The sequence below is a fragment of the Variovorax robiniae genome (genome assembly GCF_037889955.1).
In the GTDB taxonomy this organism is placed as follows: domain Bacteria; phylum Pseudomonadota; class Gammaproteobacteria; order Burkholderiales; family Burkholderiaceae_C; genus Variovorax; species Variovorax robiniae.
Map to the genome: position 1 here is coordinate 343,128 of NZ_JBBKZS010000001.1, position 57,671 is coordinate 400,798.

General features: G+C 65.4%; 44 protein-coding genes and 2 pseudogenes. 22 read left to right on the top strand and 24 right to left on the bottom strand.

All coding sequences use genetic code 11. The features are described from left to right. Positions 1-653: 653 nt before the first annotated feature. Complete coding sequence (locus tag WKW79_RS01455; RefSeq protein ID WP_340333315.1) at positions 654-10,076, top strand: ESPR-type extended signal peptide-containing protein; 9,423 nt, start codon at positions 654-656, stop codon at positions 10,074-10,076. Between the two features lie 78 nt (positions 10,077-10,154). Here the strand turns inward: WKW79_RS01455 and ygfZ are convergent, their stop codons facing one another. Next, positions 10,155-11,078 (bottom strand): CAF17-like 4Fe-4S cluster assembly/insertion protein YgfZ, encoded by a 924-nt coding sequence (ygfZ, locus tag WKW79_RS01460; RefSeq protein WP_340333316.1) that lies wholly within the window; start codon positions 11,076-11,078, stop codon positions 10,155-10,157. 75 nt (positions 11,079-11,153) lie between these two features. On the opposite strand from ygfZ, the gene mltG reads away from it, so the two are divergent. From mltG to WKW79_RS01490, 6 genes are all read left to right on the top strand, one after another. Continuing rightward, the gene (gene mltG, locus WKW79_RS01465) at positions 11,154-12,152 is read left to right on the top strand and encodes an endolytic transglycosylase MltG (RefSeq protein ID WP_340333317.1); all 999 of its coding nucleotides are present in this window, start codon (positions 11,154-11,156) and stop codon (positions 12,150-12,152) included. Continuing rightward, complete coding sequence (tmk, locus tag WKW79_RS01470; protein WP_340333318.1) at positions 12,149-12,790, top strand: dTMP kinase; 642 nt, start codon at positions 12,149-12,151, stop codon at positions 12,788-12,790. Before mltG ends, tmk begins: the two co-directional genes overlap by 4 nt. A 61-nt stretch (positions 12,791-12,851) precedes the next feature. After that, on the top strand, positions 12,852-13,856 hold the full coding sequence (locus tag WKW79_RS01475) for a DNA polymerase III subunit delta' (RefSeq protein WP_340333319.1): 1,005 nt from the start codon (positions 12,852-12,854) through the stop codon (positions 13,854-13,856). Next, positions 13,853-14,227 carry a PilZ domain-containing protein gene (locus WKW79_RS01480; protein WP_340333320.1) on the top strand — a complete coding sequence of 125 codons (375 nt, stop codon included), beginning with the start codon at positions 13,853-13,855 and terminating at the stop codon, positions 14,225-14,227. Before WKW79_RS01475 ends, WKW79_RS01480 begins: the two co-directional genes overlap by 4 nt. A 57-nt stretch (positions 14,228-14,284) precedes the next feature. After that, positions 14,285-15,091: a TatD family hydrolase gene (locus tag WKW79_RS01485; RefSeq protein WP_340333321.1), complete on the top strand. Its 807-nt coding sequence runs from the start codon at positions 14,285-14,287 to the stop codon at positions 15,089-15,091. Then, on the top strand, positions 15,088-15,762 hold the full coding sequence (locus tag WKW79_RS01490) for an ankyrin repeat domain-containing protein (RefSeq protein ID WP_340333322.1): 675 nt from the start codon (positions 15,088-15,090) through the stop codon (positions 15,760-15,762). The genes WKW79_RS01485 and WKW79_RS01490 overlap by 4 nt, the downstream gene beginning before the upstream one ends. A 10-nt stretch (positions 15,763-15,772) precedes the next feature. Here the strand turns inward: WKW79_RS01490 and WKW79_RS01495 are convergent, their stop codons facing one another. Both WKW79_RS01495 and WKW79_RS01500 read right to left on the bottom strand, forming a co-directional pair. Beyond that, on the bottom strand, positions 15,773-16,927 hold the full coding sequence (locus WKW79_RS01495) for a lipocalin family protein (protein ID WP_340333323.1): 1,155 nt from the start codon (positions 16,925-16,927) through the stop codon (positions 15,773-15,775). A 99-nt stretch (positions 16,928-17,026) separates the two neighbouring features. Continuing rightward, positions 17,027-18,321, bottom strand: a pseudogene (locus tag WKW79_RS01500) (MFS transporter). On the opposite strand from WKW79_RS01500, the gene WKW79_RS01505 reads away from it, so the two are divergent. After that, the gene (locus WKW79_RS01505) at positions 18,242-18,460 is read left to right on the top strand and encodes a hypothetical protein (RefSeq protein WP_340333854.1); all 219 of its coding nucleotides are present in this window, start codon (positions 18,242-18,244) and stop codon (positions 18,458-18,460) included. The pseudogene WKW79_RS01500 and the gene WKW79_RS01505 overlap by 80 nt on opposite strands. A 375-nt stretch (positions 18,461-18,835) precedes the next feature. On the opposite strand, the gene WKW79_RS01510 is transcribed toward WKW79_RS01505, so the two are convergent. From WKW79_RS01510 to WKW79_RS01565, 12 genes and pseudogenes are all read right to left on the bottom strand, one after another. Continuing rightward, entirely contained in the window at positions 18,836-19,756 is a 921-nt protein-coding gene (locus WKW79_RS01510) for a Bug family tripartite tricarboxylate transporter substrate binding protein (RefSeq protein ID WP_340333324.1), read from the bottom strand. A gap of 204 nt (positions 19,757-19,960) precedes the next feature. Continuing rightward, positions 19,961-20,959, bottom strand: a complete 999-nt coding sequence (locus WKW79_RS01515) for a Bug family tripartite tricarboxylate transporter substrate binding protein (protein WP_340333325.1) — start codon at positions 20,957-20,959, stop codon at positions 19,961-19,963. Positions 20,960-20,979: 20 nt separating this feature from the next. Further along, positions 20,980-21,924, bottom strand: a complete 945-nt coding sequence (locus tag WKW79_RS01520) for an NAD-dependent epimerase/dehydratase family protein (protein WP_340333326.1) — start codon at positions 21,922-21,924, stop codon at positions 20,980-20,982. Further along, a complete protein-coding gene (locus WKW79_RS01525) occupies positions 21,921-22,907 on the bottom strand; it encodes a fumarylacetoacetate hydrolase family protein (protein WP_340333327.1) in 987 nt (328 codons plus the stop codon). The genes WKW79_RS01520 and WKW79_RS01525 overlap by 4 nt, the downstream gene beginning before the upstream one ends. Before the next feature lie 49 nt (positions 22,908-22,956). Beyond that, a complete protein-coding gene (locus WKW79_RS01530; protein ID WP_340333328.1) occupies positions 22,957-23,262 on the bottom strand; it encodes an SDR family NAD(P)-dependent oxidoreductase in 306 nt (101 codons plus the stop codon). After that, positions 23,237-23,815: a cupin domain-containing protein gene (locus tag WKW79_RS01535; RefSeq protein ID WP_340333329.1), complete on the bottom strand. Its 579-nt coding sequence runs from the start codon at positions 23,813-23,815 to the stop codon at positions 23,237-23,239. Before WKW79_RS01535 ends, WKW79_RS01530 begins: the two co-directional genes overlap by 26 nt. A 32-nt stretch (positions 23,816-23,847) precedes the next feature. Next, positions 23,848-24,081 (bottom strand): annotated as a pseudogene (locus WKW79_RS01540) (MFS transporter); the annotation flags it as partial. 25 nt (positions 24,082-24,106) lie between these two features. Next, complete coding sequence (locus WKW79_RS01545) at positions 24,107-25,240, bottom strand: FAD-dependent oxidoreductase (RefSeq protein ID WP_340333330.1); 1,134 nt, start codon at positions 25,238-25,240, stop codon at positions 24,107-24,109. Beyond that, a complete protein-coding gene (locus WKW79_RS01550; protein WP_340333331.1) occupies positions 25,237-25,590 on the bottom strand; it encodes a Rieske (2Fe-2S) protein in 354 nt (117 codons plus the stop codon). The genes WKW79_RS01545 and WKW79_RS01550 overlap by 4 nt, the downstream gene beginning before the upstream one ends. 15 nt (positions 25,591-25,605) lie before the next feature. Next, positions 25,606-26,532: a VOC family protein gene (locus WKW79_RS01555; RefSeq protein WP_340333332.1), complete on the bottom strand. Its 927-nt coding sequence runs from the start codon at positions 26,530-26,532 to the stop codon at positions 25,606-25,608. 20 nt (positions 26,533-26,552) lie between these two features. Next, complete coding sequence (locus WKW79_RS01560; RefSeq protein ID WP_340333333.1) at positions 26,553-27,713, bottom strand: alpha/beta hydrolase family protein; 1,161 nt, start codon at positions 27,711-27,713, stop codon at positions 26,553-26,555. An 87-nt stretch (positions 27,714-27,800) separates the two neighbouring features. Then, entirely contained in the window at positions 27,801-28,688 is an 888-nt protein-coding gene (locus WKW79_RS01565; RefSeq protein ID WP_422823804.1) for a SphA family protein, read from the bottom strand. Between the two features lie 209 nt (positions 28,689-28,897). Between WKW79_RS01565 and WKW79_RS01570 the strand changes: the two genes are divergently transcribed. Both WKW79_RS01570 and WKW79_RS01575 read left to right on the top strand, forming a co-directional pair. After that, on the top strand, positions 28,898-29,815 hold the full coding sequence (locus WKW79_RS01570; protein ID WP_340333335.1) for a LysR family transcriptional regulator: 918 nt from the start codon (positions 28,898-28,900) through the stop codon (positions 29,813-29,815). 388 nt (positions 29,816-30,203) lie between these two features. Next, a complete protein-coding gene (locus tag WKW79_RS01575; protein ID WP_340333336.1) occupies positions 30,204-30,779 on the top strand; it encodes an NnrU family protein in 576 nt (191 codons plus the stop codon). 27 nt (positions 30,780-30,806) lie between these two features. Here the strand turns inward: WKW79_RS01575 and WKW79_RS01580 are convergent, their stop codons facing one another. Continuing rightward, positions 30,807-31,259 (bottom strand): DUF5990 family protein, encoded by a 453-nt coding sequence (locus tag WKW79_RS01580; protein ID WP_340333337.1) that lies wholly within the window; start codon positions 31,257-31,259, stop codon positions 30,807-30,809. Positions 31,260-31,386: 127 nt separating this feature from the next. On the opposite strand from WKW79_RS01580, the gene WKW79_RS01585 reads away from it, so the two are divergent. Together WKW79_RS01585 and WKW79_RS01590 are read left to right on the top strand one after the other, a co-directional pair. After that, positions 31,387-31,698: a polyhydroxyalkanoic acid system family protein gene (locus WKW79_RS01585; RefSeq protein WP_340333338.1), complete on the top strand. Its 312-nt coding sequence runs from the start codon at positions 31,387-31,389 to the stop codon at positions 31,696-31,698. 199 nt (positions 31,699-31,897) lie between these two features. Beyond that, the gene (locus WKW79_RS01590) at positions 31,898-32,992 is read left to right on the top strand and encodes a hypothetical protein (RefSeq protein ID WP_340333339.1); all 1,095 of its coding nucleotides are present in this window, start codon (positions 31,898-31,900) and stop codon (positions 32,990-32,992) included. Positions 32,993-33,017: 25 nt separating this feature from the next. Here the strand turns inward: WKW79_RS01590 and WKW79_RS01595 are convergent, their stop codons facing one another. Together WKW79_RS01595 and WKW79_RS01600 are read right to left on the bottom strand one after the other, a co-directional pair. After that, complete coding sequence (locus WKW79_RS01595) at positions 33,018-33,812, bottom strand: FAD-dependent oxidoreductase (RefSeq protein ID WP_340333340.1); 795 nt, start codon at positions 33,810-33,812, stop codon at positions 33,018-33,020. Beyond that, positions 33,731-34,084 carry an NAD(P)-binding protein gene (locus WKW79_RS01600; protein WP_340333341.1) on the bottom strand — a complete coding sequence of 118 codons (354 nt, stop codon included), beginning with the start codon at positions 34,082-34,084 and terminating at the stop codon, positions 33,731-33,733. The genes WKW79_RS01595 and WKW79_RS01600 overlap by 82 nt, the downstream gene beginning before the upstream one ends. A 198-nt stretch (positions 34,085-34,282) precedes the next feature. On the opposite strand from WKW79_RS01600, the gene WKW79_RS01605 reads away from it, so the two are divergent. Continuing rightward, a complete protein-coding gene (locus tag WKW79_RS01605) occupies positions 34,283-35,248 on the top strand; it encodes a hypothetical protein (RefSeq protein ID WP_340333342.1) in 966 nt (321 codons plus the stop codon). A gap of 166 nt (positions 35,249-35,414) precedes the next feature. Beyond that, complete coding sequence (locus WKW79_RS01610; protein WP_340333343.1) at positions 35,415-36,647, top strand: D-alanyl-D-alanine carboxypeptidase family protein; 1,233 nt, start codon at positions 35,415-35,417, stop codon at positions 36,645-36,647. A 39-nt stretch (positions 36,648-36,686) separates the two neighbouring features. On the opposite strand, the gene WKW79_RS01615 is transcribed toward WKW79_RS01610, so the two are convergent. Continuing rightward, entirely contained in the window at positions 36,687-37,928 is a 1,242-nt protein-coding gene (locus WKW79_RS01615) for an ANTAR domain-containing response regulator (RefSeq protein ID WP_340333344.1), read from the bottom strand. A 279-nt stretch (positions 37,929-38,207) separates the two neighbouring features. Between WKW79_RS01615 and WKW79_RS01620 the strand changes: the two genes are divergently transcribed. After that, positions 38,208-39,476 carry an MFS transporter gene (locus WKW79_RS01620; RefSeq protein WP_340333345.1) on the top strand — a complete coding sequence of 423 codons (1,269 nt, stop codon included), beginning with the start codon at positions 38,208-38,210 and terminating at the stop codon, positions 39,474-39,476. A gap of 29 nt (positions 39,477-39,505) precedes the next feature. Here WKW79_RS01620 and WKW79_RS01625 read toward each other — a convergent pair whose 3' ends face one another. Beyond that, positions 39,506-41,215, bottom strand: coding sequence for a bifunctional protein-serine/threonine kinase/phosphatase (locus WKW79_RS01625; RefSeq protein WP_340333346.1), 1,710 nt, complete (start codon positions 41,213-41,215; stop codon positions 39,506-39,508). A 65-nt stretch (positions 41,216-41,280) separates the two neighbouring features. Between WKW79_RS01625 and nirB the strand changes: the two genes are divergently transcribed. The 6 genes from nirB to WKW79_RS01655 all read left to right on the top strand — a co-directional run bounded on the left by nirB (position 41,281) and on the right by WKW79_RS01655 (position 52,709). Next, on the top strand, positions 41,281-43,746 hold the full coding sequence (nirB, locus tag WKW79_RS01630) for a nitrite reductase large subunit NirB (protein WP_340333347.1): 2,466 nt from the start codon (positions 41,281-41,283) through the stop codon (positions 43,744-43,746). Next, complete coding sequence (nirD, locus tag WKW79_RS01635; protein WP_340333348.1) at positions 43,743-44,171, top strand: nitrite reductase small subunit NirD; 429 nt, start codon at positions 43,743-43,745, stop codon at positions 44,169-44,171. The genes nirB and nirD overlap by 4 nt, the downstream gene beginning before the upstream one ends. A gap of 699 nt (positions 44,172-44,870) precedes the next feature. Next, the gene (locus tag WKW79_RS01640) at positions 44,871-47,696 is read left to right on the top strand and encodes a nitrate reductase (protein WP_340333349.1); all 2,826 of its coding nucleotides are present in this window, start codon (positions 44,871-44,873) and stop codon (positions 47,694-47,696) included. A 423-nt stretch (positions 47,697-48,119) separates the two neighbouring features. Next, a complete protein-coding gene (locus WKW79_RS01645) occupies positions 48,120-49,592 on the top strand; it encodes a patatin-like phospholipase family protein (protein WP_340333350.1) in 1,473 nt (490 codons plus the stop codon). A gap of 213 nt (positions 49,593-49,805) precedes the next feature. Then, positions 49,806-51,029, top strand: a complete 1,224-nt coding sequence (locus tag WKW79_RS01650) for a CoA transferase (RefSeq protein ID WP_340333351.1) — start codon at positions 49,806-49,808, stop codon at positions 51,027-51,029. A 27-nt stretch (positions 51,030-51,056) separates the two neighbouring features. After that, positions 51,057-52,709 carry an acyl-CoA dehydrogenase family protein gene (locus tag WKW79_RS01655; RefSeq protein ID WP_340333352.1) on the top strand — a complete coding sequence of 551 codons (1,653 nt, stop codon included), beginning with the start codon at positions 51,057-51,059 and terminating at the stop codon, positions 52,707-52,709. Positions 52,710-52,727: 18 nt separating this feature from the next. Here the strand turns inward: WKW79_RS01655 and WKW79_RS01660 are convergent, their stop codons facing one another. The 3 genes from WKW79_RS01660 to WKW79_RS01670 are packed head-to-tail and all read right to left on the bottom strand — an operon-like array spanning position 52,728 to position 55,955. Beyond that, positions 52,728-53,744, bottom strand: a complete 1,017-nt coding sequence (locus WKW79_RS01660) for a Bug family tripartite tricarboxylate transporter substrate binding protein (RefSeq protein ID WP_340333353.1) — start codon at positions 53,742-53,744, stop codon at positions 52,728-52,730. A gap of 52 nt (positions 53,745-53,796) precedes the next feature. Further along, positions 53,797-54,756, bottom strand: coding sequence for a 2-hydroxyacid dehydrogenase (locus WKW79_RS01665; RefSeq protein WP_340333354.1), 960 nt, complete (start codon positions 54,754-54,756; stop codon positions 53,797-53,799). Between the two features lie 2 nt (positions 54,757-54,758). Continuing rightward, complete coding sequence (locus tag WKW79_RS01670; RefSeq protein ID WP_340333355.1) at positions 54,759-55,955, bottom strand: mandelate racemase/muconate lactonizing enzyme family protein; 1,197 nt, start codon at positions 55,953-55,955, stop codon at positions 54,759-54,761. Positions 55,956-56,071: 116 nt separating this feature from the next. On the opposite strand from WKW79_RS01670, the gene WKW79_RS01675 reads away from it, so the two are divergent. Further along, positions 56,072-56,806 carry a FadR/GntR family transcriptional regulator gene (locus WKW79_RS01675; protein WP_340333356.1) on the top strand — a complete coding sequence of 245 codons (735 nt, stop codon included), beginning with the start codon at positions 56,072-56,074 and terminating at the stop codon, positions 56,804-56,806. A 60-nt stretch (positions 56,807-56,866) separates the two neighbouring features. Here WKW79_RS01675 and WKW79_RS01680 read toward each other — a convergent pair whose 3' ends face one another. Continuing rightward, positions 56,867-57,607 (bottom strand): TetR/AcrR family transcriptional regulator, encoded by a 741-nt coding sequence (locus tag WKW79_RS01680; protein ID WP_340333357.1) that lies wholly within the window; start codon positions 57,605-57,607, stop codon positions 56,867-56,869. Positions 57,608-57,671 lie beyond the last annotated feature (64 nt).

Sequence of the window (57,671 nt, forward strand, 5' to 3'; positions counted from 1 at the left end):
AGTGTGAGAACAAGAAGAAGCGCCCCTTGAGGGCGAGGGTTGGGAGGAATCTGATCCCCGGAGACGCGAGTTTTCGGGGATTTTTTTTGCTTCTCCAATTGGTTTGAATGGTCCTCGGCGCCCTGGCGATTTGGAGAAATTTCCGCAGCGTCGTGCAGAACGTTCTGGCAGTCCAAATCTCGCCTGAATGCTCCAATACATCCCATGAGCTGTCACATGGAGGAGACGAGGTGAGTAAGAAGCGCCTTTGAAAGGCGCCCGAGAGAGGGACCTTTTCCCGGGGAATTGAATTTCCCCGGGATTCTTTTCATTCGCGTTCGCCGGTGCAATGCCGGCTGATCCTGCCATCGCAGGTTTTACGTGAAGTCCTGATCCCAAGGCCATGCCATGGCGATATTTCTGTCGGAACACAGGAAGCCGCGTCGGAAATCTCAGCGCCCGTGTGAGAAGTTTCCGCAGCCGCCCTCGGAAGCGCCCGGCATACGGGAAAACCCCCAAATGGTCCAATACATACATGCAAATAAACGTTGCCAGCCACCTGAAAGGCCAGCGATTTTTATTTCGAAATCGCTGAAGCAATTCAGCCGGCAAGTCACATGGTCGGAATGACTGCCCCGCAATCTTCTACCCGGCATTTTTTGGAGTTAGCGAGCATGAACAAGGTTTACAAGAGCATCTGGAATGAATCCCTGGGCGCGTGGGTCGCGGCCTCGGAAGTGGTGTCGGGGCAGGGCAAGAAGGCGCGTTCGACGGTCAAGCGTGCCGTGTCGTCCAAGAGCTTCCGGACCTCGGTGCTGAGTGCCGCGGTGGCCATGTTTGCCCAGGGCGGCCTGGCCGCCACCACGGTCGGCGGCGGCAATGCCAACGGCACCAATTCCGTCGCCATCGGCAATGGCGGCACTGCTTGCGCACCGGGTTCCACCAGCAATGCCTATGGCGTCACGACCACGATGACTTCGACGGGCGCCATTGCGAACGGCGCGAATTCCATGGCCATGGGCACCAATTGCGCGGCGCCTGCGGCCGCCTGGGGCTCAGAATCGATAGCGTTCGGGGACAACTCCTTCGCCAAGGGCATTTTCGCCACGGCAGTCGGCACGAACAGCCAGGCGCTTGGCAACCAGTCATCGGCCTTTGGTCTCAATGCGCGGGCCACTGCCGAGTACACAACGGCAGCCGGTAACGACAGCGTGGCATCGGGCTATGCGTCTGCGGCCTACGGTTACGGCGCGACGTCGTCTGGCAACTACAGTGCCGCGGTCGGCTTCACTGCGCAAGCGACAGGCTTCTCGGCCAGCGCTTTTGGCAATGCCGCCCTTGCCTCCGGTGGAGACAGCATCGCGATTGGGTCGGGCGCCCAGGCCACCAATACCAACAACATCGCGATCGGTAAAGGTGCAAAGGTCACAGGGTCGAATTCCGGCGGGGTCGCCATCGGCTACAACTCCAGCGCGCCAGGCAATGCCTCCGTCGCCCTGGGTCAGAACTCGACTGCGACAGGCAATGGCTCCATCACGATGGGCGACGTTTCGAACAGCGTGGGCGACTTCTCGGCTTCGTTGGGCTGGTCCGCGAAAGCGCAAGGCACCAGCGCGACCGCCATCGGTCCGAGAACCAGCGCGCTCTATGCGGACAGCGTGGCGATCGGCAACAACAGCGCCACCGGCAGCGCGGCGCCGACGGGCCAGGGCTACCTGACCAAGACGGCGGCGCCGACCAGCGAGGTGTCCGTGGGCAACTCGGGCCAACTGCGCCGCATCACCAACGTGGCGGACGGCGCGGCGCAACAGGATGCGGTGACGGTGTCGCAATTGAGCACCAGCAACACGACCCTCGGCCAGTCGATCGCCAACGACCTGGGCGGCGGATCGACCTACAGCGCGGCAACCAACACCGTGAGCGCGCCCGCCTACACGACGTACAACGCCGACGGCACAACCGCCACGGCGAACAGCGTCGGCGCGGCCATCAACAACGTCAATTCGAAGGGCATCAAGTACTTCCACGCCAACAGCACGGGTGGGGACTCCGTCGCGACCGGCGCTGACGCCGTTGCGATCGGAACCGCTGCCACCGCGAGTGGCGGCGCTTCGTTCGCACTCGGCCAGGGCTCCCAGGCGCAGGGCCAGAACACGGTGGCCATGGGCTACAACTCGCAGGCTCAGGGTGGGTCGGCGCTCGCGATCGGTGCCGGCTCCGTCTCCGCGGGGTCGAGCATCGCCATCGGTGTGACCACGCAGGCGGCACAGAATGCCACTTCGGTGGGTCCGGCCGCAGTGGCTGCCGGCAAGAATTCGACCGCCCTCGGTCTCTATGCCTGGAGCCGCTACGACAACAGCGTGGCCATCGGCTACAACAGCGCCACCGGCACGGCTGCGCCGACCACCACCGGCTACCTGACCAACCAGGCCGCACCGACCAGCGAAGCCTCGTTCGGCTCGGCGGGATCCACCCGCCGTCTCACCAACATCGCCGACGGCGCAGCGGCAACGGACGCGGTCACGGTGTCCCAGCTGAGCACCAGCAGCTCGACGCTGGGCCAGTCGATCGCCAACGACCTGGGCGGCGGCGCGACCTACAGCGCGGCAACCAATACCGTGAGCGCGCCTGCTTACACGACGTACAACGCCGACGGCACCACCGCCACGGCGAACAGCGTCGGCGCGGCCATCAACAACGTCAATTCGAAGGGCATCAAGTACTTCCACGCCAACAGCAGCGGCACGGACAGCAAGGCGACGGGTTCCAACAGCGTGGCCATCGGCCAATCGTCGGTCGCCAGCGGCAGCGACAGCCTCGCGGCCGGCAACGGTGCAGTCGCCACGGGCGGCGGTTCCATCGCCTTCGGCCTCAACGCCGTGACGAGCGGCACGGGCTCCGCCATCGCCCAGGGCCAGGGCGCCAGCGCGAACAACAACGCGATGGCCATGGGCCTGAACGCACAAGCCACCAACACGAACATCTCGTCGCCCGCGTTCTACGCAGGCGTTGCGATTGGTTCGGGTGCCAAGGCCAACGGCACGACCACCGCGGGTTCTTCTCCGGTGGCGATCGGCAACGCAGCCAATGCCTCGGGCGCTGGCTCGCAAGTCGCGATCGGCGACCAGGCGGTAGCGACCGGCAAGAATGCCGTCGCCATCGGCGGCAACGCCGGTTCTGCCGGCACGATGGCCACGGGTGACTACTCGATGGCCCTCGGCCCGGGCGCGACGGCCAACAACACCAACGGCGTTGCGATCGGCTACGGCTCGAGCGCTGCGCAGGCCAATGGCACCGCCATCGGTGTCAATGCCAAGGCCAACAATCTCAATGACTTGGCACTGGGCACGGGTTCGACGACGTCGGGCGTGCACACCGGCAACACCACGCTGATGGGCGCCACGGCAGCGGGCATTGCCAGCACGGCAGCCGGCGTCGTGAGCGTCGGCCAGGCCGGCGCCGAGCGCCAGATCCAGAACGTCGCGGCCGGCGTCATCTCGTCGACCAGCACGGACGCGGTCAACGGCTCGCAGCTCAACGGCATCCAGACGGCGTTCAGCTCGCTGTCGACCGGCACCTCGACCAGCGTGTCGACCCTGACGGCCTCCAACAACTCGATGTCGACCAGCGTGGGCAACATGCAGACGCTGACGGGCAGCCTGTCGACCGGCTTCAACTCGCTGTCGACGACGGTGGGCGGCTATACGAACAGCATCAACTCGCTGTCGACGTCCAACAGCAACCTGACGACGAGCGTGAACTCGGTGTCCACGTCGGTCGGCGCACTGAACAGCAGCGTGACTGCGCTCAACACCGAAACCGACAAGCTCGGCCAGACGGCGGCTGCAGCGCTGGGTGGCGGCTCGACCTACGACGTCGCGACCGGCGCGATCTCCGCACCTGCCTACACGACCTACAACGCCAACGGCACGACCGCGACGGCCACCAGCGTTGGCTCGGCAATCGACAACATCAACAACAAGGGCATCAAGTACTTCCACGCGAATTCAAACGGCACGGACTCGGTGGCTACCGGCAGCAACGCCGTTGCCATCGGCCAGGGCGCAGTGGCGAGCGCCAACGGTGCCTTCGCCATGGGCAGTGACGCCGCGGGCAACTATGGTGCGCAGTCGACCGGCCAATCCGCGATTGCCCTCGGTGGCCGTGCCGTGGCCTCCAGCGACCGCGCCATCGCGGCGGGCTGGGACGCCCAGGCCTCGGGCTGGGCCGGCGTTGCGTTGGGCCAAAGCGCCCGGGCGTTGAGCGATGCCAGCGTTGCGCTGGGCTCGGGCTCGGTGACCGCAGCCGGTTCGCCGACGACCACGGGCTACATGACGAACTCGGCCGCGCCTGCTGCCGAAGTCTCGGTGGGCGGTGCCGGCGTGACGCGTCGCATCACCAACGTCGGCGACGGCGCGGCCCCGCAAGATGCGGTGACGGTCGCCCAGCTGAGCACCAGCAACAGCAGCCTGTCGACCGGCATCGCGTCGCTGTCGAGCTCGACCTCGACCGGCCTGGCCAATGCCGACAGCAAGCTCAACTCGCTCTCGACCTCGACCTCCACGGGCTTTGCCAACGCCGACAACAAGCTGAACTCGCTCTCGACCGGCCTGGCCGACACCAACAGCAACCTGGGCTCGCTGTCGACCGCCACGGCGTCCAGCATCGGCTCGCTGTCGAGCTCGACCTCGACTGGCCTGGCCAATGTCGCCAACAGCGTGGGCTCGCTGTCGACCTCCACGTCGACCGCGTTCGCCAACCTCCAGGGCTCGATGTCCGGCGACCTGAATGACCTGAAGGCAACGACCACCACGCTCGGCCAGACGGCAGCGGCCGGCCTCGGCGGCGGCGCTTCGTATGACTCGTCGACGGGTGCCATCAGCGCTCCTTCATACACCACCTACAACGCCGACGGCACGACCGGCACGGCCAGCAACGTCGGCGATGCGCTCGCCAGCATCAATGCCAACGGCATCAAGTATTTCCACGCCAGCTCGACCGGCGCGGACAGCACGACCACGGGCCGCGATGCGGTCGCGATCGGCGGCGAAGCGACGGCCAGCAAGCTGGGCGTGGCCATCGGCTACCAATCGCAGGCCGGCGACAACTCGGTCGCCATCGGCAACGGCTCCAAGACGGACGGCTACGGCACGCCGACGGCCAGCGCCAAGGTGGGCGACACGACCTTCGGCAACTTCGCAGGCAGCAGCCCGCAAGGCGTCGTCAGCGTGGGCGACGTGGGCTCGGAACGCCAGATCCAGAACGTCGCCGCCGGCCGCGTCTCCGCGACCAGCACGGATGCCGTCAACGGCAGCCAGCTCCACAGCGTGGCCAAGCAGGTCGATGTCACCAACAACAACCTGAACTCGCTCTCGACCTCCACGGCCGACGGCCTCAGCTCGCTCTCCACCTCGACGGCGGACGGCCTTGACTCGCTGTCGACCTCCACGTCGGCAGGCCTGGCCAATGCCGACAGCAAGCTGAACTCGCTCTCGACCTCGACGTCGACCGGCTTCGCCAACGCCGACAGCAAGCTCGACTCGCTGTCCACCTCCACCTCGGCCGGCCTGGCCAGCGCCGACAGCAAGATCAACTCGCTGTCGACCTCGACGGCCGATGGTATCAAGTCGCTCTCGACTTCCACCTCGACGGGCTTCGCCAACGCCGACAGCAAGATCAACTCGCTGTCGACCTCGACGTCTACCGGCTTCGCCAATGCCGACAGCAAGCTCAACTCGCTGTCCACCTCGACCGCGTCGAACATCAACAGCCTGTCGACCTCGACGGCTGCCGACATCGCCTCGCTGTCGACCTCGACGTCGACCGGTTTCGCCAACGCCGGCGCCGGCACGGCCTCGCTCTCGACCAGCGTTGCCAACCAGAATGCCAAGACCGACACGCTCGGCAATGCCGCAGCGGCCAACCTCGGCGGCGGCTCGACCTATGACGCCGCCACGGGCAAGATCAGCGCCCCGGCCTACACCACGTACAACGCCGACGGCACGACCGGCTCGGTGAACAACGTGGGCGACGCCTTCGCTGCCATCAACAAGAACGGCATCAAGTACTTCCACGCCAACTCGACCGGCGCGGACAGCGTGGCCTCCGGCGCGGAGAGCGTTGCCATCGGCCCGAACGCGGTGGCTTCGCATGACCGCTCGGTCGCCATCGGCTCGGCCTCGCAGACGCAAGCCGCGGTGAACGCACCGACGGCCACGGTCGGCTCGACCAGCTTCGGCTCCTTCGCCGGTGCCGTGCCCACGGGCAGCTTCAGCGTCGGCGATGCCGGTGTCGAACGCCAGGTGCAGAACGTCGCCGCCGGCCGCATCACGGCCGCCAGCACGGACGCCGTCAACGGCAGCCAGCTCTTCCAGGTGGCCAAGGTCGTCGACCAGAACCGCGTGGGCCTCGACTCGCTCTCGACCTCGACGTCGACGGGCCTGTCCACGACCAACAGCAACCTCAACTCGCTGTCGACCTCGACCGCTTCGCAGATCGGCAGCCTGTCGACCTCGACCTCGACCGGCCTCGGCAATGCCAACAGCCGCATCGACTCGCTCTCGACCTCGACCGCGTCCAACATCGCCTCGCTGTCGACCTCGACCTCGACCAGCTTCGACAACCTCAGCGCGGGCCTGTCGACCGGCGTGAGCGCACTGCAAACCTCGGCTGACAAGCAAGGCGAGACGACCGCAGCCGCACTCGGCGGTGGCGCCAGCTACGACGCCGCAACCGGCGCGATCAACGCACCGTCGTACAAGACGTACAACGCCGATGGCTCGACCAGCACGGTGAACAACGTCGGTGATGCGCTCGACAATATCAGCACCAAGGGCACCAAGTACTTCCACGCCAACTCGACGGCGGCGGACAGCGTCGTGACGGGCGCCGACAGCGTGGCCATCGGCCCGAACGCCGTGGCGTCGCATGACAATTCGGTCGCCATCGGCCAGGGCGCGAAGACCTCGGCAGCCGTGGGCGAGACCAGCGTGAAGGTCGGCACCACGGACTTCGGCTCCTTCGCCGGCGGCGCGCCGGTGGGCAGCTTCAGCGTCGGCGCTGCCGGTGCCGAGCGCCAGATCCACAACGTCGCGGCGGGCCGCCTGTCGGCTGCCAGCACGGACGCCGTCAACGGCAGCCAGCTGTTCCAGGTCGCCAAGGTCACGGACCAGAACAGCGTTGGCATCGCCTCGCTGTCGACCTCCACGTCGACCGGCCTGAACACCGCCTTCAGCGGCCTGAGCTCGCTCTCGACCGCCACGGCTTCCAGCATCGGCAGCCTGTCGTCCTCGACCTCGGTCGGTTTGGGCAACTTGGCCAGCGACCTGTCGTCGCTCTCGACCTCGACCTCGACCGGCTTCGCCAACATGGGTGCGGGCCTCTCGACCGGCATCAGCAGCCTGCAGGTGTCGAGCGACAACCAGGGTCAATCCACGGCGGCAGCCCTCGGCGGCGGCGCGGCATACGACGCGGCCACCGGCAAGATCAGCGCACCGTCGTACACGACGTACAACGCCGACGGCTCGACCAGCACGGTGAACAACGTCGGCGACGCGCTCGACAGCATCAACACCAAGGGCACGAAGTACTTCCATGCCAACTCCAACGGCGCGGACAGCCAGGCCCTCGGCGCGGAAAGCGTCGCCATCGGCCCGAACGCCGTCGCCGCGGACGCCGGCTCGGTCGCGATCGGCTCCGGTGCCAAGACCTCCGCAGCCGTGGCCGTGAACAGCGCCAAGGTGGGCGCCTCGACCTTCGGCGGCTTCGCCGGTGCGACGCCCGCAGGCAGCTTCAGCGTCGGCGCCAAGGGCGCGGAACGCCAGGTGCAGAACGTGGCCGCTGGCCAAGTGACGGCGACGAGCACGGACGCCATCAACGGCAGCCAGCTCTATCAAGTGGCGGCCAACCTCGACAAGGCCAGCGGCGACCTCGGCTCGCTGTCGACCTCGATGTCGACCAGCCTGGATGCGGTCAACGCCAGCGTCGGCTCGCTGTCGACCTCCACGTCGACCGGCTTCGCCAACGTCAACAGCAGCCTCGACTCGCTGTCCACGTCCACCGCTTCGAGCATCGGCAGCCTGTCGACCTCGACGGCCAACGGCCTGAGCTCGCTGTCGACCTCCACGTCGGCCAGCATCGGTTCGCTGTCGACCTCGACCGCGAACAGCATCAGCGACCTGCAAGCCAAGGGCACCAACCTGGGTGACTCGGCAGCGGCCGGCCTCGGCGGCGGCGCCAAGTTCGACCCGGCCACGGGCAAGATCAGCGCCCCGTCGTACACGGTCTACAACGCCGACGGCTCGACCAGCCAGGCCGACAACGTGGGCGATGCGCTCGACAGCATCAACACCAAGGGCACGAAGTACTTCCACGCCAACTCGAGCGGCGCGGACAGCCAGGCCATCGGCACGGACAGCGTGGCTATCGGCCCGAACGCGATCGCCGGCTTCAACAACTCGGTCGCCATCGGCGCCGGTTCCCAGGCTGGCAAGGTCACGGTCGTGAACAGCGTGACGGTGGGCGGCACCACATACAACAACTTCGCCGGCAGCGCGCCGGTGGGCGCCTTCAGCGTGGGTGCCAAGGACGCGGAACGCCAGGTGCAGAACGTGGCCGCCGGCCAGATGAGCGCCAACAGCACGGACGCCATCAACGGCAGCCAGCTGTACCAGGTGGCCGACAACCTCGACAAGACGGGCGCCAACCTCGGCTCGCTGACCACGGACGTGGGCAACCTGACGAACACGGTGAGCTCGCTGTCGAGCTCCACCTCGACCGGCCTGAGCAACCTGGGCGACAGCCTGGCTTCGCTGTCGACCTCGACGGCGGGCAGCATCAGCGGCCTGCAAAGCGACGTGGGCAGCCTGTCCACCGGCCTCGGCAACCTGTCGGGCCGCGTCGACAACGTGACCAACCGCGTCGACGGCCTCGAAGGCGGCCTGGCTTCGCTGTCGACCAGCGTGGACAGCCTGGGCAACGCAGCCACGGCTGGCGTGGCTTCGCTGTCGACCTCGGTGTCGGTGATCAAGGACGCTGCGGACAAGACGAACAGCAACCTGTCGAACGTCGGCAAGGGCGCTGCGGCCGGCCTCGGCGGCGGCTCGAGCTATGACGCTTCCACCGGCAGCTGGTCGGCACCGACCTACACCGTCAGCAATGCGGACGGCACGACCTCGACCGTCAACAACGTGGGCGATGCACTGAACAGCATCAACCAGAACGGCACGAAGTACTTCCACACGAACTCGTCGCAGGACGATTCGAAGGCCACCGGCGCCAACTCGACCGCCATCGGCCCGCAGGCCGTGGCCAGCGGCACCAGCGCCGTGGCGATGGGCCAGAACGCGCAAGCCACCGGCACCAACGCCATCGCCATCGGCACCGGCGCGCAGGCCACCGGCTCCCAAGCCATCGGCGCCTTTGCCCGCTCCGGCAACGGCGGCGTGGCGATCGGCGACCAGGCGGACGCTGGCGGCACTTCGCAGAGCCGTAACGCCTCCGTGTCGCAAGGCACGGCCATTGGCTTCGGCGCGGTGGTGCAGGTCAACGGCGGTGTGGCAGTCGGCTCGGGTTCGGTGGCAACGCGTGATGCTGGCGTCGCCGGCTACGTGTCGAAGACCGCGACCGACGAGCAGAAGGCTGCCGTCGCCGCCACGACCAGCACGCAAGGTGCAATGTCCGTGGGTGGCAATGGCCAGACGCGCCAGATCACCGGCGTGGCCGCCGGCTCGGAAGACAGCGACGCCGCCAACGTGGCGCAGCTGAAGGCCGTGAGTGGTGACGTCGGCCAGGTCGCCGGCCAGGTCAACGCGCTGCAATCGCAAGTCGGTCAGATCCAGGGCCAGGTGGCCGATCTGCAGAAGGGTGCCTACTCGGGCGTGGCCATGGGCTTCGCGATGTCCGGCACCTACATGCCGACCATGGAAGCGGGCGACAAGGCACTGGGCGTGGGCGTGGGCAGCTACAAGGGCTACTCGGCCGTGGCGGTCAACTTCAAGGAGATGGCCAAGGACGGCAAGATGTCCTGGGGCGTCGGTGTCGCGACGACCGGCAAGGATGTGGGCGTCAACGCCGGCATCGGCTGGAAGTGGAAGTGATCGTCGCCTGACCCTCGGGTCTGGTGAATGAAAAGCGGCTCCTGCGTTTGCGCGCAGGAGCCGCTTTTTCGTGGGCGGTCAGATATCCGCGAGCAGGGGGTAGGGCAGGGGATCGACCGTCAGCGCCACGCCCTCGGGCCCACCGGCACGCAGCCCACCCGCTTCCAGCGCAGCGATCTGCATCGAGATGATGGCCGACCATTCGCCCGACGGCGACGCGGCCGATTGCACCACGGTGCCGGCCGGCTGCTCCGCATCGTTGGCCGCGAAGACTTCCTCGCCGGGCGTGACCGGCGCATCCGCACGCACCACATAGGCACGGCGCTTCAGCGTGCCGCGGAACTGGCTGCGCGCCACGATTTCCTGGCCGGGGTAGCAGCCCTTCTTGAAGTTCACGCCGCCCACCGATTCGTAGTTCAGCATCTGCGGCACGAAGGCATCGAGCACCGGCGTCGTCAATGTCGCGATGCCGCTGCGCACCTCGCTCCATTGCCAGAGGCTGGCATCCATCTCATCGCCCGTGGGCGCAGGCGCACCGACGGGCGCGATCCACAAGGCGCGCGGAATGCCATCGGCCGGATAGAGCGAAACCACGCTGGCTTCCCCGACCATGCTGCGCACACCGGGCGCGGCAGACGCGTCGATGCCGTTGCCGGCGAGCGCGGAGCCGGCCACACCATACAGCGCGAAATCCGCGCTGGCATCGGTGAGCTTCGCCTTGGCGCGCAGCACGTACATCGACAGGCGCTTGAGCGTGGCGGCGAGGATGTCGCGGCTGCACACCAGCAGGATCGTTTCCGCCTGCGGCCGGATGCCGATGAAGCTGGCGATCATGCGGCCCTTGGCGGTGCAAAGCGCAGCCAGGCGGGCTTGCGAGCCGTCGAGCAGGGAGAAATCCTGGGTGAGTTGGCCGTGGAGGAAGGAGGCGGCGTCAGGGCCTTCGGCGCGGATCACGCCGAGGTGGGGGAGGGCAGCGATGCCATTGAGCACAACGGGGTTCATCGCTGAATTATCATGGCCGGCCCGCATCCGTTCAGTTCGCAGGGCCAAGCGCTACCCACTCTCATATCCTGCTCCGTGCGACGATTTTTCCTGACTGTTTTCCTGCTGGGTGCCTTGGCGGCGCTTGCCGTGGGTGCCTGGGGGCTCTGGTGGGTCCACCAGCCATTGAAGATGTCGGCGCCCTCGCTGGACCTGTCGATCGAACCCGGCACCACGCCGCGCGGCATTGCCCAGGCCGTGGCCGACGCGGGCGTCGACGTGCAGCCAAGACTCCTCTACTGGTGGTTCCGCGTGTCCGGGCAATCCCGGCAGATGCGTGCCGGCAGCTATGAACTGGAGCCGGGCGTGACCCCGCAACTCCTGCTCAACGTACTGGTGCGCGGCGAGGAGGCGACACGCAGCGTCGTGCTGGTCGAAGGCTGGAACTTCCGGCAGGTGCGCGCCGCGCTGGCGAAGGCCGACCAGTTGAAGCAGGAAACCGCCGCCCTGAGCGATGAGGCCCTGATGGAAAAGCTCGGCCGCCCCGGCCAGCATCCGGAAGGCCGCTTCTTCCCGGATACCTACACCTACTCCAAGAACTCCACCGACACCGTCTTGCTGCAGCGCGCCATGCGCGCGATGGACCGCAAGCTCGCCGCCGCCTGGGCCGCACGGTCCTCCGACCTGCCGCTGAAGTCGGCCGATGAGGCCTTGATCCTGGCCAGCATTGTCGAAAAGGAGACAGGCAAGGCCAATGAGCGGGCACAGATCGCCTCGGTCTTCGTCAACCGCCTGCGCGCCGGCATGCCGTTGCAGACCGACCCTACCGTCATCTACGGCCTCGGCACGCGCTTCGACGGCAACCTCCGCAAGAAGGATCTGCAGACCGACACGCCCTGGAACACCTACACCCGGAACGGCCTGCCGCCGACCCCCATCGCCATGCCCGGCAAGGCCGCCTTGCTCGCGGCCGTGCAACCGGCGCAGGGCAAGTCGCTCTATTTCGTCTCGCGCGGTGACGGCACCAGTCAATTCAGCAATTCGCTCGACGAGCACAACAACGCGGTGAACCGCTATCAACGGAATCGACAATGAGCGTGGCCACGGGGCTGTTTCTTTCACTCGAAGGCATCGACGGCGCCGGCAAGTCGAGCCACATCGACGCGCTCGAGGCGCTGTTCCGCAGCCAGGGCCGCACCGTCACCCGTACCCGCGAACCCGGCGGCACGCCGCTCGGCGAGACCCTGCGCACGCTGGTGCTGAACGAGGCCATGAACCCGCTGACCGAGTCCCTGCTCGTGTTCGCGGCCCGGCGCGAGCATGTCTTGCAGGTCATCGTGCCCGCCCTGCAGCGAGGCGACGTGGTCCTCTGCGACCGCTTCACCGACGCCACCTTTGCGTACCAGGGCGCCGGCCGCGGCTTCGACCTCGGCGTGCTCGGCATGCTGGAGCGCTGGGTCCAGGCCGATCCGGCGCATTCGGATGCACTGCTGCAACCCGGCCTCACGCTGTGGTTCGACCTCCCGCCCGAGATCGCGGCCGAACGCCTCGCCGGCGCGCGTCTGCCCGACAAGTTCGAGGCCCAGCCCGTCGAGTTCTTCCGTCGCGTCGCCCAGGGCTATGCCGACCGGGCCGCAGCCGCGCCGCGCTTCGCGCGCATCGACGCCGACTGCCCGCGCGAGCAGGTCTGGCAGCAGATCGAGGCTACGCTTCGAGCACGGGGACTGGCATGAGCACGGCGATGGTCTGCCCCCGGCAAGCCCCCCCCGCAGCGCACAGCGCGGAGGTTTCGCCATGAGCACGCTCTTGCCCTGGCTGCACGCACCGTTGGCCGAACTGCTGCGCCAGCGCGGCCATGCCTGGCTGCTGCAAGGCCCCTCTGGCCTCGGCCAATACGATCTCGCGCTGGCCCTGGCCAGCACCTGGCTCTGCGAGCAGCCCACCGCGCAAGGCGCCTGCGGCCATTGCGGCAGTTGCCATGCCATCGAAGTCCGCACGCATGCCGACCTGTGCGTGCTCATGCCCGAGGTCGCGATGATGGACCTGGGCTGGCCGCTCGATGAGAAGTCCCAGGCCGACATCGACGACAAGAAGCGCAAGCCGAGCAAGGAAATCCGCGTGGAGGCGATGCGCGATGCGGTCGGCTTTGCGCAGCGCACCAGTGCGCGCGGCCGCGGCAAGGTGGTGCTGGTGTACCCGGCCGAGCGCATGAATGCGATCACGGCCAATGCGCTGCTCAAGACCCTGGAAGAGCCGGTGGGCGACGTGCGCTTCGTGCTGGCCAGCGAGGCGGCGTGGCAACTGCTGCCCACCATCCGAAGCCGTTGCATCGGCTACACCTTGCCCTGGCCGGCGTCCGGGCAGGCGCAGGACTGGCTGGTGGCGCAAGGCGTACCCGCAGCCGACGCCGGCGCATTGCTGCGCGCGGCCGGCGGCAGGCCCAGCGACGCATTGCGCCAGGCACGCAACGGTGGTTCGCCGAAAGCCTGGTCCGTGCTGCCCAACGCCATGGCCAAGGGCGAGGTCGCCGCCTTGTCCGGCCACGCACCGAGCCAGGCCATCGACGCCCTGCAAAAGCTCTGCCACGACCTGATGGCCGTGGGGCAGGGCGCCGCGCCACGCTTCTTCGATCCGGCGGACCTGCCGAAGCCGCCCTCCAGCCGTGCGCTGGCCCGCTGGTCGAAGTCGCTCGCAGCCGCGGCGCGCACCGCCGAGCATCCCTTCAATGCGGGACTCATGTTGGAGGCGCTTGTAAGCGAAGCCCGAAGCACCCTAAACTCGGCGCCACCTCGCCCATGAACACCACCACCGCATCCCCAGCCGCCAATTCGCCCCGGCCCAGCGTGATCCAGTTGGCCATCAAGGAAAAGGGGGCGCTGTATGCGGCCTACATTCCCTTGTTCGCCGAAGGCGGCATCTTCATTCCCACGGCGCGCGAGTACCGGCTCGGCGATGACGTGTACGTGCTGCTGACATTGCCTGAAGATCCGCAGCGCTATCCGGTCGCGGGCAAGGTGGCGTGGATCACTCCGGCTCGCGCGGCCGGCAATCGCGCTCCGGGCGTCGGCATCCGCTTTCCGTCGGACGACAAGTCCCGCCAACTCAAGGCGCGCATCGAGGAAGCGCTGGGCGGCACGATGGGCTCTGACCGGCCGACGCAAACCATTTAGCTCGCCCCCGGAAGGCCCGCCGCGAGGGTCTGCATGAAGGGTTGGCGACAATAGGGGATGTTCACTGACTCCCACTGCCACCTCACTTTTCCCGAGTTGATCGACGACATGCCTCGGATCCGTGCGGCCATGCAAGCCGCGCAAGTCGACCGCGCGCTGTGCATCTGCACCAAGCTGGAAGAATTCGACGCCGTGCATGCGCTGGCCGCGCAGTACGACAACTTTTGGGCCAGCGTCGGCGTGCACCCCGATGAGGAAGACATCCAGGAGCCCACCTTCGACGACCTGGTGCGCCTGTCCGCGCTGCCCAAGGTAGTGGCCATCGGCGAAACCGGCCTCGACTACTACCAGATGGAAGAACGCAAGGGCGGTCGCAGCGTGGCCGACATGGAATGGCAGCGTGACCGGTTTCGGATACACATTCGCGCGGCCCAGCAGACCCGCAAGCCGCTGATCATCCACACCCGCGAAGCCTCGGCCGACACCCTGGCCATCCTGCGGGAAGAGGGCGAGACTGGCACCGCCAACGCAGCCGGCGGCGTGTTCCATTGCTTCACCGAGACGGCCGAAGTGGCACGCGCCGCGCTCGACCTCGGCTTCTACATCTCGTTCTCCGGCATCCTCACCTTCAAGAAGGCGCAGGACTTGCGTGACGTGGCGGCCTTCGTGCCGATGGACCGCATGCTCATCGAGACCGACAGCCCCTACCTGGCGCCGGTGCCGTACCGGGGCAAGACCAACAATCCGTCTTACGTGCCCTATGTGGCGCAACAGATTGCCCAAGTGCGACAGATGCCCGTCGAGGCCGTGGCCGAGGCCACAAGTCGCAATTTCGAAACCCTTTTCAGCGCGATCAACACATGAAGTATTTTCTCAAGAAGCTTGGATATCTATTTGTTTTTGCACTCATTTCCTGTGCAAGCACTGCCGGATCGTATGACGACTTCTTCCGTGCCGTGCGCAGCGACAACGCGAGCGGCGTGCGCAGCCTGATCGAGCGCGGTTTCGACCCGAACACGCGCGACGAGAAGCAGCAGACCGGCCTGCTGATCGCTTTGCGGGAACCCTCGCCCCGCGTGGTGCAGGTGCTGGTCGATTCGCCGAAGACCGACGTCGACGCCGTCAACGGCAGCGGTGAAAGCCCCCTGATGATGGCCAGCCTCAAGGGCCAGCAGGACGTCGTGGCCAAGCTGCTCGCGCGCGATGCCGCCGTCAACAAGACCGGCTGGACGCCGCTGCACTATGCGGCCACCAGCGGCCAGATCTCGATCATGAAGCTGCTGCTCGACAAGTTCGCCTTCATCGACGCGCAATCGCCCAACGGCACCACGCCGCTGATGATGGCTGCGATGTACGGCTCGAGCGATGCCGTCAAGCTGCTGCTGGAGGAGGGCGCCGACACCGCGATGAAGAACGAGCAGGGCATGACCGCCGTCGATTTCGCCAAGCGCGCGAACCGGGAGAGCGATGCCGCCATGATTTCCGCGGCTGCGCAGAAGAAGCCGCAGGCGCTGCCGAAGGAAGGCAAGTGGTAGGGGTGCGACCCTACTTGCGGCCCAGGCGCTCGTAACCGCTCAGTTCCATGAATCCCTGGCCCTCGGCGCTGCCCGACACTTTCACCGGCCCTTCCCAATAGACGTTCGCCGTCGTCTGTTGCGCTTCGAACTCGCTGCTGTCGACGAAGGGCTTGATGCTGTAGGTGCCGGAAGGCAGCTTGACGTTCCATTCGACGACGTAGCTGACCTTCGTGTCCGGGCTCGTCCACTTGCGGCCGGGCGTCAGTTCGATCTCGCTGGCTTTCAGGGGCGTGGAGCCCTTGGAGGTGGAGACGGTGCCCGAGGTCAGCACATTGTTGCCATCGGAGTCGAACAAGTCGTAGAGCATCACGTCGGACCCGTCGGCCAGGTGCAGGGCGAACCAGTTCCAGCCAAAGCTCAGCACATCGAAGTCGCCCCATTGGTGGTCGAACCAGACGTCGCCGCTCACCGGGATCTGGCGCCCGGCGATCTGGATCTCGCCTTGCGCGGCCATGCGAGGGCGCGAGTAGTAGTAGCTGATGCCGCTCTTGCCGAAGTCGAGCAGTCCCGGCGTGGCCGAGTCAGCCGCCCGGTGCGCGACCACCGGGCCCGAAGCGTTCAGGTCGAGCGCCAGCGAGACGCCTTCGAACTCGGCCCGCACGACGTGCGCATTGCCGTTGGCGGCGACCTGCCATCCGTCCTGCCGGAAGTCGTATCCGCTGGCCGTGCTCTTGGCGGGAAGGCCGCCGGTGCGGCTCTGGCCCGAAAATCGCCGGCCGGTCTGCAAGTCGGTCAAGGCCACATGCATGACGGTGTGCTTGACCAACCCGTTGGCGACGAAGACCGCGACGTGGAAGGCATAGCGATTGCCCGTCTTCGCGTCGAGGATGCCGTTGTAGTACCACCATTCCATGCCGGAGGCGTGGGGCGCGTCATCGGCCGGAAGGTTCAACGGGGGCAGGGCGGCGGTGCGCTCCACCGGCTTGTCGCCCGTGACAGAGGGCGCGGTCGATGCAGTCGCGGGCGGTTCACGATCCGACATCTGGACGAAGTACAAGCCGACGGCCAGTACCGCAACAATCGCGAACAGCGGCGCCACGTAGGCGCGCCAGTCCTTGCGGCGCGACGATCCGCGCCGGCGGTAGCGCCCGTAGTAGCCCTTGCCCTTGTCCTCGGATTTCATCGGTGGCACCCGCGGGATGAATATCGAAGGCCAGAGCCTAGCAGGCCGTCGTCACGACGGCATTGGCCCGGCCCGCCAATCACGGGCGCCGAAGTGGCGCTACCTGATGCCGTAGCGCGGCGCCGCACGCAGCGCCACGAGGCTGATCAGCACCCCGAAGACCATGTAGAACGACGGCGAGATCTTGCTGCCCGTGGCGGTGATGAGCCAGGCGCTGATGAAGGGTGCAAATCCGCCGAAGATCGCCACGCCCAAGCTGTAGCTGACGGAAAGGCCGGTGCCGCGCATGCCGGCGGGAAACAACTCGGCCATCGTGGCCGCCATCGGTCCCCAGTAGGCCGTTGCCACCAGACCGATCGCCGTGAGGACGATCATCAGCGTCGTCACCGAGGGGTACGAGACCAGCATGTAGAACAGCGGAACGATCATCACCAGCATGATGAGCGCCGCGGTGCGCATGATCGCCAGGCGACCGATGCGATCGGACAACGCGCCGTAGAACGGCACCAGCGTCAACTGCAACACGCCGAGCCAGATCGTGCCCACGAAGGACATCGAGGGCGGCAGACCCAGTTGCTTGACCGCGAAGGTCGGCATGAACAGCCCCGTGTACGAGATGATCGTGGCCAGGATGATGAGGCCCATCGAGGTGAGCGTGCGGCCGCGCTGGTCGAGGAGGGCGGTGCGCACCGGCGGGGCCTTGGTGGCGTTCTTGTCGAACTCGTCGCCTTCCTCCAGGTGCCGGCGGATGTAGAGGCCACCGGACCGAGCAGCAGGCCGAAGAAGAACGGTATCCGCCAGCCCCAGGACAGCAGCTGCTCCGGCGTCAGCAAGGAGTTGAGCCCCATGCCGAACGCGGCGCCCAGGAAGGTGGTGATGCCCTGGCTGGCGAACTGCCAACTGGCGAAGAAGCCGCGCCGCTTGGGATCCTGCTCGGCCAGCAAGGCCGTGGCGCTGCCGAATTCGCCGCCGGCCGCGAAGCCCTGCCACAGCCGCGCGACGATGATGAGCACCGGCGCCCAGATCCCGATGCTTGCGAAGGTCGGCGATACGGCGATCATTAGCGTGCCGCCCAGCATCAGCGCCATCGACATCGTGAGCGCGGCCTTGCGGCCGGCCGAGTCGGCGTATGCGCCGAGGACGATCGAGCCCACCGGACGCATGAAGAAGGTCACGCCGAAAGTGCCGAGCGCGATCAGGAGCGACACGTTCTCGTTGTCCGCCGGAAAGAACAGCTTGGAAATGGTCACGGCCAGGAAGCCGTAGATCACGATCTCGAACCATTCCAGCGCATTGCCGATGGAGATGGCCGTGATGACCTTGACGGTGCTGGGCTTGGATTTGGATGCGGGCGCGCACGAAGGCGCGGCTCCTGACGCGAGGCTGCTGCTCATGGTGGATGTCTCCGACTGCTTTGCTTTTGAATGCGATGACGCAGCGCGTCGCACTCATTTCCTGATGACAGTCGCACGCCGCTCCCTGTGCGGCCGCGTCGTCGAGATGACGCCGCGCCCGCAAGCCGTTCAAAGATAGGTCAAGCCCATGCGGCGGGTATATGCGCGGAGGAATCAAGCGACAAGGAATTTGGGTATGAAGCCCCCAGGCGCGGCTACTGCGTATCGCAGTTGTGGATCCTGCTATGATAATACAATGTATATTATGTTAAATAAAATAGCAAAGCGGGCACTCTGAGCTCCCCGGCCGAGCCGCCTGCGTCTCAATGTTGTGCTCGATTGAATGCACCACTCCGCGCGAAGGTTGTGTGCACGGCCTCGACGATCACTTGCATATCAAGTTCGTGTGTCAAGGCGGGCTTGCGTAGGCGGCAGCTGACGACGACGAACGCGCGGACAGGGGGCCCCCAAATGCCCCCTTCCCCGCTCAGTTTTGCGAGCGACGCCGCAGCCCTCAACTGGGTTTCAAGTCCAATGCCCGAATCAGGGCCGGGTATTGCGCCATGTCTTGCTCGATTGCATCACGCAAGACGTTCGGCGCTCCCCCCACCAACTGCCAGCCATTGATCTGCGCACGCGCCTTCATCTGCGTATCGGCAAGCGCTCTCTCGAGCGCATGATTCAACCGTGCGATTGTCTCGGGTGGTGTGCCACGTGGCGCTGCCAAGCCAATCCAGAACGATGGATCGAAGTCGCGGAAGCCGCATTCGGCAAGTGTGGGGACTTGGAGCAGCGTGGGCAGGCGGCGGGAGGACGTTTGTGCCAAGGGAACGATGCTGCCCGCTTTCACGCCAGTCTGTGCTGACGAAAAGTCCAGCAGTGCCAACTGCACTTCTCCGCCCATCAGGCCCGTCACCAATGCGCCAGAGCCCTTGTACGGCACATGCGTCAGCTCGATGCCAGCCATCGTGCGGAACTGCTCGATCGCAATATGGTTGGTAGCGCCGATGCCTGCACTTCCGTAGAACAACTTGCCAGGATTTGCCTTCGCAAATGCCACCAACTGCTGCAGGCTTTTGAATGGGGCCGCGGCATTAGTGACCAGAATTCCGACAGCACGCAGTGCAAGCCCCACGGGAATCAGATCGCGCTGTGGTGCCACTGGCGAACCTTTTTGCACCAAGGGCGCAATAACGTGGTTCGAGCGTGACGTGACAAGAATCGTGTAGCCGTCAGGAGGGGCGGCGGCGACTGCGGCCGTGCCAATAAGTCCAGCGGCTCTCGGCCGGTTGTCAATCACCAAGCTCTGTCCAAGATCGCCCCGCATGCTTTCCGCCAAAAAGCGCGCAACGATGTCCGAGGGCCCCCCCGGCGGATTGGGCACCACCAACTTGATGGGGCGGTCAGGGAACGTTTGCGCGAATGCGTCGGCCATGTGGAGGTAGCCAAGGCCACCGGTCGCGACGGCGGCAAGAAAGGTACGTCGATTCGTCATCGTGTCTACTGGTTATCGCGGAGCAACCGCTCAAGTTTTGGACGCAGGCGACGGCTTGCACGCGCCGACGCTGTTATGGAAGCAATCGTTGGTGCCCTCGTGCGCCTCGAGAGACCCGCGAGACTGCGAGAAGCAATCACCGTGTCAATCTGCGCTGATTTGGTTGTCTCTGACGACCTTGCTCCAGGCGCGTGCGTCATCGACCAGGAACTTGCGGAACTCGTCCGGTGCCTCGCCGGCGGGCGTCAGCCCGTAATCGCGCAACGCTGCCTGAAAATCCGCCGCCTCGACAATGCGCCGCGAATAAGCCATCAGCGCCGCAATCACCGGCTCGGGCGTCTTTCCTGGTGCAAAGATCCCGTGCCAGGAATCGCCGACGAAGCCAGGGAAAGTCTCGGCGATCGCGGGGACGTCCGGCAGCGCCTCGATCCGCTTCGTGCTCGAAACGCCGAGCGCCCTTACTCTGCCCCCCTTGATCTGAGGAATCGCGCCCGTGCTGGCGTCAAATGCAACGTCGACGCGTTGAGCGATCACGTCGGAAATGAAGTAGTCCTTGTACGGTACATGCGTCATCGTGACGCCGGCAGTGTTCAACAAGCGGGCCATCGCGACGTGGGTGCCTTGCCCAATACCAGCGCTGGCATAACTCATTGCATTGGGGTGTGCCTTCGCCTCGCGCACCAGATCAGCCAGCGAGCGGATTCTGGACTCTGCCGAAACCACCAGCACGTACGGTACCGACAGAATGCGAGTGACCGGGGCAAAGTCTTCCGCCTTGTATGGCAGCTTCGGATAAACGTAGGGATTGATCGAAAAAGTGTTGTTGACAGTCCATAGGAGCGTGTAGCCATCTGCGGGTGCAACTGCGACCACCTGCGCGCCCATGATCGTGCTGGCCCCGGGACGGTTCTCAACGATCACCGGCTGCCCAGTCGCCTTGGCAAAACGCTCGCCCCACAAGCGTGCGACGACATCTGGCGATGTGCCCGCTGGAAAAGGCACCACCAGGCGCACTGCTTTGGCAGGATACGCCGCCTGAGTTTGAGCCCGTGCCATGCCGGACAAGCTGACCCCGAAGGCTAGTGCGAGCATGACTGCGCGCCGCGAGAAAAGCGCTTGAATCCGGAAGACCAATCCGCTCATACGAACTCCTGATACTGCTGTCATGACAGCATTGCCTGCTCGATCAATTGCTGCACGGTGCCGTCGTGACGAAACCCCAGCGCCTCCGCAGCCGGCGTGTGCAAGGGGGGATAGCTGGCGAACAGCCGCTGAACAAGCGGCTCTGGCGCGTAGCGCACCAAGGCGGCCCGTTCGACGCCGTAACGTGCAGCAAGCGCCTGAACCACTTGGTCCATGGTCAATCGCAGCACGGGCATCTGGTAGCTGCGCCGAGCATCCAGCAGCTCTGGCCGAATCTCGGCCGCATGAACCAGGTTGCCCACACACGCTCTCGCTGAGATCCACCACGCGACACCGTCCGCAGACACCGGAAGGGTGACCTGCTCGCCCGCAGCCAGACGCCAGAACATCTGGCTCATAAAAGCCGACATCAATCCGACCCCTTCGCCTGGCCGTGCCACTACGCCAGGCAGCCGCAGAGAGCAACCTTCTATCCACCCACGCCGCGTGGCATCCGCGACCAGCACCTCACCAGCCAGCTTGTGGACGCCGTAGGTCAACGCGGGCGCGGGCAAAGTTGACTCGTCGATCAGCTCGGGCAAGTTTTCGCCATACACGGCGATTGAACTGGCAAACACGAAGCGCGGCGGGCTCGGTTGATGACGTAGCATTTCGATCAGCCGCAACGTAGCGTCCAGGTTGATCCGGCGGCCCAGCGCGTAGTCGCGCTCGGCTGCGCCGCCGGGCAGGCTGGCCAGATGGAAAACCGCCTCCATTGGCGATGCGCATGCACGCTCGAGCACCGCGGCATCGTCCAGGCTCCCTTCGACCTGATCCACACGCGGGTCGTCATGGGGTCTATCGAAGCTCAAGTCGACCAGCGTCAGCTGGTCGATCGGCGCACCGGCGATGCCCTGCTCCAGCAAACGGCGCACCAGCACCTGGCCGATGAAGCCGTGCGCTCCCGTGATGACGACGCGCTTCATCGGCCGATACTCACGACTTGCTGGTCGATCACTCCGAAAGGCCCCGCGCTTCCATCGTCGAAACGCGCTTGCATATGAACGCGGTCGCCGAACTTCATGAATGGCGTCCTCGGGCTGCCCTCATCGAGAATCTCGATCACTCGCCGCTCGGCAAGGCAGGCTGACCCGGCGCTGCGCGCCACGTTTGATACCGTACCCGAGCCGATGATCGTGCCGGCCGACAGCCGCCGCGTCCGAGCAGCGTGCGCGATCAGCTGGCCAAAATCAAAGTTCATCTCGCCGGCATGCGGCTCGCCGATGCGCTTGCCGTTCAACGCCACGTTCAAGCGCAGCTGCACACGACCGTCGCGCCAGCCGTCACCCAGTTCGTCCGGGGTGACCGCCACCGGCGCGAAGCTTGTCGACGGCTTGGCTTGCAGAAATCCGAAGCCAGTGCTCATTTCGTGTGGACCCAGTGCGCGCAGGCTCCAGTCGTTGATCTGTATTACGAGGCGAATGCTGCCGAGCGCTTCGGCCGCTGTCGCGGCCATCGGCACTGCGGCGACGACCACTCCAAACTCGCCTTCGAAGTCGATGCCATCGGCTTCCGATGGCAGCGGCACGTCGTCGTTCGGACCAAGAAAATCGTCGCTTGCCCCCTGATACATCACGGGCACGGTGTCGAAATGAGGAATTGGGGGAGTGCCGAACGCTCGCTCCATCAGTCGCCCGTGCGTTAGAAACGCCGAGGCATCGCACCACTGCGGGCTGCGTGGCAGCGGTGCACCACAGCGCGTCGGGTCGAAGGGTTTGGCCTCAGCAACGCCCCCCTCGTTCAGCGCGTCGTACAACCGCTGAAGAACCGGAGCCACCTCTTCCCAGCGATGCAGCGCATCCAGCAAGTTGGGCGCCACCTCGCTGGCGTCGAGCGCCTGCCGCAGATCGCGCGAAACCAGCAGCAAGCGCCCGTCTGGTGTGTCGTCTCGCAAACTCGCGAATCTCATTGCGTAGTCTCCTGTTGTTGTTTGCCAGCAAGCGGTCTTGCTTGCTCTGCTAGTTGCCGTCGCTCATCGTCGTACCGCCATCGACGACCAGGTTTTGGCCCGTGATGAAGCCCCCTGCCCGGCTCGCCAAAATCACCACCACACCGGCGATCTCGTCGGGCTCACCCACCCGCCGCAATGGCGTGGAGGCCAACCTGCGCGCCATGAACCCCTCATTGCCGAGCAGTTCTTCAGCAAGCGGCGTACGGATCAGCCCCGGCGCAACGGAGTTCACGCGCACGCCCTGAAGCGAGCGTGCATCAATGGCATGAATTCCCTCTGCATCGGCTTCAGCGACCACGTAGCGAATCGCCAAGCGCGGCGTCGTACCGGCCGTCGACCAGGATGAAGAGGATTCGACACGGCTTGCCCGAACGGTTGGCCCAAGCATGGTTGGTGCCGCGCTGCACCACGACGCTTCCAGCCTTTAGCGGCACTTCGCTATCGTCCAGCACCAGCGTCAACTCGCCTTCGATCACGATGCCGTAGTCCACCGATTCCGTGCGATGCATCAGGGGATGCGGCGAATCGTCCTTCACGGTCGACGCGTGGACGTCGCCGATCTGCGTGAAGGCATCCTTCATGCGGGCTGCCCCGTGCGAGAGCAATTCCTCGGTGTCCGGCGGGATATCGACGAAGCGAATGCGGGTGCCGGCTTTGGGTGGTGGCAGCACGATCGGACCGGTGGTCGGATCGGCGCCGTTGTCCACCGGCGCGGGGTTGCCCGCAGTGCTCCAAACTTCATGGAATACCGTGCCGGGGATCGATGCGATCTCGACTACGGTTGGCAGCGGGCCTTGGCTGCTCACGACGGCACGGCCCCCGGCATCGTGGCCAGTGACGACGCGATGAATGGGAGGAAAGGACATCAAGTTTCTCCTGATCGATAGTAGTTAGGGGTCTATGCGATTGCTTGTTGTCGCCGGACATCGGCGCAGCGCGGGAGGCGCGAGAAGCACAGAACCGCGACGGCAGCGATGGTCACCGCAATGGGGCCGAAGCTGCCGTAGCCCCATGTCTTGGCAAGCGTCCCGCCCAGTACGGGGCCAATGGCCGCACCGGTCATCAGCATGGCAGGCGTGGCGGCCATCGCGCGGCCGCTACGGTCAAGCCGCGCCAGCAAACCGAAGGCGAAACGTAGTCATTGCGATTCGCTCCGCTCAGATGGGCTCGGCCAGCGCAGCGAGCGATTCGCGCATGATGCGTGCATGTTCTTGCTTGTCGCCGCCCTCGATTTCGATCTCGCCGAGGCGCGCGGAGTTTTCGACCACCATGCGGCACCTCTCCCAGCGACGCGCCTCGAAGTTCGCGAGCGCTGCCATCAGGTCATCGTTGGCAAGTTGCAATTCTTCTGCCAGCACCAATGCATCCTCGATTCCGATGCAGGCGCCAGAAGCGAGATGCGGCGTCGTTGCGTGCACCGTGTCCCCGATCAGGACGATGCGGCCCTGTGACCAAGGCCTTTGTACCAACAGCCCTTCCAACGGACGAAAGACAATCTGCGAGTGGTCACCGAGCTGCGCCCGGATGGCTTGCAGCACAGGTGCATCGAAATCCGCCAGCAGCGCGCGCATTCTTTCGACGAAGGTCGTTGGATCCACGTAGTCGTTATCCGCTCTCGGTTCGGTGATGAACAGATACATTTCGTCCTTGGAAACCGGGTTCACGCCAGGCTTGATGCGCGGACCCAACCACATGACCGCAGTTTCGATTTCGGGTGGGCGCGGCAGTACCGCACGCCAGACCGCTTGTCCGCTATAGCGCGGCCGTGGGGCTTCCGGAAAAAGGGCCGTGCGCACTTTGGAATACAGGCCATCCGCGCCGATCACGAGGTCGTAGCGACGACATTGGCCATCAGTGAACTTGACGTCCACCCCTTCAGGGTCCTGCTGGAATGAGGTGAAGGTGCAGCCCAACCGGATATTGGCGCCGGATGCGCGCGTGGCCTCAGCCAGGATTCGCGCCAGTACCGGCCGCAAGATCGCGCCGCCGCCGGGTACATCGGGGCCAACGATGCGTGGTGTGGGAATCTCACCAACCTGTGGGCCGTGTGGCAGGCACAGGCGTACGCCATCCGCGGCATTGCCTTCGCGGAGGAAGGCATCGAGCACGCCCAATTGGCCCAAGGCGCGCAGCGTAGCGCCGCCCAGGCTGATGCCTGCTCCATAGTTGCGCCAGCCACCGTCAATTTCCACGAGATCAACTTCAGCGCCGCGTCGGCGCAGGTCGATCGCCGCGGACATGCCAGAAAAGCCCCCACCAATGATGAGAATGCGTTGGGCTGCAAGTTTCACGAGTCTGTCTCCTGTAGGTTGTTGTCAACGGTCAAATGAATGCCGCCCTCTGAATCGATTTGCGTCGGCAATCGCGTCAACGCATCGCCCAAACACGGCCCCAACGTGCAAATACCCGTCCACGGGTCGAACAGGGCGCCGTGAGCGGCGCAGACCACGTTTGCGCCTGCTGCATCGAAGTAAGCGTCCTTGCGCCACGGCAGCGGGGTTCCATGGTGCGGACAAGCGTCCAGCCAGGCTCGTACCTGCTGCCCGCGCCGCACAATGAAGACGGACGCCCGGCGGATTGATTGCGTGTCGAAGCCGCGCGCACCTCCGTCAGGCACGTCGAGCAGATGGCACAGCCGCATGCGCTTTCCTTCAGCTCAGTGCTGCGCGCCGGACGCGGGCGGTCCGCCCGGCGCCCACTTCTCACGGTGCTGGAACAGGAAGATTTGCGATGCATCGGCGCCCATCGGCACTTCACGCGCGATCCACGCGTCGTCATGCAAATCCATGTCGGCGTCGTATTCCACATGACAGCCCAAGGGCGAATTGAAGTACCAGAACCAATTGCTGCCGAAGCGGTGACGACCCGGTCCCCAGAAACTCTGGTATCCCTTCTCCGCAAAGCGCGTACCGGCCAGCATCACTTCGGTCGGGCCGCCCATGTGGAACGTAAAGTGTTCGCAGCCCTTCATCTGAGGCGGCGTCTGGATCAGGAAGAGCGTATGGTGGTCTTGCGTGCCAGCAGGCCGCAGGAACGGCCCCACGCCCGTGAAGCGATCCGTGCAGACGAAGCCCAGGCGCTGATAGAAGGCTTCGGCTTTCTGCGCATCTGGCACGAAATAGACGACGTGCGACAGCGAACGCGGCAAGGCAGGCATGTCGGATGGCAGGCCCACTTGGTTCAGTCCGCGTTGGACTGATCCTGGCGCATTCACTTGCTCCGAAGGAAGCGTGAGAGGTCTGCGCGTGGTGAGTTGAAAGGCCAGCGCGAAGCCCATGTCGTCTTGGCAACGCAGCACCCCGCCTTCGCGCACCACAGCGCGGTCGCGCAGCAGTTCGGTCTCGATCGCATCCAGCGTGAGCACGTCCGCTACGCCGTATACCGTTTCGCGCAGCAAACTGGCTGTGCCCATGGACTGGGGCAGCGCAGTGTCTTCCTTGGCGCGCAGGACGACTGCGGTGCCATCCAGGGCCTCAAAGCGGTCATTGCCCGCTTCTCTCAGGCCATAGTCGATCAGGTATTGCCGGCAGGCCGGCAGGTCTTCCACGCCGAAGACCAAGGCGTCGAGTCCGATGATGTTCATTGAGAAACCTTCTTTCAAAGTCAGTGCGGAGTCCGGCCACCGAGCGTCTCGGCTACCCAGTCAGCGATGTAGTGCCCCGCATTGATGGAGTTGTCGAAGCTGGCATGTTGTGCGCCGCCCTCCCGATCGGTAAAAATCTTCAGTTCCCGGTTGGGACTGTTGGTGAGCTGTTCGTAGGTTCGATAGGCCCAGTTGAGCGGGATCTGCGAATCCTTCTCCCCGTGCGTGACAAGAAAAGGTACGCGGATCTTTTCCACCACGCCGTCCAAGTGCACGTTCTCGGCGATGCGCATGAAGTCGTCGATGTCTTTCGCACCCCAAACCCATTGCACGTGCGCCCAGTAGTGCGGTACCGGAAAGTCGCCTTCCTTCTCCAGGCGGCGCTTCTGCACTTCGCGCCAATCGTGGTTGGCGCCCCAGACCACGCCGCACGCAAAGCGCGGCTCCATGGCCACCGCGCGCGGGCAGTAGTAGCCTCCCAGCGATACGCCCTCACAGCCAATGCGATGCGGATCGACGTCGTCGCGAGCTTCCAGCCAGTCGACGACGCGGCTGGCCCAGTGCTCGGTGTCGTAGCGCGCCGTCAGCCCCTGCAGGCGCAACGCTTCGCCCGTGCCTGGCTGATCAAGGATCAGGGAAGACACACCGCGCTGGGCCAACCAAGCCGGAAGCCCTACCCGGTATTTCATTTCCTTCGTCGAGTCCAGACCGTTGAGCTGCACAAGAATCGGTGCGCGGCCCTTGACTCCATTTGCACGCACATACAGGCCGGCGAGGATCTTCCCTTCATAGGGAATCTCGACGCGCTCACAGTTTTCGCCAGTGAGTTGGATGCCCTTGGCGAACACCTCGAGGAATCGTTGATAAAGCGCCAAGCGTCCTGGTGCACCATGTGCCTGCAGGCGCTCGCAAGTGAGGTAGTAGTTCGCCGCCCGGTTGTATTTTTCGCCGGCGGAGAGCCAGCGGCCGCGAGCTTCGTCCTCTTGAGCCAGCGCGCAAAGCTTGTCGGCCATGGCCGACCAAGTTTCGCGAAATGCCGCCGTTCCAGTGGCGTCGGGCGCTTTGGCCGCCTCTCGTAGCGGCGCGCACATCTCTTCGATCTCACCCATCCGGGCGCCCATCTCGATCGCCAGGTCGACCGAGAGGTTCCAAACGTAATTGGTCGGGAAGTACTTGAACATAGGGGCTGTCCTTTTGAATTGGTTGCGGAGGCCTTTGAGGCTGAAGCGCGGCAGCTGGGTGCCGGAGGGCGAGCAGCAGTCGCTGGCTCAGTTCTTGACCCAAAGAGGAATCGTCACGCCGATTCCAAGGATGTTGTTTTTGGTGGTGTTGGCCGCATAGATGCCGCGCTGGTAGTTCACGCTGATACTGATCGGGCCCGCGTGATACTCAATGGAGGGCCCAAGCGCAAAGCTGCGTGCACGATTGCCGTTGATCACCGCACCGCGCTGTTCGTCATCGCGAAACTGGTTGAGGTAAGCCCCCACCACGCCCACTTTCCACGCGCCAAAATTCCAACCGGCCGTGAACTCGGCGATGTATCCACTGCCGGACCGGTAATGGGTGTCCCCGTTCTCGCGGTTGAACAGCAATCGATTGGAAAGACCTATGTCGAGCCCATTCGGATCGGTTTGGCGGAAAGCCAGCACCGGCTGAATCGACGTGTAGCCCACAGCAACGCTGGGACGGGTCGGGCTGTAGGATCCGGTGGCCAACGCAATGTCCAGCCCCGCGACAAGACTCGCTTGCGGAGTCAGGCTCCAGCGCAAAATCGCGGGAGACACGGTGGTGTTGGAGAGGCCGCTATCTTTACCAGCATGGCCCGCCACTTCAGTGCGCAGCGAAACCGCGGGAATCACGAGTTGGGAATAGAGATTGGCGCCTAGCACGGTCACCGGATAAGCTGCCAACAAGCGCGTGGTGGCCGAGGAGGCAGACAAGCTAAAGGGGACCGGTCGCTTATTGCCATCGTTGTCATACAAGCCGTTTGACGTCGTGTAGTGAAACTGCTCCAGGGCAAACAATCCGGGAATGGGCGGAAGTGCGCCGACATATTCTCCAGTGGAACCCGCGGGGAATGGTGAAATGCCATTCTCAAAGGCCAGGGAACTTCCGGCCGACAACATTGCAACGGTCGCACAAGCAGCTGCTGCCATTTCTTTTTTCACGCTATCTCCTGTTTTCAACGCGTCGCGTCGATTGTTTTTTACGGGATGAAAAGTCGTCAGACTTTGTCCTGTTCCCTCACCGTGGTGTGCGGTGGAACGGCGTGAAGATTAAAGGCGTGCAAACTATCGATCAAATGGATTGTTAGAATGCAATCTATTGATACTGTGAATGAATAAAGGGAAAACCCTTAGTTATCATGCGCTTTAACAAACTTGACCTCAACCTGCTGGTCGCGCTTGATGCGTTGCTGTCAGAGCTAAGCATCAGCCGTGCTGCAGAGAAAACTCATCTGAGTCAGCCTGCCATGAGCAACGCACTCGCGCGGTTGCGCGATTATTTCGGGGATCAGTTGCTGGTACAGGTGGGGCGGAAAATGGAACTCACGCCGCGCGCGGAAGCGCTGAAAGACAAAGTGCGCGACATACTGGTTCGAATTGAAGCGAGCTTCGCGACCCAGCCCCAGTTCGTCCCAACGCAGTCGCGCCGCCTATTTCGACTTCTCATCTCTGACTACACTCTATTGACGCTTATTCCGCATTTACACAGGCTTGCGTGTACAGCGGCGCCCGGCATTCGATTTGATTTGCGTCCTCAAGTTGAAAATCCACAGCGCGTTTTGGAGCGAGGCGAGGCCGATCTGCTGATCATTCCGAAGGATTTCTGTTCTGCAGAACACCCCTCAGAGAAGCTGTTCGAGGAATTTTTTTGCTGTGTGCTATGGGATAAATGTCGCCTGGCAACGGGCGAACTGACGGCGGAGCGGTACTTGGCCGCAGGGCACGTCGCCGTACAACCCGGTGATGGAATAGCGCTGACTGATTGGTTCATGCAGCAAGCTGGAATCACTCGACACACTGAGACTGCCACCTTCAGCTTCCTGTCCCAAGCGCACCTCGTGGTTGGCACGAATCGAATTGCCACCATGCACTCCCGATTGGCAAACCAGGCAATGCGCTCCCTGCCTATCACCATTCGAGATCTACCGGTGCATGTGCCGGGGATGGAACAGATGGTTCAGTGGCATCAGCATCGGACCTCGGATCCAGGACTCGTGTGGCTGCGTGCGCTGTTGAAGCGTGCAGTAATCGAGATGGACACTATCGAGACTATCTAACGCAACATCTCTTCCTCCACAGGCCGCCCGCCCATATCGTTCAAGATGAGATCGACGAAAAGAAACGGGCCGATCGGCCAATCTGTGAATCGACATTGAGCCACCTGCCCCACTGTCCCGACTTGCGCGCATCCTGCGAATCGGGGCGTTGCAGAGCCTACCTTGCGTGACAAGGCCCCTCGCACCGACGCGAAGCGCATGAGGCGCCCTTCCCGCCCCGTGTTGAACATGACTTTGCGCCCGGCAAACTCAGCGATCAAAACCCAGGACGCGCATAGGCTTGCTCCGGGCGCAGAATGCAGGCAAGAGCAGCATCCTGCGGCTCCATGCAGTCCGATCGACCCCACCGCTCGACGACTGCGTCACCGGCATCGCTGGAGTCGTTTCCATGGCACTTCTTGTCGCTGGCCTCATCCTGTTCCTCGGCGTCCATTCGGTGTCCATCGTCGCCCCGGCCTGGCGGGATGCGCAGATCGCCCGGCACGGCGAGAAACCCTGGAAAGGGCTCTACACCCTCGTCTCGCTTGCCGGCCTGCTGTTGCTGATCTACGGCTACTGCGTGGCCCGCCAGAGTCCGGTGGTGCTTTACACGCCGCCGACTGCGCTGCGCCATGCGGCGCTGCTGCTGATGGTCCCGGTGTTTCCGCTGCTGCTGGCGGCCTACCTCCCCGGCCGCATACAGCGCATTGCCAAACATCCCATGCTGCTCGCCGTGAAGTTCTGGGCCACGGCGCACCTGCTGGCCAACGGCACGCTGGCCGACGTGCTTTTGTTCGGGGCCTTTCTTCTCTGGGCCGTGGCGGACAGGATTTCGGTCAAGCGCCGTGCCGTCCCGCACCGTGTGCCCGGCGCGTCTCCGGCTGCCCGTAACGACGTCATCGTGGTCGTCGTGGGCCTGTTGGTCTATGCAGTCTTCTTGCTGCGGGCGCACCTTTGGATGACCGGGGTGTCGCCGCTCGGATAGCCCCGCGCCCCGCTTGTCAGAGCGCTTTCAAGTCCTCGTTGCCAGGTGCCAGGTGATCGCACCGCGTTGAACGGCCGCACACACCGGCCCTCCGTCTCGCGCCCTGCCTTGAATACGGGCTTCAATCGCACGGTTCGAATCGCCGATTGCCACCTCCACCAGATCCCGAGGAATGCCAGACAACTTGATCTTTGCCCTCCGCTCCCAGGGAGAGCCCGACTCGCCAGCACGGACCCCGGAGTTCAAATAGACGAAGCGGTCGGTGGGTGTTCCTTGCGCATAGGGCCCCTGGAAGTTGAATGCTCCGTCCACCAGCGCCGGCCCCAGACGCATGGTGATGGCGAACGATATGCGTTCTGGCGTCGATGCAAATGGCCGCAAGAGTTCATCGCGGCCGCGCTGCACGGCAAAGAGCACCCCGGAAGGCGGCGCCACGACGAGCAAGATCATCTGGAGTTGGACGTCCGTTCTGTTCTGCATGCCTTTGATTCTGGCCCGTCCCGGGCCGTCGTCAAAGCCGTTGACGAGAGCCGCTCACGCTCCGGATGGCCCCCTGCCCTCTGCAGGCTCTTGCCCCGTGCGTGGTTTCGCTGCACCCTCTGCACGTATGGCATCCCCCATCGTCATCAGCATTCCCCATCAGCTCGGTCGCGCCGAGGCGCGGCGTCGGATCGAGGGCGGTCTTGCGAAGATCTTCGGGCTGTTGCCTGGCAGCAGCGGAGTCTCCAGCGAGCGTTGGGACGGTGACCGGCTCATCTTCAGCGTCGCGGCGCTGGGCCAGACCGTCTCCGGCGTCATCGAGGTCCTCGATGCCACGGTAACGATCGAAGTGGAACTGCCCGCTGTCCTCCGGTTCATCGCCAGCGGCCTCAAGGACAGGCTTCAGCGATCAGCACAACTGCTGCTGACAAGGAAGTAGCTCAGCTTGTGCAGCGGTGCAGGATTCCCAGCCCAAAGCGACTGCGTGGAACACCGCGTACGGCTGATCGTCGCAGTCCGGGCATGCCCTTCGACAGTGCGTCAATCGGCTTCTCGGCATACGGTGAGCGCGGACTGACTTCTGTATAACTTCGGGCACCCGCTTCCCGAATGGGCTTGCCCCGCAACAGGAGTTCTTCATGGCCATCTTGAGTATCGAAGCGCAGTTCGGCCAGGCCGCCGCCCTTGGGACTGTGTTCCTGGGCGGGACCACGGCGCTGAATCTCCTGGGCCAGGTGAGCGCCGGGCGCAACGTGCCTGAAACCTGGGTCAAGAAGCTGAACGAATTCATCTCTTGCAACGACGGCGCCAGCTTCAGGCTTGGCGGATGCGACATCATCAAGACCGGCTTCTACGTGAAGGCCGTGGGCATCGAGTTCAAGCAGACGGAACACGGCGACAAGGGACCGGCCTACTGGGAGCTGGCGGAGAACGTGTCGGGCATCTCGAAGGCCGAGTTGGCAGCGCGCATGCGCCGGCTGATCGAGTCTCCCGGTACCAAGGAGGGTCCGTGGGTCGCGACACTGACCGCCGCCATGTTCCTTTCGGAGGTCACGCGCAATCCGCGCAGCTTCATGGTCAACCTGATGCTGCTCGACCTGATCCAGGGCGGCATCAAGTATGGCAAGGCAGGCAACAAGGAACTCGATTTCGGCAGCCTCCTCAAGTTCGACAGCGAAAACAAGGGAAAGTCGAAGCCCTACACCTACGCGGATGGCACTGTCAAGGTCGGGAAGGGCGCGGAAGCCGGCACGGTGCGCGGGGGAAAACTGCCGATGTCGCAGAAAGACGCGATGGTGCAATACCAGCAGACCGTACCGAAATTCGAGTACCAGAACAGTTTCCACGCCTATGCCAAGCAATCGGCGCTCAACCTGCAATCACCCGCAAATGCGGGGGTTGGCTACCACTTCTCGAACGCACTGCTCGAAAAGGAATGCACTGTCGTGCTGCGCTGGCTGATCGCGTGGTTTGCGAAGTACCCCTTGCGCTACCAGACAGGCAGCGAGAACAAGGAGGTGACGCTGCCGGCGGCATGGGGCAAAGGCCCCACCAAAGTCATGCAAGCCAGTCCGATCACGGTACCCACGACGCTCCTGCCCTTGCGCGACCAGGTGAGGAAGCCCGCCTGGATCGACGCCGAGACGGACAACAACGCGCTTGCGACTGCCCTGAAAAAGGCGGTCAGCCACGCGCTCGGAGAGCGACAGACGAAGGCTGCTGCCCTGTTGTGAGATTGCAGGTTTCGGCCCGTTCCGGCTACGGCCCGTAGTTGTAGAGATTCCGGCTCTGGGTCATCGGATTGTTCGGGAACAGCGCGTTTGCGCCGGCGAGCGCATTGACCGCCGCGGCCGCCGCGTTCACGCCCGTCTGAAGGGCACCCTCGATCCAGCCTCCGCACCAGCCCACGCTGTCGCCGGCGAGGAAGACACGCCTGGTCGTCGTGAGCGCCTGGTTGTAGAGGTCTTGGTTCATCACGTCCTGGCCGGGATAGTTCAGCTTGAACGCGCCGTAGTACTGCGGCTGCATCTGCCAGTCGATCATGGTGGTGTACTGGGGCAGCAATGTGCTGTTGAGCCCGCTCAGGAAAGCGTTCATCCCCGGGTCGGAGGCGTAGGGCGAGAGCGAGCGCAGAAGGATCTGCAGGCGCTCATTGCGATCGGTGACCGCGATGAGCTTGGTCGAGTCGTCGCCCCACGTGTAGCTGATCAGCACCACGCCGTACTTCGAGCCCGGGTAGCCAAGGCAGTAGAGCCCGTGGGCCAGGCCGTCCGTCTGGATGTTCTGCGGGCAGTTGGCGTTGTCGTTCCAGAACTGCGAGGAGCACAGCACGAACAGCTTGGATGAATTCATCAGGTGCAGGTCCTGCACCGCAGTCGCCTGGTCGTTGGTGATCGGACTCACCTGCGCCCCGGTTCCAGGGGCGCCCTGCCCCGCCTGGCCCGGCGCAACGGTCGGCGGCTCGGTGATGTTCATGTCCATCTGCATCGCGCGCGTGGTGGTCGCGATGACCGCTGCGTCGTAGTGGCCGGCACCTTGTGTGCCGTTGCGCACCCAGTTGATGCAGACCGGTTGCTGTCGCCCGGGTCCGGGAACGCCGTCGGCTGCGGCAGGCTGAACACCGTATTCCAGAAGTACTGGAACAACTGTTCGGAGGGTGGTACGCGCATCGCGCCCAGTTCGAAGCGCGCCGGGTCGCCGGCGACCGGCACGTTGGAGTCGATGCGTCCGCCGATACGCGTCGACGCCTCGATGACCTCAACGGCGGCGCCCATCCTGGTCAACAGCCAAGCCGAACACAGCCCGGCCGGACCACCGCCGACCACCGCGATCTTCTTGCCCTTCAGTGGCGTGCCCGGTCCGAGTTGCCCGCTGTTCGTCTGCAGGAAGCTGGGCGTGCGCGTAGAGGACGTCGGCGAAGGTCAGAGGTGTCGGCCTCACCACTGCACGACGACACGGCTGACTGCGTTGTGGACAAGGTGCGCACGTCTCTCGTGCGTGTACCGCCCATCTGAGCGTGCGACTTGGCACCAAAGGCGGGCGCTGCCAATGAAGATGCCATTGGTGCAGTGCACCATTCGAGAAAAGTCAACACGCTGTTGTCCCCGCAGACGGTGGATGACTCTGTGGATAACCGACAGGGCGAAGCGTCGGAGCCGCGCCGCGCCTTGTGCCCGACAGGATGCCCGGAGAATGAGCAGCCTCGTCGGTTGCGAAGCATTTGCAGAGGGTTACTTCAAGCGAGCCGATCACGGTATCGCCGGTACTGTGTCGTCATACCGATCCGATCTCGATTCGATGCCGCGAGTCAAGCCGCTGGAATGGCGGCGCGCAAAGGGCCAATCTGCATGCGTCGCAACCACGGTCATCGACTCATGAACCTGCGAAAGCTTCGCCCTGGCGCCCTGCTCCTGTCAGCCTTCCTTTGCATCGGATGTGCGCCGGTTCCAGTTCCGCTCTACGTGGCTGACGCGTCGCAAGGGAAAGCCATCCTTTCAACCTGCTCGATCAACAAGGGCGTTCCGGAAGGCATCGAAGTGGCGTTGCAGGGCCTGCAGGCACAGGTCAAGCTCGTCCAGGCGTACTCGAACGGGTACCTCGAAGTCCGGCTGGATGTCCCACCAGGCATGACAGTGCAACTCGACGATGCAGCCGTCACGATCGACCTCGGAAACCGGCGACCGCCATTGGAAGTGCGCTATCCGAACATCAGCCTGGTGGACACGCCCGCCGTCAACAGCTTCAACGGGTCACCGGCCTTGGCGAAGTACATGGTGCCCGTGCGTACGCCGTTGGTCGGCGGCCGAATGGTCATCGGCCGGCAGGTGTGGAACAAGCATTTCTGGATGGCGGCGCGGCTTGACACGGAAGGCGCTCGCGATGTGTCGGTTACGCTACCGGACCTCACGATCAACGGCTTGCCCGTACGGTTTCCGGCGCTTCGCTTTCACCGCGAGCTTTTTGTCGTGCTCGCACCATTCAATTGTTGAGCCAGCGAGCGCCAACGGAAGTCGCGCGGCGAGATGACCACCGGCGATCAGGCCACCCCAGGACGCTCATTTCTTGCTGAACTTGCACTGCAACATCGAATCCTTGATGCACGGTCAAAATCAGCACTTGAATCTGCCCAAATTCCGTTTCGACCCCTGATAGCACATGCAACGCAAAACCCTCTCCCTCCTTCCCCTTGTCTTCGCCATCGCCGCAGGCACCCTGGTCCCGGATTCGGTGTCCTTCGCGGCCCCTCCCGCCGCCAAGCAGGCCACCCAGAAGAAGGCCGAGGCGCCGGCTCCGGCACCGGCAGCCGGACAGACCGCCGTCGCCGGCGGGGCGCCCACCCTCCCCGCCAAGGCATGGCTCTTGATGGACTTCGACTCCGGCGAGATCCTCGCCTCGGCCAATCCCGACGAACCGCTGCCGCCGGCGTCGCTGACCAAGATGATGACCAGCTTCCTGGTCGAACAAGCGCTTCGCTCGGGCAAGCTCAAGAAGGACGACCTGGTGTCGGTCAGCCAGAACGCCTGGTGCCGTGGCTCGAGCACCGAGTCGTGCATGTACCTGCCGTTGAACAGCCAGGCCACGGTGATCGACATCCTGCGCGGCATCATCGTGCAGTCGGGCAACGACGCGTCGAAGGCGATCGCCGAGCACATGGCCGGCTCCGAGGAGGGCTTCGCCAAGCTCATGAATGCCGAGGCGAAACGCCTCGGGATGACGCACACGAACTTCGTGAACGCCACGGGCCTGCCCGATCCCGAGCACAAGTCGTCCGCGCGCGACCTCGCCATCCTGGCGCGTGCGATCATCCGCGACAGCTCCGACTACTACCCGATCTACGCGGAGCGCGAATTCACGTACAACAAGATCAAGCAAGGCAATCGCAATGCCCTGCTCTACACCGATCCAACGGTCGACGGCCTGAAGACCGGCCACACCCAGGAAGCGGGCTACTGCCTCGTCACTTCGTCCAAGCGCAACGGGATGCGCCTGATCACGGTGATTCTCAACACCAGCAGCATGAAGGCGCGCGCCGACGAGACGCGCCAACTGCTCAATTGGGGCTTTGCCAACTTCGAGAAGGCCACCCCGTTCCAGCCAGAGGCGGCCGTCACGACGGCCAAGGTCAGCTACGGGAAGGCCGATACCGTTGCCGCCGGCGTGGGGGCATGGTCGCTGACGGTGCCGCGAGGCCAGAAGGTGAGCACCTCGGTCCAGGTCAAGCCGGACCTCGAGGCACCGGTGGCCAAGGGTGCGGTGATCGGGAAGGTGGTCGCGGAGTCGAATGGCAAGCCGGTGGGAGAAACGGCGCTGATCGCGCAGGCCGATGTGGAGCGTGCGGGCTTCTGGCTGCGCCTCTGGCAGCGCTTCCTCAAGTTGTTCGGCAAGTGAAGCCGGTCAGCGTGCCAGGTCGCCGTGGCCGGGGCTGCCTCAGGACATGATGACCTGCACGCTGTGCTCGTACCGGGCCGCCAGTTGGTCGAACGTGCTCACTAGCGCTTCGGCCGACTGGACCAGCATCATTCGCCCCTGAGGCGTGTCAGCGCCCTGCACGCCGCGAGCAAACCGCAGCCACTCGTCACGGGCATTCGCGAGCAATTCGCGAATCTCGGGCGATGTCAACGGCGCATTCTCGAGCTCGAGCAATGCGCTCTCGAACTCGTTCGCCGTGGCGATCATTTGCGGTGCGCCAGGCTGGCCCAGCAGTGCTTCCTTGGCCAGTCGTTCCGACAGCATGCGCTGGCGCCCGCAGAGGCCGATGATCTTGAGCGCATGCCTTCCGCTCGCGCGCTCGAGCGACGCGGTCAGGGCTTCGGCACTTGCCAGGAGCGCTTCTGCCGCGGCATCGATCGCCGCCATGGCTTCGCGCGTGATCCGGGCGGTCCACGCGGCTGAAAGAGACTGCCATGCCGCCCTGGTGCGCTCGAGGTCGGCAGCGGCTTCGTCGCCGAGTTCAAGGCCGGCGAGAAATGCCAGGTTGTCCTGGACCCTCTCGGCACATTGACGCCGCTGGCCACGACTCCGCGTGTCGACCGCCGCGAGGGCCTGTGCCGCCAGCCGAGCCAGACGTTGCGACAGCATGCGCAGCTGGCCGGCCCGGTTGATGGCCTCGGCCCATTGCACCGCGTTGACGACGGATCGCGACACTTCGCCAAGACGAAGGTTGGCGTGCATGGAGGTGCGGCGCAGCAGTGCAAATGCCTCCTCCTCGCTGATGCCCCGTCCCAGCATCAGAAGGCCCTTGGCCCTGTCGACCCATTTGCGCTCGTCCAGTTGCGTGCGCAGTTGCACAAGTTCGAGTCGCAGCGCGGCTTCGCGGCGGCAGCGCGCGCGCGCTTGAGCCTGCAATGCCGCCAGTTCGAACTCTTCCGTCTTGTCGACGTCACCCCACGCGTGAATGCCAACGTCGACGAGGGATGCATGCATCGCCTCGTTCATGGGAGGGCTCAACAGGCTCAAGGGCGCGGACGGCGCTGCGCCCGCCAGTGCGGTCAGCGCTTCCAGGAGGCCTGGTCCGGGCATTTCCGTCGCGCAGGCGAGCAGTTCGTCCATGCAAGCGCCATCCAGCGCCCGCAAGTCGGCGCCACGGTGGAAGATGACCTTCGTGACGCAGTGGGCAAGCGCGCGCTGCAGGCCCTCCGGCAATGCATTCGCCTCGGGAAGATCCAGCATGAAGACGTGCAAGGAGGGCATGGAAGAACAGCGTGTGGGGCCCGCTCAAAGCATAAGGCCTGAGCGCCATTTCGACCCATTGGCACGGCGTTTGCTTGAAGGTGGTCTCGCGGTGTAACGAAGCACCGCTTTGGTGATTGGCCGCAAGTTCCGCGGTTTCATGGCGCAGGGCGCGCATGGACACCAGTCCGTCGGCAACGCCGTCGACACCCTCCCCCAACCCTCCGACGACGCGGCACGCGCAAAGGCTGCGTTGCGGCATTTGCATTGAGTCCAGCCATGTCCAACTTCAAGACCTTTTTGAGATCCGGGCACTCGCCCACCCTCTTCGCGGCCTTCCTGTATTTCGCGTTTTCATGCTGCATCTGGGTGCTCAACGGTGCGATGGCGCCCTTCATCGGGGAGTCCTTCAACCTCTCGCCTGCTGAAAAGGGCTTGATGCTGTCAGTGCCCATCATCGCGGGCGCGCTGATGCGCTTTCCGCTCGGCATCCTGTCGCAATACATCGGGCGCAAGAACGCCACGCTCGTGGAGATGGGCCTCATTGCCGTGGCGATGCTGTTCGGCTTCTTCTTCGTGCACAGCTTCAACGACCTCCTGGCGATGGGTGTGCTGCTGGGCATCGCCGGGGCGAGCTTCGGCGTGGCGCTGTCGCTGGGCTCCGGTTCGTTTCCGCCGCAGCACAAGGGGCTCGCGATGGGCTTGGTGGGCGCCGGCAATGTCGGCACCGCGGTGTCGGTGCTGCTGGCACCGCCGCTCGCGCAATGGCTTGGCTGGCAGAGCGTGTACGCCGTCGCGGCCGTCGCCATCCTGATCCCGATGGTCGTGATGATCGTGTTCGCCCAGGAGCCGCCGGACGTCGACCGCCATGCGAGCTTTCGCGAGCATGTGGCCTGCCTGTTCGAGAAGGACGGCTGGGTGTTCAGCCTGATCTACGGCGTCACCTTCGGCGGCTTCATCGGCCTGACGACCTTCCTGCCCTCCTACTACTACGACCAGTTCGGCGTGAGCAAGGTGCAGGCCGGGCAGCTCACGATGCTGGCAGCGTTCATGGGCGCCGCGGTGCGCGTGGTGGGCGGCTGGATCTCGGACCGTTGGGGCGGGGTCAACACGCTGACGCTGGTGCTGCTGGTGGTGGCCGTGGGCTTGGTGCTGGTCGGCCTGAGCTCCTCCTCGCTCGCGTTGACGACCCTGCTGCTGATCGTCTGCTTCGCGGCGCTCGGCGCGGGCAATGGCGCGTTGTTCCAGCTCGTGCCGCTGCGCTGGCCGGCCAGCACGGCGGTGGCCGGCTCGATGATCGGCGAGATCGGTGCACTGGGTGGCGGGCTCGTGCCCAACGCCATGGGCCTGTCGAAGCAATACCTCGGCAGCTATGTCTGGGGCTTCGTCTTCTTTGGTGCACTGTCGCTCATCATGCTGGGCGTGATGCGGGTCATGCAGATCCGCTGGACACGCACCTGGGCGGAAAAAGGTGGTCGCGCCCGCACGGCGTCACCGGCTGCCGCAGCGGCCCCCTATGCCGGCAGCCGCAAGCCCGCTCGACCATGACGAAGGTCTGCCCCGTCGACCTCGACCGTTCAGCGTGGCAGGAACAACAGCCAGAACAACAGCACCAGGTTGAACAGCACCGACACCACAAGCCCGATGCGCAGCAGCGCGGCGCGGTTGCGCTGCATCAGCGGCGTGGCGAGCGGCGCGGCGATGGGGCGCGATGCACCGCGTTCGAGCGCCAGCAACAGCTCCTCGGCGGTTTCGAAGCGCTGCCTTGGATCGCGTGCGACGGCCTTGCGCACGAGGTGGTCCAGCCACATCGGAACATCGGGCCGGATGCGCGACGGGGCCTCCGGATCGCGCCGATAGCGGGCCTGCTGGTACGGCTCGATCTCGCCGTAGGGCAAGCGCTTCGTCAGCCATTGGTAGAGCGTGACGCCGAGCGCGAACAGGTCGCTGGCGGCGTCGGCCGGCGCACCGTCCCATTGCTCGGGGTTGATGTAGCTCGGGGTGCCCGCATGCAGTTCGCGCGCGGCAGGGTCCTCGCGGCCCGAAAGTGCGACGCCCAGGTCCAAGATGCGCCAGCGGCCGTCGTCGCCGCAATGCAGGTTGCCGGGCTTGATGTCGCGGTGGATCACGCCATGCCGGTGCAGCCGGCCGAGCGCGCGGGCCCATTCGATCGCCGCGGCCACGACCGGAGCGACGGGCGTCAGCGTGCCGGCCTGCTGGATCTGCTCGAGCGTCCGGCCACTGTGCCAGTCGAAGACCGTGTAGAGCGCGCTGGCCTGCGCATCGCGCTCGTGCACGCGCACGAAGCCGGCCTCGCCCCGCGCGCTGACGCGCAATCCGAGCCATGCCTCATGGGCCAGCATGGCGCGCTCTTGCGCGTCGCTGGCGCGCGAAGGGTGCAAGGTCTTCAATGCCACCAAGGCACGGGTCGCGGTCTCTCGTGCCTGGTAGATCAGATGCACGCCGGTATCGGCAACGCGCGCGGTGATGACGTAGCCGTCGAGCTTGTCGCCCACCTTCAATGCGGGTGGCGGATCGAGCCGCCGGCCGTCGAACAGTTCATCGTCCAGTTGCCGTGCATCGAGGCCGACCACGCGCAGCACCAGCGCCGTGGCGTTGTCTCGCGTCCCGGCCGCAAGGGCCGCCTGCACCATCGCGTCGCTGGCCTGCCCTGCGCTTCCGGCCAAAGCGATTTCGCCGATCTGCGCCGCCTTGAGCACGCCGTGCACGCCATCGGTGGTGAGCACGAAGCAGTCGCCGACTTGCACCTCCCCCTGTTCGTAGTCGACACGGACCTGGTCGTCGAGGCCGATCGCGCGCGTCAACTGCGCCTTAAGGTCGGGATGGTCGAGCGCATGGTCGTGCGTCAGTTGCACGGCCGGCGCACCGTCGGCACGCACGCGCCAGGCCCGCGTGTCGCCGACATGCGCCAAGGTGTAGCGATGGCCGTGCAGCACCAGCGCGGTGAGCGTTGCAAGGCCGGTGAGGCTGCCCTGGCGGCGCTGGTTGTGGGCGGCCAGCCAGGTGTTCTGCGCGCCGATCACGCGGTCCAGCGCGACGGTGGCATCCCAGGTGTCGGGGGTCGCGAAGTAGTCGGCCAGCAGGCCCATCACGGTGGATTGGGCCGCTTCCAGTCCGCCACCGCCGGTCGACACGCCATCGGAGATCGCTGCAACCAGGCCGCGCGCCTCTTCGCCCCGGGGCGCGTGGACCGCACCCGCGAAGTCCTCGTTCGCCTCGCGCGGTCCGAGGTGGCTGGTGTAGCCGATGTCCACTTCAAAGCTCATGGGGCGATTCTGCACACGCGACCCAGGCGCACCCTCCGATTGAATCCACGAAAGGTCTCCACGTCATGAAAAAGATGAAACTGGTGCTGGTCGGCAACGGCATGGCCGGCGTACGCGCGATCGAAGAGCTGATCAAGCTTGCGCCTGAGCTCTACGACATCACGGTGTTCGGCGCGGAGCCGCATCCCAACTACAACCGCATCCTGCTGTCGCCCGTGCTGGCAGGCGAGCAGACCGTGGAAGAGATCGTGCTCAACAGCTGGGAGTGGTATGCCGAGAACCACATCACGCTGCATGCCGGCAAGAAGGTGACCGAGGTCGATCGCGTGAAGCGTGTCGTGCGCGCGGTGGCAGACGACGGCAGCGTGATCGAGGCGGCGTACGACCGGCTGCTGTTGTGCACCGGTTCCAACCCTTTCATCCTGCCGGTGCCCGGCAAGGATCTCCAGGGCGTGATCGCCTACCGCGACATCGCCGACACCGACTGCATGATCGAGACCGCGAAGACGCACAAGCATGCGGTCGTGATAGGCGGCGGCCTGCTCGGCCTGGAAGCAGCCAACGGCCTGATGCTGCGCGGCATGAGCGTGACCGTGGTCCATGTGATGCCGTGGCTCATGGAGCGGCAGCTCGACGACGTGGCGGGGCGGCTGCTGCAGAAGTCCTTGGAAGACCGCGGCCTCAAGTTCCTGATCGGCGCCCAGACCCAGGAGCTCGTGGGCGGTGACGACGGGCGCGTGAAGTCGGTCAGGTTCAAGGACGGAAGCGAAGTACCGGCCGACCTCGTCGTGATGGCCGTGGGCATCCGCCCCAACACGGCGCTGGCCGAATCGATGCGCCTGCACTGTAACCGCGGCATCGTGGTCAACGACACCATGCAGACGGTGACCGATGCGCGCATCTACTCGGTCGGCGAATGCGCCGCGCACCGCGGCATTGCCTATGGCCTGGTGGCGCCGCTGTTCGAGCAGGCCAAGATCGCGGCGAATCACCTGGCGCAGTTCGGCATCGGACGCTACCAGGGCTCGCTGACCTCGACCAAGCTCAAGGTCACGGGCATCGACCTGTTCAGCGCGGGCGAATTCATGGGCGGCGAAGGCACCGAGGAGATCGTCATGAGCGACCCCTTCGGTGGCGTCTACAAGAAGCTCGTGATCAAGGACAACAAGCTGGTCGGCGCGTGCCTGTACGGCGACACCGCCGATGGCAGCTGGTACTTCAAGCTGCTGCGCGATGGCCGCAGCGTCGGCGACATCCGCGAGAAGCTGATGTTCGGCGAGTCCAACATCGGCGACACCGGGCACGAAGGCCACAGCAAGGCCGCGTCGATGCCCGACGAGGCCGAGGTCTGTGGCTGCAACGGCGTGACCAAGGGCACGATCTGCAAGGCGATCCGGGAGAAGGGCCTGTTCACGCTGGATGAGGTGAAGAAGCACACCAAGGCGAGTGCTTCGTGTGGTTCCTGCACCGGACTGGTCGAGCAGATCCTGATGTTCACGGCCGGCGGCGACTACTCGGCCGCACCGAAGAAGAAAGCCATCTGCGGCTGCACCGATGCAAGCCACCAGAACGTCCGCGACGCGATCCGCAAGGAGAAGTACCTCACGCACGCGGAGGTCTACGAGGGCCTGGGCTGGACCACGCCCGACGGTTGCGCGACTTGCCGCCCGGCCGTCAACTACTACCTCATCAGCACCTGGCCGAAGGAGGCCAAGGACGATCCGCAAAGCCGCTTCATCAACGAGCGCAGCCACGCCAACATCCAGAAGGACGGCACCTATTCCGTGATCCCGCGCATGTGGGGCGGGCACACGACGCCGGACGAACTGCGGCGCATTGCCGATGCGGCGGACAAGTACAAGATCCCGACGGTCAAGGTCACGGGCGGGCAGCGCATCGACCTGCTGGGCGTGAAGAAGGAAGACTTGCAGGACGTGTGGAGGGACATCGGCATGCCTTCCGGATTTGCTTACGGCAAGTCGCTGCGAACGGTGAAGACCTGCGTGGGCAGCGAGTGGTGCCGCTTCGGCACGCAGGACTCGACGCAGATGGGCAAGGACCTGGAGCATGCGCTGTGGGCGATGTACTCGCCGCACAAGGTGAAGCTGGCCGTCTCGGGCTGCCCGCGCAACTGCGCAGAGGCCGGCATCAAGGACGTGGGCGTGATCGGCGTGGACTCGGGCTGGGAGGTGTACGTGGGCGGCAACGGCGGCATCAAGACCGAGGTGGCGCAGTTCCTCGTGAAGCTGAAGACGGCCGAGGAAGTCATGGAGTACACCGGGGCCTTCCTCGAGTTGTATCGCACCGAGGGCTGGTATCTGGAGCGCACGGTTCACTACATCTCGCGCGTGGGGCTGGACTACGTGAAAAAGAAAATCATTGACGACGCCGAAGGACGCAAGGCACTGTGGGAGCGGTTGCAGTTCGCGTTGGATGGCGAGCCGGACCCGTGGTTCGAGTCGGTGCAGGCGTCGGTCGACGTGCGCCAGTTCACCCCGGTCGCGGCCATCGCGCAAGGAGTATCGGCATGACCGAATGGAAGACCATCTGCCGCATCGACGAAATCCCCGTGCTTGGTGCGCGCCGCGTGGCGCGGCCTGTGGGCGTGGCGGTCGCGGTGTTCCGCAACAGCCAGGACGAGGTGTTCGCGCTGTTGGACCGCTGCCCGCACAAAGGTGGGCCGCTGTCGCAGGGGATCGTGTTCGGCAACAGCGTGGCCTGTCCGCTGCACAACTGGACGATCGGGCTGGAGGACGGCTGCGCGAAGCAGCCCGACGAGGGGTGTACGCCGAAGTTTGCGTGCAAGGTCGAGGGTGGGCTCGTGATGCTCGATGCGCGCGAACTGGAGACGCTTGCGCTGAACCTGGAGGCGCCCCGTGCTGGTCCCGGGCGGGCTGTGCCCGCGGGACCATTAGGGGACGAGAGCTTTGATGTGCAGGCGCCGCATGGTGCTTGAAATGGTCACTGCGAGTGGCTCTGGTGAATCAGGGGCCGGGGGCGCGTCGACGGGCGGCATGCGGCACGGGCCGGCCGACCCTACTGCACTGGTCGCTTCGCGACTCCCCTGCAGTGCTCGCGTTTGGCGGGGTCCACATGAACTCGCTTCGCTCAAACAGCATGTGGCCCTGATCCGCCAACCGCTGCGCGCTTCGGCAGCGCACAAGGGATCGACCAACCCGCACCGCATGCCACCCGCCGACGTGGACGCGCTTGCGTTGCGCGGCCGCTCATCGGAAGACAACGCTCGGATCTACGTTCAACCACCCTCCGCAACGGGTCGGCTGTTGGTCTTCCTCCCTCTCCCTCTGGGAGAGGGCCGGGGTGAGGGCTGCCGCACCCCAACAGGGGACGCGATCTCAGCCCACCCCCAAGCCCGGTATGCGGTACGGGTCGGGCGACCCCTCTGCGCCGCCGAGCAGCGCAGCGTTTGGTATCCGCATAACTTCGCTGCGCGAAGTGAGCGGATCCCCGCTCCGCGAGCGCGGATCAGGGCTGGCGATTGTCTGAGCGAAGCGAGTTCGAGCCAGACCCCGCGAAACGCGAGCAGCGCAGGGCAGCCGCGAAGCGGCCGGTGCAGTGGGGTTGCACGGCCCGTACCGCGTACCGGGCGCTCCGCCCAAGGGACGACTTCGCCCGCATCCAAGTCACAAAAGCCATGAAAGAAACCAAGTCCACCTGCCCCTACTGCGGCGTAGGCTGCGGGGTGATCATCGAATCGCAGGGCGACCAGATCACCGGCGTGCGGGGCGACCCGGACCACCCGGCCAACTTCGGCCGCCTCTGCACCAAGGGCTCGACCCTGCACCTCACCGCCTCGGCCGAAGTCACGCGCCAGACCCGCCTGCTGCAACCCATGCAACGCCTCGAACGCAACGCCGACCCGCAGGCCGTCACCTGGGACACCGCCCTCGACACCGCCGCAGACAAGTTCGCCACCGTCATCCGCGAGCACGGCGCCGACGCGGTCGGCTTCTACGTCTCCGGCCAGTTGCTCACCGAGGACTACTACGTCTTCAACAAGCTCGCCAAGGGCCTCATCGGCACCAACAACATCGACACCAACTCGCGCTTGTGCATGAGCAGCGCCGTCGCGGGCTACAAGAAGACGCTCGGCGCCGATTCGCCACCGGCCTGCTACGACGACTTCAAAGACGCCCAATGCCTGTTCATCGTCGGCAGCAACACGGCCTGGGCCCATCCGATCCTGTTCCGCCGCATCGAGGACGCGAAACGCGCCAACCCGGCGATGAAGATCATCGTGGCCGACCCGCGCCGCACCGACACCGCCGAGATCGCCGACCTGTTCCTGCCCATCCAGCCCGGCACCGACGTGATGCTGTTCCACGGCATGCTGCACCTCATGCTGTGGGAAGGCTGGACGAAGCCCGAGTACATCGCCGCGCACACCACGGGCTTCGACGCATTGAAGACCACGGTTCGCGACTGCACGCCCGACAAGGTCGCGCAGACCTGCGGCATCGACAAGGCCGACCTGCTGGAAGCCGCGCGCCTTTTCGCCACCTCGGCCGCCACGCTGAGCCTGTACTGCCAGGGCCTCAACCAGTCATCCTCCGGCACCGCCAAGAATGCCGCCCTCATCAACCTGCACCTGGCCACCGCGCAGATCGGCAAGGCGGGCGCCGGCCCCTTCTCGCTCACTGGCCAACCCAACGCCATGGGCGGGCGCGAGGTCGGCGGGTTGGCCAACCTGCTGAGCGCGCACCGCGACATGTCCAATCCGACACATCGCGCCGAAGTCGCCGCGCTGTGGGGTGTGCCCGACGTGCCCGCCACGCCCGGCAAGACCGCCGTCGAGATGTTCCAGGCCGCCGCTGACGGCGAGATCAAGGCGCTGTGGATCGCCTGCACCAACCCTGCCCAATCCATGCCGGACCAGGCGACGGTGCGCCGCGCCCTCGAACGCGCCGAGTTCGTGGTGGTGCAGGAGGCCTTTGCCACCACCGCCACCTGCGCCTATGCCGACCTGCTGCTGCCCGCCACCACCTGGGGCGAGAAGACCGGCACCGTGACCAACAGCGAGCGCCGCATCTCGCGCGTGCGCCCGGCCGTCGCGGCGCCTGGCGCGACGCGGCATGACTGGTCCGCCGCCACGGACTTCGCCCAGCGACTGGAGGCCCGACTGCCCCCGCGCGCATCGACGACGCTGTTCCCCTACCCGCTCGACAGCGAGGCTGGCGCCGAATCGATCTGGAACGAGCACCGCGAAAGCACACGCGGACGCGACCTCGACATCACCGGCTTGAGCTGGCCCATGCTCGACGCCCAAGGCCCGCAGCAATGGCCCCTGCCCGAAGGCGCCAGCACCGGACGCGTTCGCCTCTACGAAGACGGCCGCTTCCCGACACCAGACGGCCGAGCCCGCTTCGTCGACACGCCCTACAAGCCTGTGGCCGAGCAACGCGAGGCCCGCTTCCCCTTCTCCCTCAACACCGGCCGCCTGCGCGACCAATGGCACGGCATGAGCCGAACCGGTACGCTCGGCCGGCTGTTCGGCCATGTGGCCGAGCCGGTCGTGCAGATGCATCCGCAGGACATGGCGCGCAGGCAGCTCAAGGACGGCGACCTGGTCCATGTGACGTCGAGGCGAGGCTCCCTGGTGCTGCCGGTGCAGGCCAGCGCGGAGGTCGGCATGAGCCAGGCCTTCATCCCCATGCACTGGGGTTCCGAGTACCTGAGCGGCAGTACGAGCATCGGAGACCGGGTGGGTGGCGTCAATGCACTCACCAACCCGGCGTTTTGCCCGGACTCGAAGCAGCCGGAACTGAAGCATTCGGCCGTGAAGATTCTCAAGGCGGAGATGCCCTGGAACCTGCTTGCCGTCGGGTGGCTCCCCACCGACCAGGCACTGTCCGCCGAACTGGCACTGCGCGGCCTGATGGCACGCTTCCCGTTTGCGACCTGCGTGCCCTTCGGGTCCGGCGGCAAGCTCTCCAGCGGGGAGACGGAGCGCACCGGCTTGCTGTTCCGCGCCGCCGCGTACGAACCCGCGCCGGACGCGCTGCTGCTGCAGGTCGAGCAGCTGCTCGGCCTGTCGAGCGCCGACACCCTGCGCTATTCCGACGCCCGCCACGGCCAGCGCCGCGCGGCGAGACTGGTGCGCGTGGGCACTGACGCCCACTTGGAAGCGTTCCTGCTCGGCGGTGACACGCGCGCGGAGGCGTGGATCAAGACGCTGCTGCAGGAGCAACTCCCGGCCCAGTCCTTCGGGCGCCAGTTGCTGCGACCCGGCGCAACAGCGCCGGCCGGCGTCGCATCGCGCGGCAAGGTCGTGTGCAGTTGCTTCGGTGTCACGGAGACAGCCATCACCGACAAGTTGCGCATTTGCACCGGTGACGACAAGGAACGACTCGCCGCACTGCAAGGCGCACTGCAATGCGGTACCAATTGCGGCTCGTGCCTCCCGGAACTGCAGCGAATGGTCCGCTCGGGCAGCAAGGCAACCGCCCCCGCGGGGCCTTGACAGGACAAATCACAGATCGATTTGCGGGGTTGGACGGCCGCGTGTGGCGCGTCCAAAAGGGAAACTGGTCAGGCGGTCTTGCCCGCCGGCCATGACGACATTAGGCTGCGGAACGTATGCGTTGCACGCGTTCAAGGTTCGCGCCTGGCTCCTTTGTCGCGCTCGGCTTCGCAATCCTGCTGCCGCCGGGAAAAGACTTGGCTGGCTGCGACATCGCCGCGCCGACGAGCGGCCAGACCAGCACCTGCAACACAACCCCACGGCGGTTCCTGTCGCGGCCCCATTCGGCAGTTCCGAAGTCACTGTCATGCGCGGGCGGCGAAGAGCATCGCGTCGTCTTCGGCAATGCCGGCTTGCGCTGGCGTCGGTGATGCGATGATTTTTGCTACAGCGTCACGAACGAATCATTCAAAGGGCTGGTTCATGAAGAAGCTTTCCGGTTCAAGGCACTTGCGTTTCGGCCGCCTCTCCAGCGCGCTCGCCGCGCTACTTCTGGGCGGCTGCAACACGCTGGCGCCGGTCAACGTGCCAATCGCCGCGGTCGACCCGTCAGCCGGATACCGGCCAGCCAACCTGCTGAAGCGCTCCAGGGTGGTGAAGAACAACCCCGAGACACTGGTGGTCCTGACCTTCTCGGGCGGCGGGACACGCGCAGCGGCTTTTGCCTACGGCGTGCTGGAGGAACTGCGCCGGCAGGACGTGGTCGTGAACGGCAAGCCCGTCAACCTGCTGGATGAGGTCGACATCATCACCGGCGTGTCTGGCGGCAGCTTTACCGCGTTGGCCTATGCGCTGTACGGCGACAAGCTTTTCACCGAATTCGAGCCGCGCTTCCTCAAGCGCAACGTGCAGGGCGCCCTGCTGCAACGCACGCTCAATCCCGTCAACTGGCTCAAGCTCGGGAGCCCGCTGTATGGCCGCTCGGAACTTGCTGCGGACTACTACGATGAAATCCTCTTCAACGGGGCAACCTTTGACGACCTGTTGAAGACGCCCGGCCCCGCGATCGAAGTCACGGGCACGGATCTTTCGACCGGCGCGCGCTTCGCGTTCTCGCAAGGCACTTTCGACCTGCTGTGTTCCGACGTCGGCCAGGTCCGGCTTTCGCGCGCGGCGGCCACCTCGTCTGCCGTGCCGGCCGTGCTGTCACCGGTCACGTACCGCAACTACGGCGGCAAGTGCGGCAACACGATGCCCGCGTGGGTCCAGGACGTGACGAGCGGCGACGACGAGCGTCGGCCGGCCGGGCGGGCATTGCTGCGCTACCGCGATATCAAGAGCTTCCAGGACAGTGCCAATCGACCGTACCTGCATATCGTCGATGGCGGCATATCGGACAACCTCGGGCTGCGCGGCGTGGTCGAAACGCTTGAGGAAATCGAGGCCAGCCCCGCCTACCAGAAGCAGGTCGACTTCCAGGCCTTGCGCAACATCTACGTGGTGGTCGTCAACTCCCGTTCGGCACCCGCGACCGACTGGGACACCCTGCCCTTCTCGCCTGGCATCACGGCCCAACTGTTCCAGTCGTCGAGCGTGCCGATCGACCACTTCTCCTATGAGTCGGTCGAACTGCTGAAGGACATCGCGCAGCGCTGGGCCGACAAGAGAAAACTCGAAGTGGCCGAGCGCAGGCTGGGCGGCGAGTCCAAGGCCTCGGCCGAAGCCGCAGTGCCCGAACTGAAATTCGAGGCCATCGACGTGAGCTTCGACTCGATCAAGGACCCCGTGGAGCGCAAGTACTTCATGAACCTGCCGACCACCTTCTTCCTGCAAGACCAGGACGTGGACAAGTTGCGCGCGCTGGCCGGCCGCCTGCTGCGCGAGTCGGACGCGTATGCCGAGTTGCGCAAGCGCTCTCGGGCGGTCGAGGCGGTGAAGGCTGGCGCAGCGCCGTGACGTAATTCGCAGGCGCTGTCTCGATTTCGACTTGACAGGGAAGACCGATCTCCAGCGCCTTCACAGTTCACCCCTCGATCAGCACGTCGATCTGTACGCGGTGGCGCCGGCAGGCAGCAGTCGCGAAGGTCGGCATGATCGCGGTGCCGTGCACGTCGATCACGGTTCCGGTCTTCACATGACACACTGCTGGACCAGGAGGAGCCCTCACCCGTGTACCCATTGCTGACCGGCCTGCGCATCATCGAGTGCGCCTCGTTCATCGCCGCGCCCTCGTGCGCCTTGCACCTGCGCCAGCTTGGCGCGGAAGTGATCCGCATCGACCCGATCGGCGGCGGTCCGGATTTCCATCGCTGGCCGATTTCGGAGGGCGGGCACAGCTACTACTGGGAAGGGCTGAACAAGGGCAAGAAGTCGATCGCCATCGACCTGTCCCGCCCGGAGGGCCGCCAGCTTGTCGTGGACCTCGTCACCGCGCCCGGTGCTGATGGCGGGATCCTGGTGACGAACTTTCCGAAGGACGGCTTTCTTGCGCATGAAAGGCTGTGCGCGCTGCGCCCGGATCTCATCACGGTGCGCGTCATGGGATGGCGCAATGGCGATTCGGGACTCGACTACACCATCAATGCGGCCCTCGGCATTCCGCTCATGACCGGCGGGGCCGACAACGGCGAACGTCCGGTCAACCACGTCTTGCCCGCCTGGGACCTGCTGACTGGCGCCTATGCGGCCTTCGTGACACTCGCCGCGGAGCGCGATAGGCTGCGCACCGGGCGCGGGCGGGAGATCACGGTGCCGCTGTCGGATGTTGCGCTCGCCGCGTTGGGCAACATGGGCCAGATCGCCGAGGTGCTGGACGGCGGCGACCGTCCGCGCCATGGCAACGCGCTGTTCGGCGCTTTCGGCCGTGACTTCATGAGCTCGGATGGCGAGCGCGTGATGGTGGCCGCGATCACGCGCCGCCAATGGACGGGGCTGCTCGCGGCATTGCGGCTCGAACAGGCCGTCGCGCAGATCGAAGCCGCTCTCGGCGTGTCCTTCGAGATGGATGAGGGCCAGCGCTTCTCGCATCGCGATGCGCTGTTTCCGCTGGTCGAGCGGGCCATCGGCGCCCTGCCCCTTGCGCAACTTCGCACACGCTTCGATGACGCCGGCGTTTGCTGGAGCACCTACATGACACTCAGCCGCGCCTTGAACGAAGAGCCGCGGCTGTCGCTGGCATCCACGATGTTCAGCGAGCTGGATCATCCGAGCGGGCATCGCTACCCTGCGCCGGGCGCGGCAGCCACTTTGTCCGATGCCGTCCGCGAGCCGGGCGTGCGCGCGCCGCACCTGGGCGAACACACCGACGCCGTGCTGGCCGAGGTGCTCTCGCTGTCCCCGTCCCGCATCGGTGAACTGCATGACGCCAAGCTGGTCGCCGGGCCAGCTTGCTGACACAACCACTTCGAGACCACGCGAACAATGAACGCCATCGTCCACGCTCCGCCGCTTGTTGCGCATTTCCAGGGCATTGCGGAAGCCGCACGCCAGTACGGCGATGCTGCCCAACGCGCCGCCGAGCGCATGTTCTGCCACGATGGGCGCGCCGACGCCTCGGTCCTGCATGCGGAGCAACGCGCGCTCCATGGTTTCGCCTGGACAGCGACGCTCGTGGAGGCGGTCGTGCGCTCCGCCCAATGGGGCCTGCGGCTGGCCGATGAAGGCCGCCTCGGCCCGCTTGATGCGCAGGTGCTGGCGGTTGGCCTGGCCGAGTACCTTGCACAGTTGTCCAGTGGCATTCCCATGGGCCAGAACGAAATCTTCCGCCCGCAGGAACTCGGCTTGCAGGATGCGGCAGCGCGGGTCATGGCGGACCCCGCAGTGCGCGAGTTGCAGTCACGCGGCGGGACGCCTGCCGCACGCTCGGCGCTGATCGACGCATTGCGCAGTGGGGAACAGCTCTGCGAATCCGCGCTCGACGAGGAACTGGACATGATCCGCGACCAGTTCCGCCGTTTCACCGAACAGGAGATCACGCCCCATGCCCACGCATGGCACCTGGCCGATGAACTCATCCCCGATGCGCTGATCGGCAAGCTCGCGCAACTCGGCGTGTTCGGCATCTGCATCCCGACCGAATTCGGCGGCATGGGCCTCGGCAAGCGGGCCATGTGCATCGTCACCGAGGAACTGAGCCGCGGCTGGATCGCGGCCGGCTCGCTCGGCACGCGTTCGGAGATCGCAGGCGACCTGATCGCATCGGCCGGCACGCCCGACCAGAAGGCGCGCTGGCTGCCGGCCATCGCCTCGGGAGAGGTGCTGCCGACGGCGGTGTTCACCGAACCGGACAGCGGCTCGGACCTGGCCTCGCTGCGCGCGCGCGCGACGCCCCTGCCCAACGGTGGCTGGCGCATCGACGGCAACAAGACCTGGATCACGCATGCGGCGCGCAGCGATTTGATGACGCTGCTCGCGCGCTCGGAGCCGGGCGTCGAAGGACATGGCGGCCTGTCGATGTTCCTGGCCGCCAAGCCGCGGGGCACGGATGCCCTGCCCTTCCCGGCCGAAGGCATGAGCGGCAGCGAGATCGCGGTGCTGGGCTATCGCGGCATGAAGGAATACGAGATCGCCTTCGATGGCTTCGAGGTGGCGGCCGATGGCGTGCTCGGCGGAGTGCGCGGGCAGGGTTTCCGGCAACTGATGCAGACCTTCGAAGGGGCGCGCATCCAGACGGCTGCGCGTGCTGTCGGCGTGGCCTGGCGCGCCTTCGACTTGGCCTGGCGCTATGCCAATGACCGGCGGCAGTTTTCACGACCGCTGGTCGAGTTCCCGCGCGTGTCGGACAAGCTCGCGATGATGGTGGCGGAGACCGTCATGGCCCGGCACCTGACCACCTTCGCCGCGACGGAGAAGGAACAGGGCCATCGCTGCGACATCCAGGCCGGCATGGCCAAGCTGCTGGCGGCGCGGGTGGCCTGGGCCAATGCGGATGCCGGCTTGCAGATCCACGGCGGCAACGGCTACGCCCTCGAATTCGAGATGAGCCGCGTGCTCTGCGACGCGCGCATCCTCAACATCTTCGAGGGCGCGGCGGAGATCCAGGCGCAGGTGATCGGACGCGGGCTGCTGAAATAGCGCCCGCTGGCAAGCGCCCTACTCCGCCTTGATGTTGTTGTCCTTGACCACCTTGCCCCAGCGCGTGGTCTCGGTCTTCATCCATTCGGCGATCTGCTGGCGGTTCATGCCCGAGGGCTCGGAGCCCAGTTCTTCCAGGTGCTTGGCGAATTCGGGACGCGCCACGATCTTGTTGATGGTGTCCTGCAACTTGTCGAGGATGGCCGGCGGCGTGTTGGCCGGCGCGAGCAGCCCTTGCCAGGAACCCGTCACGAAGCCGGGAATCTGCGAGGCCACAGTCGCAACACCCGGTGTCGCAGCGAAGGGCTTGGCGCTGGTGACCGCGATCGCCTTGACCTTGCCGCCCTTCACCAACTGGTTGGTGGCGATCACGCTCGCCATGGCGCTGTCGATCTGCCCGCCTGCGAGATCGGCCAGGGCCTGCGCGCCACCCTTGTAGCCGATGACGTTGAACTCGAAGCCCTTGTCCTGCGCGAGCAGGATGCCGGCCAGCTGGCTGATCGAGGCCAGCGGCGTGCCGAAGCTGATCGGCTTGGCACTCTTCTTGGCATAGGCGGCCAGTTCGTCGAGGTTCTTCACCGGCAGATCGTTCTTGACCACCAACAGGTGCGGCGAATAGGCCGGGATCGCGATCGGCGTGAGGTCCTTGGGGCTGTAGGTGGTTTGCGGCTGGACGCTCGGGCCGATGGTCAGCACGCTCATGTCGAGCAGCAGCAGGTTGTAGCCGTCCGGCGCGGACTTGGCCACATAGGCCGCGCCGATGTTGCCGTTGCCGCCCGCCTTGTTCTCCACGATGACCGGTTGCTTGAGCATCTCGCCCAGTTCCTTGGCCAGCAGGCGTCCCAGCACGTCGGAGGTGCCGCCGGCCGGATTGGGCACGGTGATGCGGATCATCTTGCTGGGGTAGCTCGCGGCGTCTTCCGCTGCAAGTGCGGGCCATGAGGCGCCGGCCAGCATCGCGGCAGCCGCCATGCCGAGCAATGCGCGCCTGGCGAGGGGGCGTGCGGACGAGGGGTTCTGGGTCTGGGCTTTCATGGGGATCTCCTTGGAATGCGTGGACGGGAAGGCGCGTGGCCGGCGGTTGTGTTCAGGCGGCTTGGTGGATCACGTTGAGGAGCGGTTGCCCCTTCTGCAGTCGCTCGATGTTCCCAGCCATGAAGCGATAGCGCCGATCGAGCAGCGCCGGCGTGATGGCCGAGATGTGCGGCGTGGCGCGCACGTTGGGCAGCTCATGCAGCGGCCAGCGCGAAGGGCTCACCGGCGGCTGGCCCTTCTTCGGGTACTGGTACCAGACGTCGAGGACGGCACGGCCGAGCCGCTGGTCGCGCAGGGCTTCGTAGAGCGCCTGCTCGTCCACCACTTCCGCACGGGCCACATTGATGAGCAGGGCTTGCGATGGCAACAGCGCGAGCTGGCGCGCGCCGATGAGCCCGCGGGTGCCGTCGTCGAGCGGGCAGCAGATCACCAGCACCTGGACGCGCGCAAGCACCTCGTCCAGTGCCGACACTGCCACGTATTCGTGGGCCAGTTCCGCGGCGCCCTGCTTGCCGCTGCGCGTCACGGCGATCACGTGCATGCCGCAGGCCCGCGCCCGGCGCGCGATCTCCTGGCCGATGTGACCGAAACCCAGGATCGCGACGGTCTTGCCGTCGGCCTCGTCGTGCTGGGCGCGGTTGGCATAGGCCGCTGCCCATGCATCGGCATCGAGGCGCGCCGGGTACTGCCAGAGTTGCAGGACGTGCTCCAGGATGGCGTGCAGTGTGAACTCCGCGATCGGCACTTCGTGGCCGTGGACGTTGCATACGGTGGCGCCCGAAGGCAGCGATGACAAGGCGATCTGTTCCGAGCCTGCGCCGGGCACGTGTACCAGCCGGCATTGCAGGCGCGCAGCCTCGTCGGCGTTGATGCTGTTGCCGATGACCACGTCCGCGCGGATGTCGCCAGATGCGGGGAAGGCTTGCAGGGCTTCGACTTCGTGCCCGGGGCCGAGCAGCTCGCGCAGCCGGGGGGCGTTCGGGGCGTGGAGGCCGACGATCTGGATGTGCATGTTCAGCGGCTTTCCCGGACGATGAGGTCCGCCCGCTGCTTGAAGCTGTCCTGCAGCCGGCTCCCGATCCCGGGCGCGACGGGCGGCTGGGCCATCCCATCCTGGATCACCGGCAGCACGGTGACGATGTCGCGGTACCAGGTGGCCAGCGTGGCGCGCACCACCTCCTGGTAGATGGCGGTCGGCGCATGCAGCGCCATGTGCAGGCCGGCCATCAGCGTGATCGGGCCGGTGCAGTCGTGCGGGGCCAGAGGCCGGTTGTAGGCCTGGGCCAATCCGGCGATCTTGCGGCCTTCCGTGAAGCCGCCGCACCAGGCCAGGTCCAGCATCACCACGTCGAGCGCGTCCGCGGCCAGGAGGTCGCGGAAGGGGCGCAGGCCGCCCAGCGTCTCGCTGCCGCAGATCGGTACGCGCGTGCGGCGGCGCAGGTCGGCGAGGCCCGCGGCATCGTCCATCTTGCAGAGCGGGTCCTCGACCCAGAACACGTTGTATTCCTCCAGCGCCTGGCAGATGCGCAGGGCCGAATGGCCGCCGAACAGGCTGTGCAACTCGCACATCACCTCGATGCGGTTGCCGACCGCCTCGCGGATCTGGCGGAACGGCTGCAAACCCTTTTCCAGGTCGGGCAGGCTGATCAGGTGGCCGCCGCTGGCGGGCGCGTAGATGTCGAAGGGCCAGATCTTCATGGCCTTGTAGCCCTCGTCGAGCAGGCTCTTCGCCAGGGCGCCGGCATCGCGCATGAAGGCGACCTGGTCGTCGTACGGGCCCTGGGCCTCGTCCCCCGTGCCGATGTCGCGCCGCTTGCCGGTGGTGTTGTAGGCATAGCCTGCACAGGTGTTGTAGACCGGTACGCTCATGCGCGCACCGCCGCCGAGCGCCTCGTAGACCGGCACGCCCTGCCGCTGGCCGGCCAGGTCCCACAGCGCGATGTCGACGGCGCTGGCCGAGCGCACCTCCACGCCCGAGCTGCCGTAGCCGACGTAAGGCGTGAGCAGGTGGCGCGAGATGCCTTCGATTTGCCGCGCGTCCCGCCCGATCAGCCAGGGCGCCAGTTCCTCATGCAGGCAGGTCTCGACCGCGGCCGCGCCGCGAAAGGTTTCCCCCAGCCCGACGAGTCCGTCGCTCGTTTCGATTTCGAGCCAGATCAGGCTGGGACGATCGGGAATGCGGTAGGTACGGAGGCTGCGGATGGTTGACATGATTGACAGCTTTTTATATCTTTGACAGGGTTGTAAGCGTGCTGTGAATTGTCCTTTCAGGCCATTCAAGCGTCAATCCAAGCCAAACTTGTATTTACCCTGTCAATAGCTGTCATATGAACACACCGCAATCCGCTGACGTCGAGCCGGCCGCCTCGCTTGCAAGCGGCGCCGCGCGGCTGCTGGGCGACAAGGTCTACGAGGACCTGATGCAACTGCTCGGCACGCCGGGCTTCGAGCCGCGTGCGCGCCTGCCGGGAGAAATGGCGCTCTCGCAGCGTCTCGGCGTGTCACGCCCGGTGCTGCGGCAGGCGTTGGCACGGCTGCGGGACGAAGGACGTGTCCATGTGCGCAAGGGCTCCGGCACCTTCGTCACCGACGCCCTGCCCCAGGCGAAGCCCATGTCCGTCAACACGCTGGAGAACATTGCCGACATCCGCGCCTTCCTGGAATTCCGCCTGTTCGTGGAAGGCGAAGCAGCGGCCCAGGCCGCCCGGATGCGCACCACCGACCAGATGCACCACATCCGCCTGTGCCGCGAGCGCTTCGATCAGGCCCTGGCGGAGGGCAGCGACGCCGTCGCGGAAGACATCGCCTTCCACGACGCGGTGGCGCAGGCCTGCGGGAATCGCTTCTTCGGCATGACCATGACCGCCCTGGCGCCGCAGACCCGCTTCAGCATCGGGCTTTCGCGCAGCCTTGCAGGCCGGCCGCAGGGGGAGCGGCGCGACGGTGTGTGCCGCGAGCACGCGGCCGTGGAACAGGCCATCGAGCGCCAGGATGCCGCGGCGGCGCGGCAGGCGATGGAGGCGCATCTGCGCGGGGGCATCGCGCGGCTGTTCGGGCAATAAGACCGGGCCGTTCGAAGCCTCAGGTCACGCAAGTACTCCGCGCCCCTCTCCTCGCCCGCGTCATACCGCGCGGCCGCGCTTCGCAGCCTGCCGCGGAGGCGAAAAGGCCGTCGTCCTGGGTTTCATCGCCGAGAAGATCGGCCCACTGATCGCGTCCGGCACCGCCAGGGGCATGTACGCGATGGCTTCCGCCTCCTTCGCGTCCAGCCCGAATCCCACCAGCACGCTGCGCAGGATGTGCTCCGGATGGTGGCTTTGCGTCGGCTCGGTCAGCATCGTCTCGATGCCGTAGAAGATCGAGCCGAGCACGATGTCGCGCGCCACGGTCACGCTGTCGACCTGGATGCGTTTCGCCTTGCGCGCGGCCTCCAGGTCGCGCGAGAGGTAGACGTCGATAAGCTGCCCGCGCGTCGCGATACGCGTGCCGACGCGCGTGATGAAGCCGCCCCACAGCGGATAGCGCATCGCCATCTGCATGTACATGCGCGTGCCGGCGGCGACGCGCGCAACGGGATCGTCGAGCTCCAGCACGATCGGGTCGACGATCGCCAGCACCTCGTCGCTCATGTCGGCGGCCAGTGCGAGCATGAGCTCGTTGGTGGTCTTGAAGTGGTTGTAGAAGGTGCCGCGCGCCACACCCGCCGCCGCGATGAAGTCGTCGATGACGGCCGCGTCCGGGCCCTTCTCCGCGAACACCGACAGCGCGCTTTCCAGCAGGCGCAGCCTCGTCTTCTCGCGCCGCTGCGCACCCACGCGTACGCGGTGATCTTCCGGAATTTCTTCGACTTGCCTGGTTGCCATGGGTCGCGAGGGTACACGACGAAGTCATACGACTTCGCCTTCAACCGCATAACTGCGTTGGATC

Bases quoted from the DNA above. Each gene is read 5' to 3' on its own strand.
- WKW79_RS01455 (WP_340333315.1), top strand. From the start codon at position 654: ATGAACAAGGTTTACAAGAGCATCTGGAATGAATCCCTGGGCGCGTGG.
- ygfZ (WP_340333316.1), bottom strand. From the start codon at position 11,078: ATGAACCCCGTTGTGCTCAATGGCATCGCTGCCCTCCCCCACCTCGGC.
- tmk (WP_340333318.1), top strand. From the start codon at position 12,149: ATGAGCGTGGCCACGGGGCTGTTTCTTTCACTCGAAGGCATCGACGGC.
- WKW79_RS01475 (WP_340333319.1), top strand. From the start codon at position 12,852: ATGAGCACGCTCTTGCCCTGGCTGCACGCACCGTTGGCCGAACTGCTG.
- WKW79_RS01480 (WP_340333320.1), top strand. From the start codon at position 13,853: ATGAACACCACCACCGCATCCCCAGCCGCCAATTCGCCCCGGCCCAGC.
- WKW79_RS01485 (WP_340333321.1), top strand. From the start codon at position 14,285: ATGTTCACTGACTCCCACTGCCACCTCACTTTTCCCGAGTTGATCGAC.
- WKW79_RS01490 (WP_340333322.1), top strand. From the start codon at position 15,088: ATGAAGTATTTTCTCAAGAAGCTTGGATATCTATTTGTTTTTGCACTC.
- WKW79_RS01495 (WP_340333323.1), bottom strand. From the start codon at position 16,927: ATGAAATCCGAGGACAAGGGCAAGGGCTACTACGGGCGCTACCGCCGG.
- WKW79_RS01505 (WP_340333854.1), top strand. From the start codon at position 18,242: ATGACCTTGACGGTGCTGGGCTTGGATTTGGATGCGGGCGCGCACGAA.
- WKW79_RS01510 (WP_340333324.1), bottom strand. From the start codon at position 19,756: ATGGCCGACGCATTCGCGCAAACGTTCCCTGACCGCCCCATCAAGTTG.
- WKW79_RS01515 (WP_340333325.1), bottom strand. From the start codon at position 20,959: ATGAGCGGATTGGTCTTCCGGATTCAAGCGCTTTTCTCGCGGCGCGCA.
- WKW79_RS01520 (WP_340333326.1), bottom strand. From the start codon at position 21,924: ATGAAGCGCGTCGTCATCACGGGAGCGCACGGCTTCATCGGCCAGGTG.
- WKW79_RS01525 (WP_340333327.1), bottom strand. From the start codon at position 22,907: ATGAGATTCGCGAGTTTGCGAGACGACACACCAGACGGGCGCTTGCTG.
- WKW79_RS01535 (WP_340333329.1), bottom strand. From the start codon at position 23,815: ATGTCCTTTCCTCCCATTCATCGCGTCGTCACTGGCCACGATGCCGGG.
- WKW79_RS01550 (WP_340333331.1), bottom strand. From the start codon at position 25,590: ATGCGGCTGTGCCATCTGCTCGACGTGCCTGACGGAGGTGCGCGCGGC.
- WKW79_RS01555 (WP_340333332.1), bottom strand. From the start codon at position 26,532: ATGAACATCATCGGACTCGACGCCTTGGTCTTCGGCGTGGAAGACCTG.
- WKW79_RS01560 (WP_340333333.1), bottom strand. From the start codon at position 27,713: ATGTTCAAGTACTTCCCGACCAATTACGTTTGGAACCTCTCGGTCGAC.
- WKW79_RS01565 (WP_422823804.1), bottom strand. From the start codon at position 28,688: ATGGCAGCAGCTGCTTGTGCGACCGTTGCAATGTTGTCGGCCGGAAGT.
- WKW79_RS01570 (WP_340333335.1), top strand. From the start codon at position 28,898: ATGCGCTTTAACAAACTTGACCTCAACCTGCTGGTCGCGCTTGATGCG.
- WKW79_RS01575 (WP_340333336.1), top strand. From the start codon at position 30,204: ATGGCACTTCTTGTCGCTGGCCTCATCCTGTTCCTCGGCGTCCATTCG.
- WKW79_RS01580 (WP_340333337.1), bottom strand. From the start codon at position 31,259: ATGCAGAACAGAACGGACGTCCAACTCCAGATGATCTTGCTCGTCGTG.
- WKW79_RS01585 (WP_340333338.1), top strand. From the start codon at position 31,387: ATGGCATCCCCCATCGTCATCAGCATTCCCCATCAGCTCGGTCGCGCC.
- WKW79_RS01590 (WP_340333339.1), top strand. From the start codon at position 31,898: ATGGCCATCTTGAGTATCGAAGCGCAGTTCGGCCAGGCCGCCGCCCTT.
- WKW79_RS01610 (WP_340333343.1), top strand. From the start codon at position 35,415: ATGCAACGCAAAACCCTCTCCCTCCTTCCCCTTGTCTTCGCCATCGCC.
- WKW79_RS01615 (WP_340333344.1), bottom strand. From the start codon at position 37,928: ATGCTGGATCTTCCCGAGGCGAATGCATTGCCGGAGGGCCTGCAGCGC.
- WKW79_RS01620 (WP_340333345.1), top strand. From the start codon at position 38,208: ATGTCCAACTTCAAGACCTTTTTGAGATCCGGGCACTCGCCCACCCTC.
- WKW79_RS01625 (WP_340333346.1), bottom strand. From the start codon at position 41,215: ATGAGCTTTGAAGTGGACATCGGCTACACCAGCCACCTCGGACCGCGC.
- nirB (WP_340333347.1), top strand. From the start codon at position 41,281: ATGAAAAAGATGAAACTGGTGCTGGTCGGCAACGGCATGGCCGGCGTA.
- nirD (WP_340333348.1), top strand. From the start codon at position 43,743: ATGACCGAATGGAAGACCATCTGCCGCATCGACGAAATCCCCGTGCTT.
- WKW79_RS01640 (WP_340333349.1), top strand. From the start codon at position 44,871: ATGAAAGAAACCAAGTCCACCTGCCCCTACTGCGGCGTAGGCTGCGGG.
- WKW79_RS01645 (WP_340333350.1), top strand. From the start codon at position 48,120: ATGAAGAAGCTTTCCGGTTCAAGGCACTTGCGTTTCGGCCGCCTCTCC.
- WKW79_RS01655 (WP_340333352.1), top strand. From the start codon at position 51,057: ATGAACGCCATCGTCCACGCTCCGCCGCTTGTTGCGCATTTCCAGGGC.
- WKW79_RS01660 (WP_340333353.1), bottom strand. From the start codon at position 53,744: ATGAAAGCCCAGACCCAGAACCCCTCGTCCGCACGCCCCCTCGCCAGG.
- WKW79_RS01665 (WP_340333354.1), bottom strand. From the start codon at position 54,756: ATGCACATCCAGATCGTCGGCCTCCACGCCCCGAACGCCCCCCGGCTG.
- WKW79_RS01670 (WP_340333355.1), bottom strand. From the start codon at position 55,955: ATGTCAACCATCCGCAGCCTCCGTACCTACCGCATTCCCGATCGTCCC.
- WKW79_RS01675 (WP_340333356.1), top strand. From the start codon at position 56,072: ATGAACACACCGCAATCCGCTGACGTCGAGCCGGCCGCCTCGCTTGCA.
- WKW79_RS01680 (WP_340333357.1), bottom strand. From the start codon at position 57,607: ATGGCAACCAGGCAAGTCGAAGAAATTCCGGAAGATCACCGCGTACGC.